The organism is Pseudomonas sp. H3_C08 (genome assembly GCF_054669455.1).
Window position 1 is genome coordinate 4488807 of the sequence record NZ_CP162803.1, and the last position, 51194, is coordinate 4540000.

Here is a 51194-nt window from a genome sequence, read left to right on the forward strand (position 1 = left end):
TGATGTTCGGCGGCAATCCGGTTGGCCACCGCAAACAGATCGGTCAGACCATGCACCGCCGCCATTTGCGCGCCAGGATAGATCAGCACACCCAATTCAGCGATGGCGGCACTTTCTGCGCCCATTGTCAGTTTTCCCCTGTCTATTGTCGGTGCGGCCAATCCCCGAATCGCTGATCAGCGCCAATACTGCAGCCACTTCCAGCCAATCCATCGAGGACACACCCATGGCCAAGCAAGCGCTCATCGTAGTCGATATCCAGAACGACTACTTCCCCCAAGGCAAGTGGCCGCTGGCCGGTGCTGATGCCGCCGCCGACAACGCCGCCCGGCTGATCGCCGCCTTCCGCGAGGCCGGCAATCCGGTCATCCACATCCGCCACGAGTTCACCTCAGCGGACGCGCCGTTTTTCACCCCGGGCTCGGACGGCGCCAAGCTACACCCGAAAGTGCTCAATCGCGCCGATGAACCGGTGGTACTCAAGCACTTCGTCAACTCGTTCCGCGAAACCGAATTGCAAGCGATCCTCGACGAACAAGGCATCAAGGAGCTGGTGGTGGTCGGCAGCATGAGCCACATGTGCATTGACGGCATTACCCGCGCGGCGGCGGATCTGGGTTACGCCGTCACGGTGATTCATGACGCCTGCGCCAGCCGTGACCTGGCGTTCAATGGTCTGACGGTGCCGGCGGCACACGTCCATGCCGCGTTCATGTCGGCGCTCGGTTTCGCCTACGCCAGCGTGGTATCTACTGACGAATACCTCGCTGCCAAACATTGAGTCATTCTGCGAAAAACCTGTGCCCGCCTCGTAGCGGGCCTTTTTTCGTCTGTCATAAAAATCTCACGCGTGAGCCATTGATGGCACTTTGAATTGGTTGTAGTGTGGCTCACGCGTGAGATGTCCATAACCGAGCCATTGCCATGAAAAGCCGTTCCCCCACCGCGAAATCAGAGAGTCCCAAGGGGGAGCGCGCGAAACCGTCTGCGAAAAAACCTTCGAGTTTCTATATGAAGCAGATGCGCGCAGGCCTGGCCGCAGCAGGTTATGTGAAACACGAAACTTGGGTGCTTCCCGAAAACCGAAGCTTGCTCAAGCAAATGGAGCAACAGCTACGCCAACCGATTCTGGCTGGCTCTTTCATGTCGGAGAATTACATGAGCGCAGGCAACAACTGGACCATCGATAGCCTCTTCAACGCCCTCAAGGCCCTCGACGAGGTGGCTTCGCAAGAAATCACGCTGTCGTTGATCCAGAGCTCCGAACCCAGCATCAAGCTGGAAATGAACGAATTCGGCGGTCTGCCGATTCACATCGCCCTGGCCGGCCAGCAGATCATCGTCGACACCGTGCTGGTGGATATCGACTCGATCAGCGACGTGCGCGCCTTCAACGATGCCGTGCTGCGCAGCCGGGAAATGTTCCCGCTGTCGTCGATCGGTATCGAGTCGATGCCGAACGGGCAGACCGTTTACAACATGTTTGGCGCCCTCAGCGCCGACTCGAGCCTGACCAACGTTGTTACCGAGGTGAAAACCCTGGTCGACAACGTGCAGCGCGCGAGCGAAGCCTTCGAACACTTCTTCAAGTAATCAACAGGGAATATCCAATGACTCAGTCCATCTGGAGCAAGTTGTTCACCGCGCTGCGCGGCGGCGCCAATGAAGTCGGCGAAGCGATCGCGGACCAACAGGCCCTGCGCATCCTCGATCAGGAAATCCGCGATGCCGACAGCGCGCTGTCGAACGCCCGTCGCGAACTGGTCACCATCATGGCTAAACACAAACTGGCCGCCGACCGCGTAAGCGAGTACGACGCCAAGATCAAGGATCTGGAAGCCAAAGCCGTCTCGGCGCTGAACGCCGGCCGTGAAGACCTGGCGCTGGAAGTGGCCGAAGCGATTTCGACCCTGACCAACGAGCTGGATGTTGAGAAAAAGCAGAGCGACGAATTCGGCACTTACGCCGAAAACATGCGCAAAGACATCAGCAAGGCCGAGTCGCGGATCAAGAGCCTGCGCCAGCAAGTGGACATGGCCAAGGCCCGCGAAAGCGTGCAGAAAGCCCAGGTAAGTGCTTCCATCGCCAGCGGCGGCGCCAATGGCAAACTGGAAACCGCCGTCGGTACGTTGAACCGTCTGCAGGCCAAGCAGCAGCAACGTGCTGCCGAGCTGAGCGCGGCGGACGAACTGGCTGACGCCTCGACCGGCAACGACCTGGAACGCAAACTGCGCGACGCCGGCATCACGCCGAACGAAGGCAGCGCCAATGCGATTCTTGAGCGTCTGAAGCAAAAGTCCTCGCAGTAAGCATTTGCACAAAACCTGTGGGAGCGAGCCTGCTCGCGAAGACGGAGTATCAGTCGGCATATGAGTCAGCTGACATGACGCTTTCGCGAGCAGGCTCGCTCCCACATGGTTTGTGGCGTGTCGTTGATCGCTCAGCCCGGTACACTAGCCACGCTTTTTTCGCCGACGAACACCTCCACCCGCTTCAAGGAACGTACCCATGGGATGGTTTAAAGACTTGCTGGGCACCAGCAACTGGCAGACCGCTGCGCCAACACCGACCGTTGCCAGTGGCCCACTCGGCATGGCGCAAGGCAAGGCCGTCAGGTTCGATACAACCCTGGCGCTGCTGCTCGATGGCTCGACCACGGTGCGGGTGCCCTTCGATCAGGCGATCTGGAGCCATGGCTGGGTCGACCTCGGCCAGTCCAACAAACTGCACCGCTATTACATGAACGACGAGGATTTCTGGCTGCAGATCCACGTCACCGGTGACGACCAGATCGAATCGGTCACCCTGTTCAACTACCTCAGTTACGTGACCGTCAACAGTGACGCCGAACTGCAACGCCTGGCCGGCCCCAACAGCTCGATCGGTCTGCCCGCCTACAGCCACGACGGTGTCGAATACACCCGCGAGTGGGGCACCGAACAAGGCCAGACCGAACTCGTACCGATGACCGAACAAGTGGTCAATCCGGACGAAAGCTACACCATCGAACACCACTCCATGCTTTATGCGCGCGAGACCGGCCTGACCGATCGCCGCGAACTGCTGCTGTTCTCCGTCGAACAGGACGAAGAAGGCACCGTCAGCCTGAGCACCTCGCTCGGCATCTCGCTGTATACGACAGATCTGAGCACCATTTAAAAAAGGAAGTTTTTCATGCTGGAAGTGCTGGCCGTTTCCCTGAACAAAACCGCGCTGGTCGGTTTCGTCGTCTACCTCATCGGCGCCGTGCTGCTGTTCATGCTGTTTCAATTTGTCTATACCCGCATCACGCCGCACAAAGAGTTCGAGCTGATCCGCTCCGGCAACGTTGCCGCCGCCATCGCCCTGTCCGGCGCGATCATCGGCTTCGCGATTCCGGCCAGTAACGTGATTGCGTTTTCGGTCAACGTCCTCGACTTCGTGCTCTGGGCGGTGATTGCCGCGGTGGTGCAACTGCTGGCATTCCTCGCCACGGGCCTGGTTCTCAAAGGCACATCCCAGCGCATCGCCAACGGCGAAGTGGCTTCGGGTATCTATGTCGCTGCGGTCGCGATCAGCGTCGGCATGCTCAACGCCGCGTGCATGACACCGTCCAACTGATCGGCAGGAAGCCTTAGATGAAACGCAGCAAATACGTTCAGTTGTCCCTCGCCGCCTCGGTGGCGATGGCCATTTCCGGCCAGGCGACAGCCGCAGATCAACCACGAAGTTTCCAGAATGTGGAACAGTGCGTCGACGCCGAAGTGGCCGCCGATGTCTGCTCCAACGCTTACGTCGCCGCCCTGACCGAACATCGGCGCATTGCCCCGGCGTACGACAACAAGGCCAAGTGCGACGCGGACTTTGCCGCTGACTGGTGCCAGAAGAATTCTGACGGCCGCTTCGTGCCGAGACTCGGCGGCTTCAAAGTGCCGAAAGACGGTGAGCCGGCGCAGAATCTTGACGCCATCGCCGGCGCGCAAATGCCTGCGGGTGATGCGGCGGCTGTGCAGAGTGTGCAAAACACTTCGCACACCTCCAGTGGCGGTGGCAACGGTTGGCTGACCGGCTGGCTGATCGGCAACGCGATGAGCAACAACGCCGAACGCACGGTTTACCGCGATCGCGAAACGCGCCAGCCGTACAACACCTCGACGCAGTACCGCAGAGCCGAAACCACGACGCGCAGCCAAACGGATTACGAAAGCAGCAAAAGCAAACCGGTCAACGTGGCTTCTTCGACCTCACGCGGCGGCTTCGGCAGCCAATCCAGTGCCCGTAGCGGCTGGGGTGGTTGGGGCAGCAGTTCTGGTTCTGGTCGTTCGAGCAGCTGACGATGAAGAAGATCCTCTGCGCCGAGCGCCCCGACTGGAAACAGACCGCCGAGAGCCTCGGTTTCATGTTTCACACCATCGACGATGAGCCGTACTGGGACGAAAGCGCGTACTACCAGTTCACGCTTGCGCAAATCGAAAACGATCTTGAGGACCCGACCACCGAACTGCACGAGATGTGCATGGATCTGGTCGACCGTGTGGTTAGCAGCGAAGAGTTGCTGGATCGCCTGAGCATCCCGGCGGCGTACTACGACATGATCCGCACGTCCTGGCGGGAAGGTCATCAGCATCTGTATGGACGCATGGACTTTTCCTACAGCGGCAACGGCCCGGCGAAGCTGCTGGAGCTCAACTACGACACGCCGACCAGTCTTTATGAAGCGGCGGCGTTCCAGTGGGGCTGGCTGGAACAATGCATCGAGCGCGGCACGCTGCCGCGTCATGCCGACCAGTTCAACAGCATCGACACCCATCTGCATCAGGCCTTCGCCGAATTACAACTGAAGCGGCCGTTCTACTTTGCCTCGATGAAAAACTCGGTCGAGGACAAGGGCACAACGGATTATCTGCGGCTGATCGCCGAGAAAGTCGGCATCGAGTCGCGGCACATCGATATCGAAGACATCGGTTTGACGGCTGAAGGGCGCTTCGTCGACCTGGAAGATCGCTGGATCCCGCACCTGTTCAAACTGCATGCCTGGGAGTTCATCTTCCACGAGCCCTTCGGCGCGGCGATTGCCGAGTGCGATACGCAGTTTTTCGAACCGGCGTGGAAGGCGATTCTGTCGAACAAGGGTGCACTGCCATTACTGTGGGAACTGCACAAAGGGCATCCGAATCTTCTGGCGGCGCATCTCGATCCGAACCCGACCAATGCAGTGCCGAAAGGCTGGGTACGCAAGCCGTACTTTTCCCGCGAAGGGGCGAACATTGAGTTGCAAACGGCTGACGGTCTGATCGTCAAAGAGGACGGGCCCTACACGGATGCGCCATTTATCCTGCAGGAGTTTGCGCCGTTGCCGAAGTTTGGCGACAGCTACACGCTGATCGGTTCGTGGGTAGTTGGCGATCAGGCCGCAGGGATTGGGGTGCGGGAAGACAACAGTTTGATCACCAAGGATTCGAGCCGGTTTCTGCCACACCTGATCCTCGACTGACTTGCGCGGCAGAGGTCTGCCCGACACTAAAAAACCCCGCAGCGTTTGCGCGCTGCGGTTTTTTTCGTTGCTGTGCCGGGTCAGGCAATATCCACCGAGCGGGCAGGCTTTTCCACAGATGGTTTTTCTCTGGCCGTTTCGGTCGCGCTAACGCCGGCCATTCTGCGCCGGGCAATCTCTGCGCCACGGCGCCGCAACGGCGTTTCGACAAAGCGGAAATTGAGTTCACTGCATACGACCATGATCACCAGCGAGGTCAGCAGCAGCTCAACCGTGAAGGCAGCCCCCAGCTCCATGTCTCTGCTGGCGGCAACGCGCGTCCAGATCTCGGTGCTCAGATGGTAGGCAAAGATGTGCACCACGTATAACGCGTAAGAGCGCGAACCGAGCCACTGGAAAAGACCATTGAGCAGCGCCGGGCAGTAGATGTAGCCCTTCTGATAACTGGCGAGCCAGACAATGATCAACGCCGTGATCGCGATCAGACCGACGGCAATCGGCGCCATGATCATCTGACCGGCGATGGCGCCCATCATGTACAAAAGGAACAACGTGACGGCCAAACGCTTGAACCTGCTGCCGCCAAGCCCGACAGGCTCAATATCCTTGTATAACGAGGTGCGGGTAAACAGGCAAAGCAGAATCCCCCACATCATCGCGTCCAGGCGGAACGAGAAAAGCATCGGCGCGGGAGGGGCTGCGAAAGTATCGCGATTGAACGGAAATTGCGCCGCAATCAGCAAAATCAGAATCAGCACGCGCCAGCGGGTCGACGTCACCAGCAACAGAAACAACGGAAAGATGAAGTAGAACTGCTCCTCCAGCGCCAGGCTCCAATACACGGAGTTCGGCCCCAGCAACACACCGTACTGATTCGCCAGGTTGCCGGAAAACGTCGCCACCGCGGTGAAACTGCGCAAGTTTTCATACCAGGACTGGAACGCATTCGACTGGTTGAAAAAGATCGAGAACGCCAGCGGTATCAACACCCACAGCCAGGCTGTCGGCAACAGACGGTAAGCCCGCCGGATCCAGAAAGACGTTGCCGCAAGGCCAAAGCGGTTCTGCTCGCGGTTCTTATCGAAGTAATCGAGATAGGCCTTGCTGACGACGAAACCGGAGATACAGAAGAACAGATCAACGCCGGTCCATGGCGCATACACATTGAACACCTTCAACAGGTACAGACCGAAGAACGGCAGCAACTGAGGGAGATGGGCAAAGATGGTCATGAGAATGGCCACCCCTCGCAGAAACTCAATTTCCTTGTTTTTAGTGCTGCTCATCGGTTTCTCTTGTTTTTGTGAATGAACAGGCACTGATCGTCGCGCAAACTGTTCTGGAGAAGATCGGCCGGTACTCCAGCCGCCGGCGCCGATCATGGAATGGCTTGCGATGGCGTTCAAGAGCCTTCGGCAAACTTTACCGACTCACGTGGAGACGCGAAGATTGGTTTTATGTTTCGCCAAAACGACAAAGCCCCCGCAATGCGGGGGCTTTGAACCTAAACCAGATGTCGGCTCAGGGAAAAATCAAAACGGAATATCGTCATCAAAGCTATCGAAATCCGGAGCAGGTTGCGGTGCGGCCTGCTGAGGAGCCGGGGCCGAACGCTGCTGTGGAGCCGACTGCTGCGGACGCGGAGCCTGCTGGCGTGGAGCCGGAGCCGACTGCTGGTAGTTGTTGCCACCGCCTTGTTGGTCGCCCTGTTGTGGACGGCCGCCGAGCAGTTGCATGGTGCCTTGCATGTCGACCACGATTTCAGTGGTGTAACGCTTGATACCGTCTTTTTCCCACTCGCGGGTCTGCAGCTTGCCTTCGATGTAGACCTGCGAACCTTTACGCAGGTATTCGCCGGCGATTTCCGCAACCTTGCCGAACATCGAAACACGGTGCCACTCGGTCTTCTCGACCTTCTGACCGGTTTGCTTGTCGGTCCATTGTTCGCTGGTGGCCAGACTCAGGTTGGTCACGGCGTTACCGTTAGGCAGGTAGCGAACTTCGGGATCCTGGCCGCAAGTGCCGACCAATATGACTTTGTTAACCCCACGGGCCATAACGTTCTCCTAGGCTTCGCAAGCAGCCCCGGCCGGGTTGTTCACCAGGCGTTCGAGGGTGTCGCGATCCACTAATTCTTTGTCCAGTTTGATGTAAACAGCCGCTTCATCAGCAACTATCACTGCATCGGTTACCCCTACGAGGGCCTTGAGGCGCTCGACCAGACCCGCTTCGCGGATCGCCTCGGGCGACAACGGCAAGCGCAGGCTCGTCACGTAGGGAGGTTCACGCATGGTAACAGCAAAGGCCAGCCAGATGGCAGCCAGACCCGCGCATCCGAGGAACACAACCGACAGACCGCCATGCTGAAACAGCCAGCCGCCGAGTATCCCGCCGAGTGCTGAACCGAGGAACTGACTGGTGGAATACACGCCCATGGCCGTGCCCTTCCCGCCCGCCGGTGAAACCTTGCTGATCAGCGACGGCAATGAAGCCTCCAGCAGATTGAACGCGGTGAAGAACACCACCGTACCGATCACCAGAGCCCGCAGGCTGTCACCGAACTGCCAGAAGAATAGCTCAGTCAGCATCAGCGTCATGACGGCGCCGAGCAAAACTCGTTTCATTTTGCGTTTCTTCTCGCCGTAGATGATGAACGGGATCATGGCGAAGAACGAAATCAGCAGCGCGGTGAGGTAGACCCACCAGTGCTGTTCCTTGGGCAAACCGGCTTTTTCCACCAGCGCCAACGGCAACGCAACGAAGCTCGACATCAACATGGCATGTAACACAAAGATGCCCAGATCGAGGCGCAGCAGATCCGGATGCTTGAGCGTCGGCATCAAGGCCTGACGCGCCACCCCGGACTCCCGATGCTGCAATGGCCCGGTGGAGCGCGGCACCATGAACATGATGATGGCAATACCGACCAGTGCCATGGCACCGGTGGCGAGGAACAGTCCGGACAGACCGAAAGCGCGGGTCAGCAAAGGCCCGACGACCATGGCCACGGCAAACGACAAACCGATGGTCATGCCGATCATCGCCATTGCCTTGGTGCGGTGCTGTTCGCGGGTCAGGTCGGAGAGTAGCGCCATCACCGCCGCTGAAATCGCCCCGGCGCCCTGCAGGATCCGCCCGGCGATCACGCCCCAGATCGAGTCTGCCTGAGACGCCAGCACGCTGCCGAGGGCAAAAACGATCAGCCCGAGGTAAATCACCGGACGGCGGCCAATGCGGTCGGAAATGATCCCGAACGGAATCTGGAAAATCGCCTGGGTCAGACCGTAAGCGCCAATAGCCAGCCCGATCAGGGCCGGGGTCGCTCCTGCCAGGTCCATGCCGTAGGTTGCCAATACCGGCAACACCATGAACATGCCAAGCATACGGAAGGCGAACACCAGGGCCAGACCGCTCGCTGCGCGAGTCTCGCTACCACTCATGCGTTCGCTGTGGGGATCGTGCATGGAAAAACCTCGTGTGAACCGGCGGCGATTCTACCAGTCCCATCGAAAGACGGGGTATATCGCGACGCTATGACGCGTATAGATGAAACTCTCTTCATGTAAGGTAAAAACCCTTCGCTTGATAGTGTGCATCCATCCAGTATTTGCCCGTATACTCCTACGTTTTCGACGCCCGCCGAGCGAGGCCACTTTGGACAAGATCCTGATACGTGGGGCCCGTACCCACAACCTGAAGAACATCGACCTGACCCTGCCACGGGACAAGCTGATCGTCATCACCGGCCTGTCCGGATCCGGCAAGTCGTCCCTGGCCTTCGATACGCTTTACGCCGAAGGTCAGCGCCGCTATGTCGAATCGCTGTCGGCCTACGCCCGACAGTTTCTGTCGATGATGGAAAAACCCGACGTCGACACCATCGAAGGCCTGTCGCCAGCGATCTCCATCGAACAAAAGTCGACCTCGCACAACCCGCGCTCTACGGTCGGCACCATCACCGAAATCTACGACTACCTGCGCCTGCTGTATGCACGCGTCGGTACGCCACGCTGTCCGGATCATGACATTCCGCTGGAAGCGCAGACCGTCAGCCAGATGGTCGACCTGGTGCTGGCGCAGCCGGAAGGCAGCAAACTGATGTTGCTGGCACCGGTTATTCGCGAGCGCAAAGGTGAACACCTTTCGGTCTTCGAAGAGCTGCGCGCCCAAGGTTTCGTTCGCGCCCGGGTCAACGGGCGGATCTGCGAACTGGACGAACTGCCCAAACTGGATAAACAGAAAAAGCACTCGATCGATGTGATCGTCGACCGCTTCAAGGTTCGCGCCGATCTGCAGCAACGTCTGGCCGAATCTTTCGAGACCGCGTTGAAACTGGCGGATGGCATTGCACTTGTCGCACCGATGGACGACGAGCCGGGCGAAGAGATGATTTTCTCCGCGCGCTTCGCCTGCCCGATCTGCGGCCACGCGATCAGCGAACTGGAACCGAAGCTGTTCTCCTTCAACAACCCGGCCGGCGCTTGCCCGACCTGTGACGGCCTGGGGGTGAAGCAGTTCTTCGATATCAAACGGCTGGTCAATGGCGATCTGACCTTGGCCGAAGGTGCGATTCGCGGCTGGGACCGGCGTAACGTCTATTACTTCCAGATGCTCGGCTCACTCGCTTCACACTATGGTTTCAGCCTGGAAGTACCGTTCAACGAACTGCCGGCCGATCAGCAGAAATTCATCCTGCATGGCAGCGGCTCGCAGAACGTCGACTTCAAATACCTGAACGACCGTGGCGATATCGTCAAACGTTCGCACCCGTTCGAAGGCATCGTGCCGAACCTGGAGCGTCGCTACCGCGAGACCGAGTCGGCAAGCGTGCGCGAAGAGCTGGCCAAGTTTCTCAGCACCCAATCGTGCCCGGATTGTCGTGGTACCCGTCTGCGTCGTGAAGCGCGGCATGTGTGGGTTGGCGAGAAAACGCTGCCAGCGGTGACCAACCTGCCGATCGGCGACGCTTGCGAGTACTTCGGCGAGCTGAAGATGACTGGCCGTCGCGGCGAAATCGCCGACAAGATTCTCAAGGAAATTCGCGAGCGTCTGCAGTTCCTCGTCAACGTCGGTCTCGACTACCTGTCGCTGGACCGCAGTGCCGATACGCTGTCCGGTGGCGAAGCACAACGTATTCGTCTGGCCAGCCAGATCGGTGCCGGTCTCGTCGGTGTTCTGTACATCCTTGACGAACCGTCCATTGGTTTGCACCAGCGTGATAACGACCGCTTGCTCGGCACGCTCAAGCACCTGCGTGATATTGGCAACACTGTGATCGTGGTCGAACACGACGAAGACGCGATTCGTCTGGCCGATTACGTTGTGGATATCGGCCCGGGGGCTGGTGTGCATGGTGGGCAGATCGTGGCTGAGGGCACGCCGGCGGAAGTCATGGCGCACCCGGATTCCCTGACCGGTAAATACCTCTCGGGCCGCGTGAAGATTGAAGTGCCGGCCAAACGCACGCCACGCAATAAAAAGCTCAATCTGTCGCTCAAAGGGGCTCGCGGCAACAACCTGCGCAATGTCGATCTGGACATCCCGATTGGTCTGCTGACGTGCGTGACCGGCGTGTCCGGCTCGGGCAAATCGACGCTGATCAACAATACCTTGTTCCCGCTGAGCGCCACGGCCCTCAACGGCGCGACCACGCTGGAAGCGGCAGCGCACGACAGCATCAAGGGCCTGGAGCATCTCGACAAAGTGGTCGATATCGACCAGAGCCCGATCGGCCGTACACCGCGCTCCAACCCTGCTACCTATACCGGCCTGTTCACCCCGATCCGCGAGCTGTTCGCCGGCGTACCCGAGTCACGCTCCCGTGGTTACGGCCCGGGGCGTTTCTCGTTCAACGTCAAGGGTGGCCGCTGCGAAGCGTGCCAGGGCGACGGCCTGATCAAAGTGGAAATGCACTTCCTGCCAGACATCTACGTGCCATGCGATGTGTGCAAGAGCAAGCGCTACAACCGCGAAACCCTTGAGATCAAATACAAGGGCAAGAGCATCCACGAAACCCTCGAGATGACCATCGAAGAGGCCCGGGAGTTCTTTGACGCGGTGCCAGCACTGGCGCGCAAGCTACAGACATTGATGGATGTCGGCCTGTCGTACATCAAGCTCGGGCAGTCGGCGACCACGTTGTCGGGTGGTGAGGCGCAGCGAGTGAAACTGTCTCGCGAGTTGTCCAAGCGTGACACCGGCAAAACACTGTACATCCTCGATGAGCCGACCACCGGTTTGCACTTCGCGGACATCCAGCAATTGCTCGACGTGCTGCATCGCCTGCGCGACCACGGCAACACTGTGGTAGTCATCGAACACAACCTCGACGTGATCAAGACGGCTGACTGGCTGGTCGATCTCGGGCCGGAGGGCGGCTCCAAAGGTGGGCAGATCATTGCCACCGGCACGCCTGAGGATGTGGCCGAGATGAAGCAATCTCATACCGGTCATTACCTCAAGCCGCTGCTGATCCGCGATCGGGCTTAAACGCCAGGCATGAAAAAGCCCCTGTCACTTCATCAGTGACAGGGGCTTTTTGTATCGATTGCAATCAGGACGTGTGGGATTGCAGGTAGTTCTCAAGACCGATCAACTTGATCAGGCCCAACTGCTTTTCCAGCCAGTAGGTGTGATCTTCTTCAGTGTCGTTGAGCTGAATCCGAAGGATCTCACGGCTGACGTAATCCTTGTGTTGCTCGCACAACTCGATGCCTTTGCACAGCGCTGCGCGAACTTTGTATTCAAGACGCAGATCCGCTTCGAGCATCTCCGGCACAGTGGTGCCGACATCCAGATCATCCGGACGCATACGCGGCGTGCCTTCGAGCATCAGAATTCGGCGCATCAACGCATCAGCGTGACCGGCTTCCTCTTCCATCTCATGGTTGATTCGCTCGTAGAGCTTGGTGAACCCCCAGTCCTCATACATCCGCGAATGAACGAAATATTGATCACGCGCGGCCAGTTCGCCGGTCAGCAACGTGTTGAGGTAATCGATTACGTCTGGGTGGCCTTGCATCGCCCTACATCTCCCTACTTGAAAGTCTGTAGTTTGAACCAAGCTGACCGGAAGGTCACCCGATTCGCGCAATAAAAGCGAAGATATTCTTAGAAAAGCAGCCTAAATAACGCAAAAACCGCCCAGATGAGGGCGGTTCTGCTTCTCGTTTAGACTTCGTTAAGCTGTACGTTGAGCAGCTTTGCGATTGCTTCTCCATACGCCGGATCGGCCTTGTAGAAGTGCTGCAACTGGCGATCGACGATATCAGTGGAAACGCCCGCCATGGCACCGGCGATATTGCTGACCAGCAATGCTCTCTGATCGTCGCTCATCAGGCGGAACAGTGCACCGGCGTGGCTGTAGTAATCGGTATCTTCGCGGTGATCGTAGCGATCGGCAGCACCGCTCAAGGCCAGCGCTGGTTCTGCGTAACGCGGAGCTTGTTTCGGTGCTTCGGTGTAGCTGTTCGGCTCGTAGTTAGGTGCTGCACCACCGTTGCTGCCGAACGCCATCGAGCCATCACGCTGGTATGTGTTAACCGGGCTGCGTGGCGCGTTCACCGGCAGTTGCTGGTGATTGGTACCCACGCGGTAGCGGTGAGCATCAGCGTACGCAAATACGCGCCCCTGCAGCATCCGATCTGGCGACAGACCAACTCCCGGCACCATATTGCTTGGGCCGAACGCCGCTTGCTCGACTTCAGCAAAGTAGTTTTGCGGGTTGCGATTCAGTTCCAGTTCACCCACTTCGATCAGCGGAAATTCTTTCTGCGACCAGGTTTTGGTGACGTCGAAAGGGTTCTCATAGTGTGCCGCAGCCTGGGCCTCAGTCATGATCTGAATGCACACGCGCCATTTCGGGAAGTCACCGCGCTCGATGGCTTCGAACAGGTCGCGCTGGGCGTAGTCTGGATCAGTGCCCGCCAACCGTGCGGCATCGGCCGGTGCCAGATTCTTGATGCCTTGTTTGGTCTTATAGTGCCACTTCACCCAGTGACGCTCGCCTTGGGCGCTAATCAGGCTGTAAGTGTGGCTGCCGAAGCCGTGCATGTGACGGTAGCCGTCAGGAATACCGCGATCAGAGAACAGAATGGTGACCTGGTGCAGGGCTTCAGGCGAATGCGACCAGAAGTCCCACATCATCTGCGCGCTTTTCAGGTTGCTTTGCGGAAGGCGTTTCTGGGTGTGAATGAAGTCTGGGAATTTCAGGGGATCACGAATGAAGAACACTGGCGTGTTGTTACCCACGATGTCCCAGTTACCTTCTTCGGTGTAGAACTTCAACGCGAAACCCCGTGGATCGCGCTCGGTGTCGGCAGAACCCCGTTCGCCGCCTACCGTCGAGAAACGCAGGAACGTCGGGGTTTGCTTGCCAACAGCTTCAAACAGCTTGGCGCTGGTGTAATCCGTGATATCGCGGGTAACGGTGAATGTGCCGTAAGCTCCCGAGCCTTTGGCATGAACGCGACGTTCAGGAATGTTTTCACGGTTGAAGTGGGCGAGCTTCTCGATCAGGTGAAAGTCGTCGAGCAGCAGCGGGCCACGTGGGCCAGCGGAGCGAGAATTCTGGTTGTCAGCGACAGGTGCGCCACTGGCGGTCGTAAGCGTTTTGATCTGGCTCATACGGTCTTCTTCCTCTGTCAGTCTTGAAACTGCCGGCTAATCGGCTTGCTGGGAAGTATCGATCATCCATGTGACACCTACAAATTCATTAACTCGCAAGCTTCGATAGATAATTACTAATTATGTTTCCCGGCACATAGTGACAACAGAGACATGTCAGAAGCTTGTATGAACAGCGCATTTTCTTGCGGACACAAAAAACCGGGCACTAGGCCCGGTTTTTTGTTTCAGACTGACGTCTTACTCGGCGGATACAGCTTCGCCGGCAGTAGCACGATCAACCAACTCGACGTACGCCATAGGCGCGTTGTCGCCAGCGCGGAAACCGCACTTGAGGATGCGCAGGTAGCCACCCTCACGGGTAGCGTAACGCTTGCCCAGGTCGTTGAAGAGCTTACCAACGATAGCTTTCGAACGAGTACGGTCGAAAGCTAGACGGCGGTTAGCCAGGCTATCTGTCTTGGCCAGAGTGATCAGCGGCTCAGCAACGCGACGCAGTTCTTTGGCTTTTGGCAGAGTAGTTTTGATCAGCTCGTGCTCGAACAGCGACACCGCCATGTTTTGGAACATGGCCTTGCGGTGCGAGCTGGTGCGGCTCAGGTGACGACCACTTTTACGATGACGCATGGTTCATTCCTTACCAAACACTACGTTCGGTGATTACGACGATCAGGCAGTCGCCTTGTCGTCCTTCTTAAGACTTGCAGGCGGCCAGTTGTCGAGGCGCATGCCGAGGGACAGACCGCGGGAGGCCAGAACGTCCTTGATTTCAGTCAAGGATTTCTTGCCCAGGTTCGGAGTCTTCAACAGCTCTACTTCGGTACGCTGAATCAGGTCACCGATGTAGTAGATGTTTTCCGCCTTAAGGCAGTTAGCCGAACGTACAGTCAGTTCCAGATCGTCAACCGGGCGAAGCAGGATCGGATCGATCTCGTCTTCCTGCTCGACAACCACTGGCTCACTGTCACCTTTGAGGTCGACGAACGCAGCCAACTGCTGTTGCAGGATGGTTGCAGCGCGGCGGATAGCCTCTTCAGGATCCAGGGTACCGTTGGTTTCCAGATCAATAACCAGCTTGTCCAGGTTGGTACGCTGCTCGACACGGGCGTTTTCCACCACGTATGCGATACGGCGAACCGGGCTGAACGAAGAGTCAAGCTGCAAGCGACCGATGCTGCGGCTTTCGTCTTCATCGCTCTGACGCGAGTCGGCTGGTTCATAACCACGACCACGAGCTACGGTGAGCTTCATGTTCAGGGCGCCGTTAGACGCCAGGTTAGCGATTACGTGATCGGGATTAACGATCTCGACATCATGATCCAGCTGAATATCGGCAGCGGTAACCACCCCCGAACCCTTCTTCGACAAGGTCAGCGTAACTTCGTCACGACCGTGCAGCTTGATGGCCAGACCTTTAAGGTTCAACAGGATTTCAATTACGTCTTCCTGTACACCTTCGATGGCGCTGTACTCGTGGAGCACACCGTCAATCTCGGCCTCGACTACTGCGCAGCCGGGCATTGAGGACAACAGGATGCGTCGCAGCGCGTTGCCCAGGGTGTGGCCAAAACCACGCTCGAGAGGCTCGAGAGTGATCTTGGCGCGGGTTGGACTGACAACCTGCACATCAATGTGGCGGGGTGTCAGGAACTCATTTACCGAAATCTGCATGGATGCACCTATTTTCTAGCCCTTACTTGGAGTAGAGCTCGACAATCAGGCTTTCGTTGATGTCGGCGGACAGATCACTGCGAGCAGGAACGTTCTTGAAAACGCCCGACTTCTTCTCAGTGTCTACTTCTACCCATTCTACGCGGCCACGTTGGGCACACAGATCGAGAGCTTGGACAATGCGAAGTTGGTTTTTTGCTTTCTCGCGAACTGCAACCACGTCACCAGCACGAACCTGATACGACGGAACGTTTACGGTCTGACCGTTAACGCTGATCGACTTGTGCGATACCAGCTGACGGGATTCGGCACGAGTCGAACCAAAGCCCATACGGTATACAACGTTGTCCAGACGGCATTCGAGCAGTTGCAGCAGGTTTTCACCGGTTGCACCTTTCTTGCCAGCAGCTTCTTTGTAGTAGCCGCTGAACTGACGCTCGAGAACGCCGTAGATACGACGGACCTTCTGCTTTTCACGCAGTTGGGTGCCGTAATCGGACTGGCGACCGCGGCGTTGGCCGTGGATACCAGGTGCTGCTTCAATGTTGCACTTCGATTCGATCGCGCGCACGCCGCTCTTCAGGAAGAGATCGGTGCCTTCGCGACGAGCGAGTTTGCATTTTGGACCAATGTAACGAGCCATTCTTTACAATCTCCTGGATTACACGCGGCGCTTCTTCGGCGGACGGCACCCGTTGTGCGGGATTGGCGTCACGTCGGTGATGCTGGCGATCTTGTAGCCACAGCCGTTCAAAGCGCGGACTGCGGATTCACGACCTGGACCTGGGCCCTTGACGTTAACGTCGAGGTTTTTCAGGCCGTATTCCAGCGCAGCTTGACCAGCACGTTCAGCAGCTACTTGAGCAGCAAACGGGGTGGACTTGCGGGAACCGCGGAAACCCGAACCACCGGAGGTAGCCCAGGAAAGAGCGTTACCTTGACGGTCGGTAATGGTCACGATGGTGTTGTTAAAAGATGCATGGATGTGGGCGATGCCATCAACCACTGTCTTTTTAACTTTTTTACGAGGACGAGCAGCAGGTTTTGCCATGATTAAATTCCTGTCGATTCGCTGGGGCGATTACTTGCGGATCGGCTTACGCGGACCTTTACGGGTACGCGCGTTGGTCTTGGTACGCTGACCGCGTACTGGCAGACCACGACGATGACGCAGACCGCGATAGCAACCGAGGTCCATCAAGCGCTTGATTTTCATGTTGATTTCGCGACGCAGGTCACCTTCAGTGGTGAACTTCGCCACTTCGCCACGCAGCTGTTCAATTTGCTCGTCGCTCAGATCTTTGATCTTTGCTGCTGGGTTTACCCCAGTCACTGCACAGATCTTCTGCGCAGTAGTGCGACCAACACCATAGATGTAGGTCAGCGAGATAACAGTATGCTTGTTATCTGGAATGTTAACGCCTGCAATACGGGCCATTCAGTGGGACTCCAATTGACAGCTACCTACGCCCCGGAAGCCAAGAAATAGGGCGCGAGATAATATCGCTGTAATAACAAATAATCAACCCGGTAGCGCACTAGCTACCGGGCTTGAAGCACAATCACACTCAGCCTTGGCGCTGTTTGTGACGCGGTTCCGCGCTGCAAATTACTCGAACAACACCTTCGCGGCGAATAATCTTGCAGTTACGGCACAGCTTTTTCACCGATGCACGAACTTTCATCACCAACTCCTCGAACCTTATGGGTACTCAGCGCAACATGCCGCTGCCGTAACCCTTCAGGTTGGCTTTCTTCATCAGGGATTCGTACTGGTGCGAAACGAGGTGCGATTGTACTTGGGACATGAAGTCCATCACAACCACGACCACGATCAGCAACGAGGTCCCGCCAAGGTAGAACGGAACGTTTGCTGCAACCACAAGGAACTGGGGCAACAGACACACGGCCGTCATGTAAAGAGCACCGAACATGGTCAAGCGGGTCAGAACGCCATCAATGTAGCGCGCCGACTGCTCACCTGGACGGATGCCCGGAATAAAGGCACCGGACTTCTTCAGGTTTTCCGCTACGTCTTTCGGATTGAACATCAACGCCGTATAGAAGAAGCAGAAGAAAATAATCCCTGCACTAAACAGCAGAATATTCAACGGCTGACCAGGAGCGATCGACTGCGAGATGTCCTGCAACCAGCCCATACCTTCAGACTGACCGAACCAGGCACCCAACGAAGCCGGGAACAGCAAAATGCTGCTCGCGAAAATAGCCGGAATAACACCGGCCATGTTCACCTTCAACGGCAGGTGGCTAGTCTGCGCAGCAAAAACCTTGCGGCCCTGCTGACGCTTGGCGTAGTGAACAGCGATACGACGCTGACCACGCTCAATGAACACCACGAAACCGATAATCGCTACTGCCAGCAAACCGATGGCAACCAAGGCGAAGATGTTGATATCACCCTGACGCGCAGACTCGAAAGACTGCCCGATTGCTCTCGGAAGACCGGCGACGATACCCGAAAAAATCAACATCGAGATACCGTTACCTACACCACGCTCAGTAATCTGCTCACCCAGCCACATCATGAACATCGCACCAGCCACAAAAGTGGATACCGCGACGAAATGGAAGCCAAAGTCACCAGTGAACGCAACGCCCTGCCCCGCCAGACCAATGGACATGCCAATAGCCTGAACGAGAGCGAGGACGACGGTGCCGTAGCGGGTGTACTGGCTGATCTTGCGACGGCCAGCTTCACCTTCCTTCTTCAACTGCTCCAGCTGCGGACTGACGGCGGTCATCAGTTGCATGATGATCGATGCCGAAATGTACGGCATGATCCCCAATGCAAAGATGCTCATCCGTTCCAGCGCGCCGCCGGAGAACATGTTGAACAAGCTAAGAATGGTCCCCTCATTCTGTCGAAACAGGTCTGCGAGTCGGTCCGGGTTGATACCTGGAACCGGGATGTGTGCGCCTATTCGGTAGACGATAATCGCCAGGAACAGAAAACGCAGACGAGCCCAGAGTTCAGACATACCGCCTTTGCCGAGCGCAGAGAGAGCACCTTGCTTAGCCATTTATTCCTCGAACTTGCCGCCAGCTGCTTCGATAGCCGCACGCGCACCTTTGGTGGCGCCGATTCCCTTGCCGATAGTGACAGCGCGAGTCACTTCACCGGACAGCATGATTTTCACACGCTGTACGTTGACGTTGATCACGTTGGCATCTTTCAGGGACTGCACGGTGACGATGTCGCCTTCCACTTTAGCCAGCTCGGACAGACGCACTTCTGCGCGGTCCATGGCTTTCAGGGAAACGAAACCGAACTTCGGCAGGCGACGATGCAGCGGCTGTTGACCGCCTTCAAAGCCTGGAGCAATGGTGCCACCGGAACGGGAGGTCTGACCTTTGTGACCACGGCCACCAGTCTTACCCAAACCGCTACCGATACCACGGCCCGGACGATGCTTTTCGCGACGGGAACCCGGCGCTGGACTCAGATCATTGAGTTTCATCGATTAACCCTCGACACGCAGCATGTAGTAAGCCTTGTTGATCATCCCGCGATTCTCGGGAGTATCCTGGACTTCTACAGTGTGACCGATGCGACGCAGACCCAGACCCTTAACGCACAGTTTGTGGTTAGGGATGCGGCCGGTCATGCTTTTGATCAGCGTTACTTTAACGGTAGCCATGATCAGAAGATCTCCTTGACGCTTTTGCCACGCTTGGCGGCAATGGATTCAGGAGACTGCATAGCTTTCAAACCTTTGAAAGTGGCGTGAACCACGTTTACCGGGTTAGTCGAGCCGTAGCACTTGGCCAGAACGTTCTGAACGCCAGCAACTTCGAGGACAGCACGCATAGCGCCGCCAGCGATGATACCGGTACCTTCAGAAGCAGGCTGCATGTACACCTTCGAAGCGCCGTGAGCGGACTTCATTGCGTACTGCAGAGTGGTGCCGTTCAGATCAACTTGGATCATGTTGCGGCGAGCAGCTTCCATTGCCTTCTGGATCGCAGCAGGCACTTCACGCGACTTGCCACGGCCGAAGCCAACACGCCCTTTACCATCACCCACCACGGTCAACGCAGTGAAAGTGAAGATACGGCCGCCTTTAACGGTTTTGGCTACGCGGTTAACTTGAACCAGCTTCTCAATGTAGCCTTCGTCGCGCTTTTGGTCGTTATTTGACATAACTTAGAACTCCAGCCCAGCTTCACGAGCAGCATCAGCCAGCGCTTTAACGCGGCCGTGGTACTTGAAGCCAGAGCGGTCGAAAGCCACTTGCGAGACGCCAGCGGCCTTAGCACGCGTAGCGACCAGCTGGCCAACCTTTGTGGCCGCGTCGATGTTGCCAGTGGCGCCATCACGCAGTTCTTTATCCAAAGTCGAGGCACTTGCCAGGACTTTGTTGCCGTCGGCCGAGATGACCTGGGCGTAGATGTGCTGCGACGAGCGGAACACGCAGAGACGCACGACTTCGAGTTCGTGCATTTTCAGGCGTGCTTTGCGAGCGCGACGCAGTCGAGTAACTTTTTTGTCGGTCATTTGCTATGCCCTACTTCTTCTTGGCTTCTTTACGACGGACGACTTCGTCCGCGTAGCGCACACCTTTGCCTTTGTACGGCTCTGGTGGACGGAAGTCGCGGATCTCAGCGGCCACTTGACCTACCAGCTGCTTGTCGATGCCCTTGATCAGGATATCGGTCTGGCTAGGAGTCTCAGCGGTGATGCCTTCCGGCAGTTCGTAATCCACTGGGTGCGAGAAGCCAAGGGCCAGGTTCAAAACCGTGCCTTTTGCTTGCGCCTTGTAACCAACACCGACCAGCTGGAGCTTGCGCTCGAAGCCTTGGCTTACGCCTTGGACCATGTTGTTTACCAACGCACGCGTGGTACCGGCCATTGCGCGAGTTTGTTGATCGCCATTGCGAGCAGCGAAACGCAGCTCACCAGCTTCTTCAACGATCTCAACGGACGAATGGATGTTCAGTTCAAGAGTACCCTTGGCACCCTTCACCGAAAGCTGTTGGCCTGCGAATTTTACTTCGACACCGGCTGGCAGCTTAACGGGGTTCTTAGCGACGCGAGACATGCTTATCCCCCCTTAGAACACAGTGCAAAGAACTTCGCCGCCGACACCGGCAGCGCGCGCAGCACGATCCGTCATCACACCTTTGTTGGTGGAGACGATAGACACGCCAAGACCGCCACGAACTTTCGGCAGATCTTCAACGGACTTGTACTGACGCAGGCCTGGACGACTAACGCGCTTCACTTCTTCGATAACCGGACGGCCTTCGAAGTACTTCAGCTCGATGGACAACGACGGCTTAGCGTCGGTGGTGATCTGAAAATCCGCGATGTAACCTTCGTCCTTCAGGACTTTTGCTACAGCCACCTTCAGCGTGGAAGACGGCATGCTTACGACAGACTTTTCAGCCATCTGGGCATTACGGATTCGAGTTAGCATGTCCGCTAACGGGTCCTGCATACTCATGGGCTAGACGCTCCTAATACAGAAAAATTAGCCTTGCGGCTACTACTTGTCGCCGAGAACTTCCGGGCATGAAAAACACGGGCTCAGGCGAGCCGGTCATTCTAGACACACCCCAGAAATGAATCAAGCCCCAAAAGGGGCTTGATTCAGATTCAAGGCCACCGATGGCCAGGTTCTTGCGAACCCGAACATCGAGACTTTGACAGCAATTACCAGCTGGCTTTAACCAGACCTGGTACGTCACCACGCATTGCAGCTTCACGCAGCTTGTTACGGCCAAGGCCGAACTTGCGGTAAACGCCGTGCGGACGACCAGTCAGGCGGCAACGGTTACGCATGCGCGAAGCGCTTGCGTCACGTGGTTGCTTCTGCAGAGCTACGGTAGCTTCCCAACGCGCTTCTGGACTTGCGTTCAGATCAACGATGATAGCTTTCAGCGCTGCACGCTTGGTGGCGTACTTGGCAACGGTGAGCTGACGCTTCAGCTCACGGTTTTTCATGCTCTTCTTGGCCATTTTCCTACTCCAATCAGTTGCGGAACGGGAATTTGAAAGCACGCAGCAGAGCGCGGCCTTCATCATCGTTCTTGGCAGTGGTGGTCAGGGTAATGTCCAGACCGCGGAGAGCATCGATCTTGTCGTAGTCGATTTCCGGGAAAATGATCTGCTCTTTCACGCCCATGCTGTAGTTGCCACGACCATCGAAGGACTTGGCATTCAGGCCGCGGAAGTCGCGAACCCGAGGCAGGGAGATCGACAGCAGACGATCCAGGAACTCGTACATACGCTCACGGCGCAGAGTCACCTTGACGCCGATCGGCCATCCTTCACGGACTTTAAAGCCAGCGATGGATTTACGAGCGTAGGTCACAACGACTTTTTGGCCGGTGATCTTTTCCAGGTCAGCAACAGCGTGCTCGATGACTTTTTTGTCACCAACAGCTTCGCCCAGACCCATGTTCAGGGTGATTTTTGTAACGCGTGGAACTTCCATCACGTTCGAAAGCTTAAGTTCTTCCTTAAGCTTCGGTGCGATTTCCTTCCAGTAAATCTCTTTTAGTCGTGCCATGGTCTTCTACCTAGCAGTGTTCAAGCATCAACCGCTTTTTGGGTCGACTTGAAGACACGAATTTTCTTGCCGTCTTCTACTTTGAAACCAACGCGGTCAGCCTTGTTGGTTTCGCCGTTGAAAATGGCGACGTTAGAAGCGTCCAGTGGAGCTTCTTTTTCGACGATACCGCCTTGCACGCCCGACATCGGGTTAGGCTTGGTATGACGCTTTACCAGGTTCAGACCGCTGATAACCAGACGGTTATTAGCAAGAACCTTGAGCACCTTACCGCGCTTACCTTTGTCTTTGCCGGCGATCACGATGATCTCGTCGTCACGACGAATCTTTTGCATGTCGGATCTCCTTACAGCACTTCTGGGGCGAGCGAGACGATCTTCATGAACTTCTCAGTACGAAGTTCACGGGTCACTGGCCCAAAGATACGGGTGCCGATCGGCTCTTGCTTGTTGTTCAGAAGAACAGCAGCGTTGCCATCAAAGCGGATAATGGAGCCATCAGCACGACGTACGCCGTGACGAGTGCGGACTACAACAGCAGTCATCACTTGGCCTTTTTTCACTTTACCGCGAGGAATTGCTTCCTTCACGGTAACTTTGATGATGTCACCGATACCAGCGTAACGACGATGGGAGCCACCCAGCACCTTGATGCACATAACACGGCGAGCGCCGCTGTTATCGGCCACATCGAGCATGGATTGAGTCTGAATCATATAATTTCTCCGACCCCTAGTCCTTAGACTTCCACAGCGCGTTCGAGAACATCAACCAGCGCCCAAGACTTGGTCTTGGCCATAGGACGAGTTTCACGAATAGTGACTTTGTCGCCGATGTGGCACTGGTTGGTTTCGTCGTGCGCGTGCAGCTTAGTCGAACGCTTAACGTATTTACCGTAGATCGGGTGCTTTACGCGACGCTCGATCAGTACGGTGATGGTTTTGTCCATCTTGTCGCTGACAACACGGCCAGTCAGCGTACGGACAGTTTTTTCGGCTTCAGCCATGATCACTTACCTGCCTGCTGGTTGAGCACAGTCTTCACGCGAGCGATGTCACGTTTAACTTGCGAGAGCAGATGAGACTGCCCCAACTGGCCAGTTGCTTTCTGCATACGCAGATTGAACTGGTCGCGCAGCAAGCCGAGCAGTTGCTCGTTCAGCTGCTGTGCGGATTTTTCACGAAGTTCATTCGCTTTCATCACATCACCGTCCGTTTAACAAAGGCGGTGGCGAGCGGCAGCTTTGCAGCAGCCAGGGCAAAAGCCTCACGCGCCAGCTCTTCAGAAACACCCTCGATTTCATACAGGACTTTGCCTGGCTGAATCTGGGCAACCCAGTACTCCACACTACCCTTACCTTTACCCATACGAACTTCGAGGGGCTTTTTGGAAATAGGCTTGTCCGGGAATACACGGATCCAGATCTTGCCGCCACGTTTAACGTGACGGGTCAGAGCACGACGCGCTGACTCGATCTGACGAGCGGTGAGACGACCACGAGCTACAGACTTCAGCGCGAACTCGCCGAAGCTGACTTTGCTACCGCGCTGAGCCAGACCACGGTTGTGGCCTGTCATCTGCTTGCGGAACTTCGTACGCTTAGGTTGCAACATTTGGCGTACCCCTTACTTAGCAGCTTTTTTACGAGGCGCTGGTGCTTGTGGTTTCAGCTCTTCTTGGCGACCACCAATTACTTCGCCTTTGAAGATCCAAACCTTTACACCGATCACACCGTAAGTGGTGTGAGCTTCGTAGTTGGCATAGTCGATGTCGGCACGCAGGGTGTGCAATGGCACACGACCTTCGCGATACCATTCAGTACGTGCGATTTCAGCACCGCCGAGACGACCGCTCACTTGGATTTTGATGCCCTTGGCACCAATGCGCATGGCGTTCTGTACTGCGCGCTTCATAGCGCGACGGAACATTACACGACGCTCCAGCTGCTGAGCTACGCTCTGCGCAACCAGCATACCGTCGAGCTCCGGCTTGCGGATCTCTTCGATATTGATGTGCACAGGCACACCCATTTGCTTGGTCAGGTCCTGACGCAGTTTCTCAACATCTTCACCTTTCTTCCCGATAACGATACCTGGACGAGCGGTGTGGATGGTGATACGTGCAGTTTGGGCCGGACGATGGATATCGATACGGCTTACGGACGCGCTTTTTAGTTTGTCTTGGAGATACTCACGCACTTTCAGATCTGCGAACAAGTAGTCCGCATAAGTCCGACCGTCTGCGTACCAGACGGAGGTGTGCTCCTTGACGATTCCCAGGCGAATGCCAATGGGATGTACTTTCTGACCCATCTCTTCGACTCCGTTACTTGTCAGCAACCTTGACAGTGATATGGCAAGACCGCTTGACGATGCGATCAGCACGGCCTTTGGCACGTGGCATGATGCGCTTCAGCGAACGCCCTTCGTTGACGAAAACGGTGCTGACCTTCAGGTCATCAACGTCTGCGCCTTCGTTATGCTCGGCGTTGGCTACGGCCGACTCCAGCACTTTCTTCATGATCTCGGCGGCTTTCTTACTGCTGAAAGCCAACAAGTTGAGCGCTTCGCCCACCTTCTTCCCGCGGATCTGGTCGGCGACCAAGCGGGCTTTCTGGGCGGAGATTCGAGCGCCCGACAACTTAGCGGCTACTTCCATTTCCTAACCCCTTAACGCTTGGCTTTCTTGTCAGCCACGTGCCCGCGATAGTTGCGGGTACCGGCGAACTCGCCCAGTTTGTGGCCGACCATGTCTTCGTTAACGAGAACTGGGACGTGCTGACGACCGTTGTGTACTGCGATGGTCAGACCGACCATTTGTGGCAGGATCATCGAACGACGCGACCAAGTCTTAATTGGTTTGCGATCGTTCTTTTCCGCCGCCACTTCGATCTTCTTCAGTAGGTGAAGATCAATAAAAGGACCTTTTTTCAGAGAACGTGGCACTGTCGTATCCCTCTATTTACTTGCGACGACGGACGATCATTTTGTCGGTACGCTTATTACCACGAGTCTTCGCGCCCTTAGTCGGGAAGCCCCATGGCGATACCGGATGACGACCACCAGAGGTACGACCTTCACCACCACCATGTGGGTGGTCAACCGGGTTCATGGCAACACCACGAACGGTTGGGCGAACGCCACGCCAGCGCTTGGCACCAGCTTTACCCAACGAACGCAGGCTGTGCTCGGAGTTCGAGACTTCGCCCAGGGTCGCACGGCATTCAGCCAGGACTTTACGCATTTCACCGGAACGCAGACGCAGGGTAACGTAAACGCCTTCACGAGCGATCAGCTGAGCCGAAGCACCAGCGGAACGAGCGATCTGCGCGCCTTTACCTGGCTTCAGTTCGATGCCGTGTACGGTAGAACCGACTGGAATGTTGCGCAGTTGCAGAGCGTTGCCTGGCTTGATTGGAGCCAGAGCGCCTGCGATCAGCTGGTCGCCAGCACTCACGCCTTTAGGGGCGATGATGTAGCGGCGCTCGCCGTCTGCGTAGCAGAGCAGTGCGATGTGAGCAGTACGGTTTGGATCGTATTCGATACGCTCGACAGTGGCGACGATGCCATCTTTGTCGTTGCGACGGAAATCGACCATACGATAATGCTGCTTATGACCACCACCGATGTGACGCGTGGTAATACGGCCATTGTTGTTACGACCACCAGTCTTCGATTTTTTCTCGAGCAGCGGTGCGTGAGGAGCGCCTTTATGCAGCTCCTGGTTGACCACCTTGACCACAAAACGGCGGCCAGGGGAAGTCGGTTTGCATTTAACGATTGCCATGATGCACCCCTTCCTTACTCAGCACTGCTGCTGAAATCGAGATCTTGGCCTGGCTGAAGGGAGATAACTGCCTTCTTCCAGTCATTACGCTTGCCCAGACCGCGAGCAGTGCGCTTGCTCTTACCCAGAACATTCAGGGTAGTGACGCGCTCTACTTTCACGCTGAACAGGCTTTCGACGGCCTTCTTGATTTCCAGCTTGGTTGCGTCAGTAGCAACCTTGAAAACGAACTGGCCTTTCTTGTCTGCCAGAACCGTAGCCTTCTCGGAAACGTGCGGGCCAAGCAGAACTTTAAATACGCGTTCCTGGTTCATCCCAGCAGCTCCTCGAATTTCTTCACGGCCGACACGGTGATCAACACCTTGTCGTATGCGATCAGACTAACTGGATCGGAACCTTGAACGTCACGTACATCTACGTGCGGCAGGTTACGAGCAGCCAGGTACAGGTTCTGATCAACAGCGTCCGACACGATCAAAACGTCGGTCAGGCTCATGTTGTTCAGCTTGCCCAGCAGATCTTTGGTTTTCGGAGTTTCAACAGCGAAATCCTGAACCACGACCAGACGATCAGTACGCACCAGCTCAGCAAGGATGGAACGCATTGCTGCGCGATACATCTTCTTGTTCAGCTTCTGGGAGTGATCCTGTGGACGTGCTGCAAAAGTGGTACCGCCGCCACGCCAGATTGGGCTACGGATAGTACCGGCACGAGCACGGCCAGTACCTTTCTGACGCCATGGGCGCTTACCGCCACCACGAACGTCGGAACGGGTCTTCTGCTGCTTGGTACCTTGACGGCCGCCGGCCATGTAGGCCACGACTGCTTGGTGAACCAGCGTCTCGTTGAATTCGCCGCCAAATGTCAGTTCGGAAACTTCGATCGCTTGAGCGTCATTTACATTTAATTGCATGTCAGCTTCCCCTTAACCGCGAGCCTTGGCTGCTGGACGTACAACCAGGTTGCCGCCAGTAGCGCCAGGAACAGCACCCTTGACCAACAACAGATTGCGTTCAGCGTCCACGCGCACTACTTCCAGGGACTGCACGGTCACGCGCTCAGCGCCCATATGACCGGACATTTTTTTGCCCTTGAATACACGACCAGGAGTCTGGCACTGGCCGATAGAGCCTGGGACGCGGTGGGATACGGAGTTACCGTGGGTGTTATCTTGCCCGCGGAAATTCCAACGCTTGATCGTACCCTGGAAGCCTTTACCCTTGGACTGACCGGTTACATCAACCAGTTGACCAGCGGCGAAGATTTCAGCGTTGATCAGATCGCCAGCCTGGTACTCGCCTTCTTCAAGACGGAATTCCATGGTAGTGCGACCAGCGGCAACGTTCGCTTTAGCGAAGTGGCCAGCCTGAGCTGCTGTTACACGCGAAGCACGACGCTCGCCGACAGTGACTTGCACTGCACGATAGCCATCGGTCTCTTCAGTTTTGAACTGGGTGACGCGATTCGGCTCGATCTCAATGACCGTGACCGGAATGGAGACACCTTCTTCGGTGAAAATACGGGTCATACCGCATTTACGACCGACTACACCAATAGTCATGTTGTAAACCTCATGAGTGTACGGGGCTTTCACCCGCTATGGCCGCCCATTTCAGAGCGTTACACGACTAAGACCGAGTCTTAGCCGAGGCTGATCTGCACTTCCACACCGGCCGCAAGATCAAGCTTCATAAGAGCATCAACGGTTTTATCCGTTGGCTGGACGATGTCCAGAACGCGCTTATGAGTGCGGATTTCGTACTGGTCGCGCGCGTCTTTGTTGACGTGCGGAGAAACCAGAACGGTGAACCGCTCTTTACGGGTAGGCAGTGGAATTGGACCACGCACTTGAGCACCAGTACGTTTCGCGGTTTCCACGATTTCCTGGGTTGATTGGTCGATCAGGCGATGGTCGAAAGCCTTCAACCTGATACGGATTTGCTGATTTTGCATTGGATTTCAGACTCCGGCTGCTATTCCCACCGAGCGCAATACGCCCGTTAAAAGGAGGCGCAATTCTATAGACGCCCCAGATAGGTGTCAACCCAATAAAAAAGCCCCCGCTGAGCGGGGGCTTTTTCAAAGCATCAAGCAAACTCTAAAAAAGAGAATTACTCGATGATTTTGGCTACGACGCCAGCGCCGACGGTACGACCGCCTTCACGGATGGCGAAACGCAGACCATCTTCCATCGCGATGGTTTTGATCAGGGTAACAGTCATCTGAATGTTGTCACCTGGCATTACCATTTCAACGCCTTCTGGCAGCTCGCAGTTACCAGTCACGTCAGTAGTACGGAAGTAGAACTGTGGACGGTAGCCTTTGAAGAACGGAGTGTGACGACCGCCTTCTTCCTTGCTCAGAACGTAAACTTCTGCGGTGAACTTGGTGTGCGGCTTAACCGAACCCGGCTTAACCAGAACCTGACCACGTTCAACGTCGTCACGCTTGGTACCACGCAGCAGAACGCCGCAGTTCTCGCCAGCACGACCTTCGTCGAGCAGCTTGCGGAACATTTCAACACCGGTGCAAGTAGTAACGGTGGTGTCACGCAGACCAACGATTTCCAGCGGATCCTGAACGCGAACGATACCGCGCTCGATACGACCAGTCACAACAGTACCGCGACCCGAGATCGAGAATACGTCTTCGATTGGCATCAGGAATGGCTTGTCGATCATACGAACTGGTTCTGGGATGTAAGCATCCAGAGTCTCAACCAGTTTCTTGACGGCAGTGGTGCCCATCTCGTTGTCGTCTTTGCCTTCCAGAGCCATACGAGCCGAACCGATGATGATTGGAGTGTCATCGCCCGGGAAGTCGTAGGTGGACAGCAGGTCACGAACTTCCATCTCAACCAGTTCCAGCAGCTCTGCGTCGTCTACCAGGTCAGCCTTGTTCAGGAAAACCACGATGTACGGAACGCCTACCTGACGGGACAGCAGGATGTGCTCACGGGTTTGCGGCATCGGACCATCAGCGGCCGAGCAAACCAGAATAGCGCCGTCCATCTGAGCAGCACCGGTGATCATGTTCTTCACATAGTCAGCGTGACCTGGGCAGTCAACGTGAGCGTAGTGACGGATCTTCGAGTTGTACTCAACGTGTGCGGTATTGATGGTGATACCGCGAGCTTTTTCTTCTGGCGCGCTGTCGATCTTGTCGAAGTCAACGATTGCGGAACCGAAAACTTCGGAGCAAACGCGAGTCAGAGCAGCAGTCAGAGTGGTTTTACCGTGGTCAACGTGACCGATGGTGCCAACGTTGACGTGCGGTAGGGAACGATCAAATTTTTCTTTAGCCACGACAATTAACTCCTAGCCTAAAGGGGCTGAATCAGCCTTGTTTTTTGGTTACGGATTCGACGATGTGCGACGGAGCCGTATCGTATTTTTTGAATTCCATAGAGTAGCTTGCGCGACCCTGGGACATGGAACGAACGTCGGTCGCATAACCGAACATCTCACCCAGTGGAACTTCGGCACGGATAACCTTGCCGGACACTGTGTCTTCCATACCCTGGATCATGCCGCGACGACGGTTAAGGTCGCCCATTACATCACCCATATAGTCTTCAGGCGTAACAACCTCTACAGCCATGATCGGCTCAAGCAACTCACCACCGCCCTTCTGGGCCAGCTGCTTGGTCGCCATGGAGGCAGCCACTTTAAACGCCATCTCGTTGGAGTCGACGTCGTGGTAAGAACCATCGAACACGGTAGCCTTCAGGCCGATCAGCGGATAGCCGGCAACAACGCCGTTCTTCATCTGCTCTTCGATACCCTTCTGGATAGCCGGGATGTATTCCTTAGGAACCACACCACCTACAACTTCGTTCACGAATTGCAGACCTTCCTGACCTTCGTCAGCAGGAGCAAAACGGATCCAGCAGTGGCCGAACTGACCACGACCGCCGGACTGGCGAACGAACTTGCCTTCGATTTCACAGTTCTTCGTGATGCGCTCACGATACGAAACCTGAGGCTTGCCGATGTTGGCTTCGACGTTGAACTCACGGCGCATCCGGTCAACCAGGATGTCCAGGTGCAGCTCGCCCATGCCGGAGATGATCGTTTGACCAGTCTCTTCATCAGTTTTAACGCGGAAAGACGGGTCTTCCTGAGCAAGCTTGCCCAGAGCGATGCCCATTTTTTCCTGGTCATCCTTGGTCTTAGGCTCTACGGCAACCGAAATAACCGGCTCCGGGAAGTCCATGCGAACCAGGATGATTGGCTTGTCAGCGTTGCAGAGGGTCTCACCAGTGGTGACGTCCTTCATACCGATCAGGGCCGCGATGTCACCAGCGCGTACTTCCTTGATCTCTTCACGGGCGTTTGCGTGCATTTGCACCATACGACCCACGCGCTCTTTTTTACCTTTAACCGAGTTGATCACGCCGTCGCCGGAGTTCAACACGCCCGAGTAAACACGGACGAAGGTCAAGGTACCCACGAATGGGTCGGTAGCGATCTTGAACGCCAGAGCCGAGAACGGCTCCGCATCGTCTGCATGACGCTCCAGCTCGATTTCCTCGTTATCAGGGTCAGTACCCTTGATCGCAGGAATGTCGGTCGGTGCAGGCAGGAAGTCGATAACGGCGTCGAGAACCAGGGGAACACCCTTGTTCTTGAAGGAAGAACCGCAAACGGCCAAAACGATTTCGCCGGCGATAGTACGCTGACGCAAAGCAGCTTTGATCTCTTCGATCGACAGCTCTTCGCCTTCCAGGTACTTGTTCATCAGCTCTTCGTTGGCTTCAGCAGCAGCTTCAACCATGTTGTTGCGCCACTCTTCAGCCAGCTCTTGGAGCTCAGCAGGAATGTCCTTGCGAACAGGAACCATACCTTTGTCAGAGTCATTCCAGTAGACAGCTTGCATGTTGATCAGATCGATCTGACCCTGGAAGTTGTCTTCGGAACCGATGGCCAACTGGATCGGCACCGGAGTGTGACCCAGACGCTGCTTGATCTGACCGATCACGCGCAGGAAGTTGGCACCAGCACGGTCCATCTTGTTTACGTAAACAAGACGTGGAACGCCGTATTTGTTGGCTTGACGCCATACGGTTTCCGACTGAGGCTCAACACCCGAAGTACCGCAGAACACAACGACAGCGCCGTCGAGTACGCGCAGGGAACGCTCAACTTCAATAGTGAAGTCAACGTGGCCCGGGGTATCGATTACGTTGAAGCGGTGCTCGTCCTTGTACTGCTTCTCGGAACCTTTCCAGAAAGCGGTGATGGCAGCAGAAGTAATGGTAATACCACGCTCCTGCTCCTGCACCATCCAGTCTGTGGTCGCGGCGCCATCATGCACCTCGCCCATTTTGTGACTTTTGCCGGTGTAAAAAAGGACGCGCTCGGTGGTGGTGGTTTTACCAGCATCCACGTGAGCGACGATACCGATGTTACGGTAGCGGCTAATCGGAGTAGTACGAGCCATAAAGCCCTCGCAAAATTAGTGAAGCTAAAATTAGAAGCGGTAGTGCGAGAAAGCTTTGTTGGCTTCAGCCATACGGTGCACGTCTTCACGCTTCTTAACAGCAGCACCTTTACCTTCAGCAGCATCCAGCAGTTCGCCAGCCAAACGCAGAGCCATAGACTTCTCGCCACGCTTACGGGCGAAGTCTACCAACCAGCGCATTGCCAGAGCGTTACGACGGGAAGGACGAACCTCGACCGGAACCTGGTAAGTAGCACCACCAACGCGGCGCGACTTCACTTCGACCAGCGGAGCGATGGCGTCGAGTGCTTTTTCGAAGAGTTCCAGGGGATCGGTGCCAGCCTTACGGGTCGCAACGGTTTCCAGGGCACCATAAACGATACGCTCGGCAACGGCTTTCTTGCCGCTTTCCATAACGTGGTTCATGAATTTGGCGAGGATCTGGCTTCCGTATTTCGGATCGTCCAGAATCTCACGCTTTGCTGCTACGCGACGTCTTGGCATGATAAGCCCTCAAGCGGTCTTCAGGTTAGCTCGGGACAGATCCAATGGATGCGTGCCCGACCTTACTCTTATCGACTCAATAAAATGAAAATCTGCAAAACGGCCGATTACTTCGGACGCTTGGTACCGTACTTCGAACGACCCTGGTTACGGCCTTTAACGCCGGAAGTATCCAAGGAGCCGCGAACGGTGTGGTAACGAACACCTGGCAAGTCTTTTACACGACCGCCGCGGATCAGTACCACGCTGTGCTCTTGCAGGTTGTGACCTTCACCACCGATGTACGAGGAAACCTCGAAACCGTTGGTCAGGCGCACACGGCATACTTTACGCAGTGCCGAGTTAGGTTTTTTCGGCGTAGTGGTGTACACACGGGTGCACACGCCACGACGTTGCGGGCAGTTCTGCAGCGCAGGTACGTCGGATTTCTCGACGATACGCTTACGCGGCTGACGTACCAGCTGGTTGATAGTTGCCATCTACTAGCTCCACTGTTGTCTTGCGACGCTATTGTCTTGCAAGAAAAGCAAAATGGCAGGAACGAATTCCCGCCAAATTTAGGGGATCAAGAGTCTAAAGAGGATCTTGTCCCCAGTCAAGGCAAGGCCCCGACCTCCCCGCCCTTCGAACCTCGACAAAATGTCTCGATTCGATGAACGGAGCGATCAGGGCCTTACGCTCATTTACCGCAGAACTCAGTTACCGCTCGAGTTCAGCGCTTCGGTCAGTGCAGCTTCCACTTCACTGGCGCTTACGCGCAACGGCTTGTCAGCATCACGGCGACGCTTGCGCTCGCTGTGATATGCCAGACCGGTACCGGCCGGGATCAGACGACCCACGACTACGTTTTCTTTCAGGCCACGCAGGTAATCGCGCTTGCCGGTGACTGCCGCTTCGGTCAGTACGCGGGTAGTTTCCTGGAAGGAAGCTGCCGAGATGAACGATTCGGTGGACAACGACGCCTTGGTGATACCCAACAGAACGCGAGTGTACTTGGAGACGAACTTGTCTTCGCCGCCCAAACGCTCGTTTTCTACCAGTACGTGAGTCAGTTCCATCTGGTCGCCCTTGATGAAACTCGAATCGCCGGATTCAGCGATTTCAACTTTACGCAGCATCTGACGCAGGATGGTCTCGATGTGCTTATCGTTGATCTTCACGCCTTGCAGACGGTAAACGTCCTGAATCTCGTTAACGATGTACTTGGCCAGCGCGCTCACACCCAACAGACGCAGGATGTCGTGCGGATCGCTTGGGCCGTCGGAGATAACTTCGCCGCGGTTTACCTGTTCGCCTTCGAACACGTTCAGGTGACGCCACTTCGGAATCAGCTCTTCGTACGGATCGCTACCGTCGTTCGGGGTAATAACCAGACGGCGCTTGCCTTTGGTCTCTTTACCGAACGCGATGGTGCCGCTGACCTCAGCCAGAATCGACGCCTCTTTCGGACGACGAGCTTCGAACAAGTCGGCAACACGCGGCAGACCACCGGTGATGTCACGGGTCTTCGAAGTTTCTTGCGGGATACGAGCGATAACATCACCGATCGCAATCTTCGCACCGTCAGCCACACCGACCAGGGCGTTGGCTGGCAGGAAGTACTGAGCGATAACGTCAGTGCCTGGCAGCAACAGATCCTTGCCGTTGTCGTCGACCATCTTCACTGCTGGACGGATTTCTTTGCCCGCAGCTGGACGATCTTTCGCGTCGAGTACTTCAATGTTGGTCATACCGGTCAATTCGTCAGTCTGACGCTTGATCGTGATGCCTTCTTCCATGCCCACGTAGGTCACGGTACCTTTCATTTCGGTAACGATCGGGTGAGTGTGCGGATCCCACTTGGCCACGATTGCGCCAGCGTCGACCTTGTCACCTTCTTTAACCGAAATCACAGCACCGTACGGCAGCTTGTAACGCTCACGCTCACGACCGAAGTCATCAGCGATCGCCAGCTCACCGGAACGGGACACAGCAACCAGGTGACCATCCACTCGCTCAACATGCTTCAGGTTGTGCAGACGGACGGTACCGCCATTCTTCACCTGAACGCTGTCAGCTGCGGAAGTACGGCTAGCCGCACCACCGATGTGGAACGTACGCATCGTCAGCTGGGTACCCGGCTCACCGATGGACTGGGCAGCGATAACGCCGACCGCTTCACCGATGTTCACCTGGTGACCACGAGCCAGATCACGGCCGTAGCACTTGGCGCAAATGCCATAGCGGGTTTCGCAGCTGATCGGCGAACGCACGATCACTTCGTCGATGCTGTTCAACTCGATGAACTCGACCCACTTCTCGTCTACCAGAGTACCGGCCGGAACGATAACGTCCTCGGTACCTGGCTTGAATACGTCACGGGCAATAACACGACCCAATACGCGCTCACCCAACGGCTCTACAACGTCACCGCCTTCAATGTGCGGAGTCATCAGCAGACCGTGTTCGGTGCCGCAATCGATCTCGGTTACAACCAGATCCTGCGCCACGTCTACCAGACGACGAGTCAGGTAACCGGAGTTCGCAGTTTTCAACGCGGTATCCGCCAGACCTTTACGAGCACCGTGAGTGGAGATGAAGTACTGAAGTACGCTCAAACCTTCACGGAAGTTCGCAGTAATCGGCGTTTCGATGATGGAACCGTCCGGCTTGGCCATCAGACCACGCATACCGGCCAGCTGACGAATCTGTGCTGCGGAACCCCGCGCACCCGAGTCGGCCATCATGTACATCGAGTTGAAAGACTCTTGATCGACTTCAACGCCGTGACGGTCGATAACCTTCTCTTTCGAGAGGTTGGCCATCATTGCCTTGGAAACTTCGTCGTTCGCCTTCGACCAAAGGTCGATCACTTTGTTGTACTTCTCGCCCTGGGTTACCAGGCCGGAGGCGTACTGGCTCTCGATCTCTTTCACTTCGTCGGTGGCAGCACCGATGATGCGGGCTTTCTCGTCAGGGATAACGAAGTCGTTAACACCGATGGAAACGCCGGAGATGGTCGAGTAAGCGAAACCGGTGTACATCAACTGGTCAGCGAAGATCACGGTCTCTTTCAGACCAACCACGCGGTAGCACTGGTTGATCAGCTTGGAGATCGCCTTTTTCTTCATCGGCAGGTTGACGACGTCGTACGACAGACCTTTTGGCACAACCTGGAACAGCAGTGCACGGCCGACAGTGGTGTCGACGATACGGGTGCCGCTTACGCTGTTGCCGTCACGGTCGTTGACGGTTTCGTTGATACGAACCTTAACCTTGGCGTGTAGTGCGGCTTCGCCGGCACGGAACACACGGTCAACTTCCTGCAAATCCGCAAATACACGACCTTCGCCTTTGGCGTTGATCGCTTCACGAGTCATGTAGTACAGACCCAATACAACGTCCTGCGACGGAACGATGATTGGCTCACCGTTGGCTGGCGACAGAATGTTGTTGGTCGACATCATCAACGCACGCGCTTCGAGCTGGGCTTCCAGCGTCAGCGGTACGTGCACGGCCATTTGGTCGCCGTCGAAGTCGGCGTTGTACGCGGCGCAGACCAGAGGGTGCAGCTGGATAGCCTTACCTTCGATCAGTACCGGTTCAAACGCCTGGATACCCAGACGGTGAAGGGTCGGTGCACGGTTGAGAAGAACCGGGTGTTCGCGAATCACTTCAGCGAGAACGTCCCAAACCTCTGGCAGCTCGCGCTCGACCATTTTCTTGGCTGCTTTGATGGTGGTCGCGAGACCACGCATTTCCAGCTTGCCGAAAATGAACGGTTTGAACAGCTCGAGAGCCATCTTCTTCGGCAGACCGCACTGGTGCAGACGCAGGGTCGGGCCTACGGTAATTACCGAACGACCGGAGTAGTCAACACGCTTACCGAGCAAGTTCTGACGGAAACGACCCTGCTTACCCTTGATCATGTCAGCCAGGGATTTCAGAGGACGCTTGTTCGAACCGGTGATAGCGCGGCCACGACGACCGTTGTCGAGCAGAGCATCGACAGCTTCCTGCAACATACGCTTTTCGTTGCGCACAATGATGTCCGGAGCGGACAGATCCAGCAGGCGCTTCAAACGGTTGTTACGGTTGATCACTCGACGATACAGATCGTTGAGGTCGGAAGTCGCGAAGCGACCGCCATCCAGCGGGACCAGCGGACGCAGATCTGGCGGCAGAACCGGCAGAACGGTCAGCACCATCCACTCTGGCAGGTTGCCGGAACCCTGGAAGGCTTCCATCAACTTCAGACGCTTGGACAGCTTCTTGATCTTGGTTTCGGAGTTGGTTTGCGGAATTTCTTCACGCAGACGGCCAATCTCGTGTTCCAGGTCGATAGCGTGCAACAGTTCACGGACAGCTTCAGCCCCCATGCGGGCGTCGAAGTCATCACCGAACTCTTCCAGCGCTTCGAAGTACTGCTCGTCGTTCAGCAGCTGACCTTTTTCAAGAGTGGTCATGCCTGGATCGATAACGACATAGCTCTCGAAGTAGAGAACGCGTTCGATATCACGCAGGGTCATGTCCATCAGCAAGCCGATACGGGACGGCAGCGATTTCAGGAACCAGATGTGGGCAACCGGCGAAGCCAGTTCGATGTGCGCCATGCGCTCACGACGAACCTTGGCCAGCGCAACTTCAACGCCGCACTTCTCGCAGATCACACCACGGTGCTTCAAGCGCTTGTACTTACCGCACAGGCACTCGTAATCCTTTACCGGGCCAAAGATCTTGGCGCAGAACAGGCCGTCACGCTCAGGTTTGAACGTACGGTAGTTGATGGTTTCCGGCTTTTTAACTTCACCGAACGACCATGAGCGGATCATCTCAGGCGAGGCCAATCCGATACGGATGGCGTCGAACTCTTCGACTTGACCCTGGTTTTTCAGCAAATTCAGTAGGTCTTTCAAGGCCTTTCCTCCTGGCGGAGCAGAGAGCGGGCAATCCTGCCCCGCTCTCGATTCGCGTCACGTGTTATTCGGTTTCCAGATCGATATCGATGCCGAGGGAACGAATTTCCTTGATCAACACGTTGAAGGACTCGGGCATGCCCGGCTCCATACGGTGATCGCCATCCACGATGTTTTTGTACATCTTGGTACGGCCGTTCACATCGTCCGACTTCACTGTGAGCATTTCTTGCAGAGTGTAAGCAGCACCGTATGCTTCCAGTGCCCAGACCTCCATCTCCCCGAAACGCTGACCACCGAACTGCGCCTTACCACCCAGCGGCTGCTGGGTAACCAGGCTGTACGAACCGGTAGAACGCGCGTGCATCTTGTCGTCTACCAAGTGGTTCAGCTTCAGCATGTACATGTAGCCAACGGTAACTGGACGCTCGAACTTGTTGCCGGTACGGCCATCAGTCAGCTGCATCTGGCCGCTTTCCGGCAGGTCTGCCAGTTTCAGCATGGCCTTGATTTCGCTTTCCTTGGCGCCGTCGAACACTGGAGTGGCCATTGGAACACCGCCACGCAGGTTCTTCGCCAGATCCAGGATTTCCTGATCGGAGAAGCTGTCCAGATCTTCGTTACGACCGCCGATCTGGTTGTAGATCTCGTCCAGGAAGGTGCGCAGTTCAGCGACTTTACGCTGCTCTTCGACCATCCGGTTGATCTTCTCGCCCAGACCTTTGGCCGCGAGGCCCAGGTGGGTTTCAAGGATCTGACCAACGTTCATACGCGAAGGTACGCCCAGCGGGTTGAGGACGACGTCGACCGGGGTGCCATTGGCATCGTGCGGCATATCTTCAACCGGCATGATCACGGAGACCACACCTTTGTTACCGTGACGACCGGCCATCTTGTCGCCCGGCTGGATGCGACGACGGATTGCCAGGTAAACCTTGACGATTTTCAGCACGCCTGGAGCCAGGTCATCGCCCTGCTGCAGTTTGCGCTTCTTGTCTTCGAACTTGTCGTCGAGCAGACGGCGGCGATCAACGATGTAGGCCTGAGCCTTCTCGAGCTGCTCGTTCAGAGCATCTTCAGCCATGCGCAGTTTGAACCACTGACCATGCTCAAGACCGTCGAGTACTTCGTCGGTGATGTCCTGACCCTTCTTCAGACCGGCGCCGCCTTCAGCCTTGTGGCCCACCAGAGCGGAGCGCAGACGTTCGAAGGTCGCGCCTTCAACGATACGGAACTCTTCGTTCAGATCCTTGCGGATCTCGTCCAGCTGGGACTTCTCGATCGACAGTGCACGAGCATCACGCTCAACGCCGTCACGGGTGAAGACCTGTACGTCGATGACAGTACCTTTGGTACCGGTTGGCACGCGCAGGGAGGTGTCTTTAACGTCGCTGGCTTTTTCACCGAAGATCGCACGCAGCAGTTTTTCTTCCGGAGTCAGCTGGGTCTCGCCTTTCGGAGTGACCTTGCCCACCAGGATGTCGCCTGCGCCTACTTCAGCACCTACGTAAACGATACCGGCTTCGTCCAGCTTGTTCAGTGCAGCTTCACCCACGTTCGGGATGTCCGCAGTGATTTCCTCTGGGCCAAGCTTGGTGTCACGGGCCACACAGGTCAGTTCCTGAATGTGGATCGTGGTGAAACGGTCTTCCTGAACAACACGCTCGGACAGGCAGATGGAGTCTTCGAAGTTGAAGCCGTTCCATGCCATGAACGCGATGCGCATGTTCTGACCCAGTGCCAGTTCACCCATGTCGGTGGACGGGCCGTCGGCCATGATGTCGCTACGCTGAACGCGATCACCCTTGCTCACCAGCGGACGCTGGTTGATGCAGGTGTTCTGGTTCGAGCGGGTGTATTTGGTCAGGTTGTAGATGTCGACACCAGCTTCGCCGGTTTCAACTTCATCATCAGCAACACGAACCACGATACGGCTGGCATCGACGGAATCGATTACGCCGCCACGACGAGCCACGACGCAAACGCCGGAGTCACGAGCTACGTTACGCTCCATGCCGGTACCTACCAGCGGCTTGTCAGCGCGCAGGGTTGGTACAGCTTGACGCTGCATGTTCGAACCCATCAACGCACGGTTGGCGTCGTCGTGCTCGAGGAACGGGATCAGCGACGCTGCAACCGAAACTACTTGCTTCGGCGAAACGTCCATCAAGGTGACTTCTTCAGGCGCCTTAACGGTGAATTCGTTCAGGTGACGTACGGCTACCAGTTCGTCGATCAGGACTTTCTGGTCGTTCATGGTCGCCGAAGCCTGCGCGATCACGTGATCGGCTTCTTCAATAGCGGACAGGAACACGATCTCGTCGGTGACCACACCCTCTTTCACCACGCGGTACGGGCTTTCCAGGAAGCCGTACTGGTTGGTGCGAGCGTAAGCAGCCAAGGAGTTGATCAGACCGATGTTCGGACCTTCCGGCGTTTCAATCGGGCATACACGACCGTAGTGAGTCGGGTGTACGTCACGGACTTCAAAGCCTGCGCGCTCACGAGTCAGACCGCCAGGGCCGAGTGCAGAGACACGACGCTTGTGGGTGATCTCGGACAGCGGGTTGTTCTGGTCCATGAACTGCGAGAGCTGGCTGGAGCCGAAGAACTCTTTCACCGCTGCAGCCACTGGCTTGGCGTTGATCAGGTCCTGCGGCATCAGGCCTTCGCTTTCAGCCATCGACAGACGCTCTTTGACCGCACGCTCAACACGTACCAGGCCAACGCGGAACTGGTTCTCGGCCATTTCGCCTACGCAGCGAACACGACGGTTACCCAGGTGGTCGATGTCATCGACGATGCCTTTACCGTTACGGATGTCGACCAGAGTCTTCAATACCGCGACGATGTCTTCCTTGCACAGCACGCCCGAACCTTCGATCTCGGTACGACCGATACGACGGTTGAACTTCATCCGGCCGACCGCAGACAGGTCATAACGCTCAGGGCTGAAGAACAGGTTGTTGAACAGGGTTTCGGCAGCGTCTTTGGTTGGCGGCTCGCCTGGACGCATCATGCGATAGATCTCGACCAGCGCTTCCAATTGGTTGCTGGTGGAGTCGATCTTCAGCGTGTCGGAGACGAACGGACCGCAGTCGATATCGTTGGTGTACAGAGTTTCGATGCGAACAACACCAGCCTTGGCAATTTTCGCCAGGACTTCAGTGTTCAGCTCGGTGTTGCACTCTGCCAGGATTTCGCCGGTAGCCGGGTGCACGATGACCTTGGCGGTAGTACGGCCCAGGACGTAGTCCAGAGGTACTTCCAGAGTCTTGATGCCGGCTTTTTCGATCTGGTTGATGTGGCGCGCGGTAATACGGCGGCCCGCTTCAACAATGACCTTGCCCTTCTCGTCCTGAATGTCCAGAACCGCAATTTCACCACGCAGACGCGAAGCAATCAGCTCCAGGCTGAGGGTTTCGCCGCTCAGGTGGAAAACGTTGGTGGTGTAGAAAGCGTCCAGCACTTCTTCAGTGGTATAGCCGAGCGCGCGCAGCAGTACCGATGCCGGCAGCTTGCGACGACGGTCGATACGCACGAACACGCAGTCTTTCGGGTCGAACTCGAAGTCCAGCCACGAACCGCGGTAAGGAATGATGCGCGCGGAGTACAGCAGTTTGCCGGAGCTATGCGTCTTGCCGCGGTCGTGGTCGAAGAACACGCCCGGGGAACGGTGCAGCTGGGAAACGATTACACGCTCGGTACCATTGATTACGAAGGTACCGTTCTCAGTCATCAGGGGGATTTCCCCCATGTAGACTTCTTGCTCTTTGATGTCCTTGATCGCTTTGTTCGACGATTCTTTGTCGAAAATGATCAGGCGCACTTTTACCCGCAAAGGTACGGCGAAAGTTACACCGCGCAATACGCATTCTTTGACATCAAATGCCGGTTCGCCCAGGCGATAACCGACGTACTCCAGCGCAGCATTGCCGGAGTAGCTGATGATCGGGAAAACGGATTTGAAGGCCGCATGCAGGCCCACGTCGCGGAACTGATCTTTAGTCGCTCCCGCTTGCAAGAATTCACGATACGAATCCAGCTGGATGGCCAGGAGGTAAGGCACATCCATGACGTCCGGCAACTTGCTAAAGTCCTTGCGGATACGTTTTTTCTCAGTATATGAGTAAGCCATCAGCGTTCCCCAGCTTGGTCACCTGCTTGTTTGGCCCCTCCCGACGGGAGCAGCCAGAAAATCGTGCAAACCCCATGGTTTGCTCCACCGCATCGGGTGGTTACAGCGCCCTTATCAGCACCGACCCAGTCGGCTGCCAATAACGGAAAAAGGCCGGTGGCAAGAGCCACCAGCCATCAGCCTGTCGCTTGACGCTCGGGCTGGAGGAGCAAAGTCGATACTTATTTCAGCTCGACTTTAGCGCCTGCTTCTTCCAGCTTCTTCTTGGCGTCTTCAGCAGCTTCTTTCGAAACGCCTTCAGCTACAACCTGAGGAGCGCCGTCTACTTTCTCTTTGGCTTCTTTCAGGCCCAGACCAGTCAGCTCGCGAACTGCCTTGATCACGTTAACCTTCTTCTCGCCAGCTTCCAGCAGAACAACGTTGAACTCGGTTTGCTCTTCAACAACAGCGGCAGCAGCAGCTGGACCAGCCGAAGCAGCAGCAGCGGTAACACCGAAGGTTTCTTCCATCGCTTTGATCAGCTCAACGATTTCCACTACGGATTTCTGGCCGATTGCTTCGATGATTTGTTCGTTAGTCAGAGACATGACTCAATTCCTGAATTGGGGGACGGCCTACGCGACCATCGAAATAAACAAAAAACGCGAGAAGTTGACGAGCCTTAGGCTGCGGCAGCTTCTTTCTGGTCGCGAATTGCCGCCAGAGTACGAGCCAATTTGCTGGTAGCGCCTTGAATCACGCTCATCAGCTGAGAAATTGCTTCGTCACGGGTCGGCAAGGTTGCCAGTACGTCGATCTGATTAGCTGCGAGGAACTTGCCCTCGAACGCAGCTGCCTTGATCTCGAACTTGTCCTGACCCTTGGCAAACTCTTTGAAGATACGGGCAGCAGCGCCCGGATGTTCGTTCGAGAATGCAATCAGGGTCGGGCCGGTGAACACGTCGTTGAGGACACTGTATTGAGTGTCAGCAACAGCGCGCTTGAGCAGGGTGTTACGTACAACACGTACGTAAACGCCAGCTTCACGAGCCTCTTTACGGAGTCCGGTCATTGCGCCTACTGTTACGCCACGTGCATCAACCACGACAGCGGACAGAGCGACTTTGGCAGCCTCGTTGACTTCAGCGACGATGGCCTTCTTGTCTTCGAGATTAATTGCCACGGGTTTAACTCCTGCTTGTTACCGTTTCATTCGATCGAAACCGAATGTCGTTTTGGTGTCTGATTCGGTAAGGAACCGGGAGCACCATCTGCGTAGGCTTATGGTTTAAGACTTGCGTCGCCTACGGTCTTGGATAGCCCCCGCCAGGCAGGGACCCCAATCTTTCGATTGGCGCGAACAATCGCGCCAACCTTTGTCTTACGCGTCCAGCGAGCTCTGATCGATAACCAGACCTGGACCCATAGTGGTGCTCAGGGTAACGCGCTTGACATAGATACCTTTCGAAGAAGCTGGCTTGATACGCTTCAGATCAGCGATCAGGGCTTCAACGTTTTCCTTCAGCTTGACGGCGTCGAAGCCCATCTTGCCAACGGAGGTGTGAATGATGCCGTTTTTGTCGGTGCGATAACGAACCTGACCAGCTTTAGCGTTTTTAACCGCGGTAGCTACGTCTGGAGTTACGGTACCAACCTTAGGGTTAGGCATCAGACCACGTGGACCGAGGATCTGACCCAGTTGACCTACAACGCGCATTGCATCCGGGGATGCGATCACTACGTCATAGTTCAGGTCGCCGCCTTTCATTTCGGCAGCCAGGTCGTCCATACCTACACGGTCAGCGCCGGCAGCCAGAGCGGCCTCAGCAGCTGGACCCTGGGTGAACACAGCAACGCGAACGGTCTTGCCAGTGCCGTGTGGCAGCACAGTAGCGCTACGAACAACCTGGTCGGATTTACGCGGATCTACACCCAGGTTTACAGCAACGTCGAACGACTCGCTGAACTTGACAGTCGACAGCTCAGCCAGCAGAGCAGCGGCGTCTACAATGTTGTAGGCCTTGCCTGCTTCGATTTTGCCGGCGATAGCCTTTTGACGCTTGGTCAGCTTAGCCATTACACACCCTCCACGTTAAGGCCCATGCTACGAGCAGAACCGGCGATAGTACGCACGGCTGCATCCATATCAGCTGCAGTCAGATCCGCGTTTTTGGTTTTCGCGATTTCTTCCAGCTGAGCACGGGTAACAGTGCCAACCTTAACGGTGTTCGGACGAGCGGAACCGCTGGTCAGACCGGCCGCCTTCTTCAGCAGAACCGAAGCAGGGGTGGATTTGGTTTCGAAAGTGAAACTACGGTCGCTGTAGACAGTGATGATCACTGGAGTCGGCAGACCTGCTTCAAGACCCTGAGTACGGGCGTTGAAAGCCTTGCAGAATTCCATGATGTTCACGCCGTGCTGACCCAGAGCAGGACCAACAGGTGGGCTTGGGTTAGCCTGAGCGGCCTTCACTTGCAGCTTGATGTAAGCGGTAATTTTCTTGGCCATGAGGCACTCCAATTACGGGTTCGAACGCCTCGAAAGGCTCCCCGGTTACTTGCGCGTTTATCCCAGTGACGACAAAACCCCACAGCCTAGGGCTGCGGGGTTGGGATGCTTGTCCAGTTAGACCTTTTCGACCTGACTGAACTCCAACTCTACCGGGGTAGAGCGACCGAAAATGAGCACTGCCACTTGGATCCGGCTCTTTTCGTAGTTAACTTCTTCAACAACGCCATTGAAATCAGCAAATGGACCGTCATTGACTCGCACCGTTTCACCTGGCTCGAAGAGAGTCTTCGGCTTAGGCTTGTCGCTACCATCAGCGACGCGACGCAGAATTGCTTCCGCCTCTTTATCGGTGATCGGCGCAGGCTTATCAGCGGTACCGCCGATGAAACCCATCACCCGAGGAGTATCCTTGACCAAGTGCCAAGTACCCTCGTTCATATCCATCTGAACCAGCACATAGCCTGGAAAGAACTTACGTTCGCTTTTGCGCTTCTGGCCATTGCGCATTTCAACCACTTCTTCAGTGGGAACCAGAATCTCGCCGAAGCCATCTTCCATGCCAGCCAGCTTTACGCGCTCGATCAGCGAGCGCATCACATGCTTCTCGTAACCCGAGTAAGCATGCACAACATACCAACGCTTAGCCACGGGACACCCTTAGCCGACAATCAAGGAAACAAGCCAGCCGAGCAGGGAATCAAGCCCCCACAACAGCAACGCCATAACCAGAACAACAGCCACCACAATCAGGGTGGTCTGCGTGGTTTCTTGGCGAGTTGGCCACACGACTTTACGAATCTCGGTGCGAGCTTCCTTAACGAGTACAAAGAAAGACTTGCCCTTAGCAGTCTGCAGGCCTACAAAGGCAGCTACAGCAGCAATGGCAAGCAAAGCGAGTACACGGTACAGGATCGGCGAAGCAGAGTAATACTGATTGCCAACAACGCCAACAACCACCAAAGCGACAACTACAAGCCACTTGAGCAGATCGAAGCGAGAGCCTTGAGCTTCAGCTTTAGGAGTCATCTATGAAGATCCTGTGAAAAGAAAGCCAGACACACCAAGTGAATCTGGCAGGTCAGGAGGGAATCGAACCCCCAACCTACGGTTTTGGAGACCGTCGCTCTGCCAATTGAGCTACTGACCTAAAACAAAATCAGGCCGACCATTATGCCGGCCCGAAAAATACATTACAACTACTTACTCGATGATTTTAGCCACGACGCCAGCGCCGACGGTACGACCGCCTTCACGGATAGCGAAACGCAGACCGTCTTCCATCGCGATGGTTTTGATCAGGGTAACAGTCATCTGAATGTTGTCACCTGGCATTACCATTTCAACGCCTTCTGGCAGCTCGCAGTTACCAGTCACGTCAGTAGTACGGAAGTAGAACTGTGGACGGTAGCCTTTGAAGAACGGAGTGTGACGACCGCCTTCTTCCTTGCTCAGAACGTAAACTTCTGCGGTGAACTTGGTGTGCGGCTTAACCGAACCCGGCTTAACCAGAACCTGACCACGCTCAACGTCATCACGCTTGGTACCACGCAGCAGAACGCCGCAGTTCTCGCCAGCACGACCTTCGTCGAGCAGCTTGCGGAACATTTCAACACCGGTGCAAGTAGTAACAGTGGTGTCACGCAGACCAACGATTTCCAGCGGATCCTGAACGCGAACGATACCGCGCTCGATACGACCAGTCACAACAGTACCGCGACCCGAGATCGAGAATACGTCTTCGATTGGCATCAGGAATGGCTTGTCGATCATACGAACTGGTTCTGGGATGTAAGCATCCAGAGTCTCAACCAGTTTCTTGACGGCAGTGGTGCCCATCTCGTTGTCGTCTTTGCCTTCCAGAGCCATACGAGCCGAACCGATGATGATTGGAGTGTCATCGCCCGGGAAGTCGTAGGTGGACAGCAGGTCACGAACTTCCATCTCAACCAGTTCCAGCAGCTCTGCGTCATCTACCAGGTCAGCCTTATTCAGGAAAACCACGATGTACGGAACGCCTACCTGACGGGACAGCAGGATGTGCTCACGGGTTTGCGGCATCGGACCATCAGCGGCCGAGCAAACCAGAATAGCGCCGTCCATTTGAGCAGCACCAGTGATCATGTTCTTCACATAGTCAGCGTGACCTGGGCAGTCAACGTGAGCGTAGTGACGGATCTTCGAGTTGTACTCAACGTGTGCGGTGTTGATGGTGATACCGCGAGCTTTTTCTTCTGGTGCGCTGTCGATCTTGTCGAAGTCAACGATTGCGGAACCGAAAACTTCCGAGCAAACGCGAGTCAGAGCAGCAGTCAGAGTGGTTTTACCGTGGTCAACGTGACCAATGGTCCCAACGTTGACGTGGGGCAGGGAACGATCAAATTTTTCCTTAGCCATCGATATCACCCTCAACAGAAGAAATTAGACAAACAATATCAGCCATTAAAACAAAGGCAGATATTTTCATATCTGCCTTGTTATATGGAGCTCTTGAGCGGATTTGAACCGCTGACCTCACCCTTACCAAGGGTGTGCTCTACCAACTGAGCTACAAGAGCAAAACACTTTGCACAACCTGCAAACTTGGAGCGGGTAGCGGGAATCGAACCCGCATCATCAGCTTGGAAGGCTGAGGTTCTACCACTAAACTATACCCGCGGAGCCTGCAGCTCACGCTTAAATCTGGTGGAGGGAGAAGGATTCGAACCTTCGAAGTCGTAGACGTCAGATTTACAGTCTGATCCCTTTGGCCGCTCGGGAACCCCTCCTAATCAGGCCGGCATTCTATACTATGCCAAACCCCTGTCAAGCATTTTCTCATTTAAAAACCTGAGGTTAGCTGCGTTGACATCGCTTCATTTTGAATCCCTACTTAGGTCTTCGCTGTGGAGCGGGCGCCATTCTATGCAAACTATTCAGTAGGTGCAACCCCCTCACACAGCATTATTTTATGTTTTAACTCATTGAATTCGTTGGAAAGGTTTTGGAGCTGGGCATCCCCCAGCAAACGCTGGCCCTGAGGCGAAACAGACAACCAATAACCAGCCCCAGAAGAATCCCTCGACGAAGATTTTACATCGACTCCCATTTCAGCCAAACGCTGCCGGAGCGCCGTAATCGACTCCTGTCGAGAAAAACCACCAAGGAACAGACACTCTTGCCGACGCCCTCCCTGCCCCTCTCGAACATTGCTCGTCGTTTCACTGAGCAAGCGAATGTCTTGCTGGGAACCTCGATACAAACTAAGAGGCGTTACATCCTTCGCCCGCAAGGGCGCCTCCTGCTGATGCCAGACATAATAGAAAACATTAAGAACAAGAAGCAGGAGGAACAACCAACGCATACAAACCTCAGGAAAAAGGACACGCCATAGCCAGCCCCACAAACACCAGGTCAGGAACGACTCGGGCCTCAGGGGCGACAGCTGCAACCAATTCAGCATCCCCCCCAGTTATAAAGACTGCGAAGTCTTCTCTCCAGTAAGAGCGCGCCAGTTCCAACTGTGTCAATACGAAACCTCGCAACATCAATGAACACCCGCGCTCCACCGCCTCAGCAGTGGTCCGCCCAGGCGCATTGCTTGACAGCGCGCGCTCAGCCGCCAGATCTCCATAGCGAATCTTACGGGTATGCGTACGCAACTGATTTCGCATCAAAGGCATTCCGGGGCAAATAAAACCACCAAGATGCTCACCACCCGCAGCAATAAAATCTGCAGTCACTGCCGTACCGAAATCAAGCACCAGGCAAGCGCCGCCTGATGCGAGATGAAACCCGCCAAGCATGGCCAGCCATCGATCCAGCCCTAGACGCTCGTACTCTTCATAACCGTTTTTGACACCGGACATTTCACGTGCGGGCTTCGCGCACACCACCGAAATACCAAACTCACGCTCGATAATAGCGATCAAGGCATCAGTCTCCTCCGCAGTCCTGACACTGACCACGCGGCACTTACGAAGCTCAAGCCCATTGAGAGCTTTCAAACTGTCTAGCAATGCGAGATCAGAGTCGACAACCCCTTCGGAAAAGACAGCGCCAAGTGCAGCCTTCAGTACTCGCCACTTAATGAAGCTGTTCCCACAGTCGAGCTCAAGAATCATCACGCAACCTCAGGCTGAGCTCACCACCATTAAAGACTTTTTCCACACCATCCACCTTCAGGCGCAGCGCACCCTGACTATCGATTCCGAGCACAACACCATCTATCTGACTGGAACCCGCAATCAATGACACAGAGCGATCCTGCCACAAATGGTTCGCCTCCCATTCCGCCTGGAGAGCCGAAAAACCATCCACTTGATGGCGCCGGATATAAACACTTAACTGCTTACTAAGCTCTGCCACCAGGGAGTTACGGTCAGTACTCCTACCTGACTCAAGCCGAATCGAAGTCCATTGCTGGCCAACTTCATCAGCCACTTGCATGTTCACATTTACACCAATACCCAGCACCACATGGCAAACGTCTGCCGGATCACCAACGAGTTCAAGGAGAATGCCGGCAATCTTCTTGTTACCCACCAAGACATCGTTGGGCCACTTCAATCCCGCACCTGGCACTCCAAAATTTCTCAGAGCCTGCAAGACAGCCAACCCAACAACAAGACTCAAGCCCTCGAGCTGGCGCATTCCACCATCAATACGCAGGACAAGGCTGTAATAAAGATTCTCTGCAAAGGGACTTACCCACTTGCGACCTCTTCGCCCACGACCAGAGACTTGGCGTTCCGCGAGCACCAAAAAGGGCGCCAAACTACCTTGGCCAATCGCCCGCAAGGCCTCAGCGTTTGTCGAGTCGACCGAATCCAAGACCATCACCGGCCAATCTGGCGCCATTGCCGATATTGCTCGAGAGTCGAGTAGCGTCAATGGAACAGCCAATTGATAGCCTCGTCCTCGCACTTTATGAATGGACAAGCCAAGCTCAGCCTCAAGATGCTGAAGCTGTTTCCATACCGCACTTCGACTTATTCCCAAGGCGGCGCCAAGATCCTGACCAGAATGGAATCGGCCATCTTTCAGGAGGTTCAACAACGTCAACATGCAGGTCTCGCCCTCACAATGAGGCCCGAATAATATCCATGACCCGGGCTGTTGCATAGAAATCAAGCAGATGCTTTTCCTGCGGGCAAAACAAAACCCCAACTGCTTTCGCAATTGGGGTTTCGGAATTTAATCTTGACGATGACCTACTCTCACATGGGGAAACCCCACACTACCATCGGCGATGCATCGTTTCACTGCTGAGTTCGGGATGGGATCAGGTGGTTCCAACGCTCTATGGTCGTCAAGAAATTCGGGTACTGACTCGTGACCTTGTGGCCTCGCTTCAGCAAATTGGGTATGTGACAGCTTTCGGTGTTTGTGAACATCGAACTTTCGGTTCGTTTCGTCTTCACACACCGCAATCTGGTCTCTTCGACGCAAATTGCTTGGGTGTTATATGGTCAAGCCTCACGGGCAATTAGTATTGGTTAGCTCAACGCCTCACAGCGCTTACACACCCAACCTATCAACGTCGTAGTCTTCGACGGCCCTTCAGGGAACTCAAGGTTCCAGTGAGATCTCATCTTGAGGCAAGTTTCCCGCTTAGATGCTTTCAGCGGTTATCTTTCCCGAACATAGCTACCCGGCAATGCCACTGGCGTGACAACCGGAACACCAGAGGTTCGTCCACTCCGGTCCTCTCGTACTAGGAGCAGCCCCTCTCAAATCTCAAACGTCCACGGCAGATAGGGACCGAACTGTCTCACGACGTTCTAAACCCAGCTCGCGTACCACTTTAAATGGCGAACAGCCATACCCTTGGGACCGGCTTCAGCCCCAGGATGTGATGAGCCGACATCGAGGTGCCAAACACCGCCGTCGATATGAACTCTTGGGCGGTATCAGCCTGTTATCCCCGGAGTACCTTTTATCCGTTGAGCGATGGCCCTTCCATACAGAACCACCGGATCACTAAGACCTACTTTCGTACCTGCTCGACGTGTCTGTCTCGCAGTCAAGCGCGCTTTTGCCTTTATACTCTACGACCGATTTCCGACCGGTCTGAGCGCACCTTCGTACTCCTCCGTTACTCTTTAGGAGGAGACCGCCCCAGTCAAACTACCCACCATACACTGTCCTCGATCCGGATAACGGACCTGAGTTAGAACCTCAAAGTTGCCAGGGTGGTATTTCAAGGATGGCTCCACGCGAACTGGCGTCCACGCTTCAAAGCCTCCCACCTATCCTACACAAGCAAATTCAAAGTCCAGTGCAAAGCTATAGTAAAGGTTCACGGGGTCTTTCCGTCTAGCCGCGGATACACTGCATCTTCACAGCGATTTCAATTTCACTGAGTCTCGGGTGGAGACAGCGCCGCCATCGTTACGCCATTCGTGCAGGTCGGAACTTACCCGACAAGGAATTTCGCTACCTTAGGACCGTTATAGTTACGGCCGCCGTTTACCGGGGCTTCGATCAAGAGCTTCGCGTTAGCTAACCCCATCAATTAACCTTCCGGCACCGGGCAGGCGTCACACCCTATACGTCCACTTTCGTGTTTGCAGAGTGCTGTGTTTTTAATAAACAGTCGCAGCGGCCTGGTATCTTCGACCGGCATGAGCTTACGGAGCAAGTCCTTCACCCTCACCGGCGCACCTTCTCCCGAAGTTACGGTGCCATTTTGCCTAGTTCCTTCACCCGAGTTCTCTCAAGCGCCTTGGTATTCTCTACCCAACCACCTGTGTCGGTTTGGGGTACGGTTCCTGGTTACCTGAAGCTTAGAAGCTTTTCTTGGAAGCATGGCATCAACCACTTCGTGTTCTAAAAGAACACTCGTCATCAGCTCTCGGCCTTAAGATCCCGGATTTACCTAAGATCTCAGCCTACCACCTTAAACTTGGACAACCAACGCCAAGCTGGCCTAGCCTTCTCCGTCCCTCCATCGCAATAACCAGAAGTACAGGAATATTAACCTGTTTTCCATCGACTACGCTTTTCAGCCTCGCCTTAGGGACCGACTAACCCTGCGTCGATTAACGTTGCGCAGGAAACCTTGGTCTTTCGGCGTGGGTGTTTTTCACACCCATTGTCGTTACTCATGTCAGCATTCGCACTTCTGATACCTCCAGCAAGCTTCTCAACTCACCTTCACAGGCTTACAGAACGCTCCTCTACCGCATCACCCGAAGGTGATACCCGTAGCTTCGGTGTATGGTTTGAGCCCCGTTACATCTTCCGCGCAGGCCGACTCGACTAGTGAGCTATTACGCTTTCTTTAAAGGGTGGCTGCTTCTAAGCCAACCTCCTAGCTGTCTAAGCCTTCCCACATCGTTTCCCACTTAACCATAACTTTGGGACCTTAGCTGACGGTCTGGGTTGTTTCCCTTTTCACGACGGACGTTAGCACCCGCCGTGTGTCTCCCATGCTCGGCACTTGTAGGTATTCGGAGTTTGCATCGGTTTGGTAAGTCGGGATGACCCCCTAGCCGAAACAGTGCTCTACCCCCTACAGTGATACATGAGGCGCTACCTAAATAGCTTTCGAGGAGAACCAGCTATCTCCGAGCTTGATTAGCCTTTCACTCCGATCCACAGGTCATCCGCTAACTTTTCAACGGTAGTCGGTTCGGTCCTCCAGTTAGTGTTACCCAA

The 51194-nt window shown here is 55.6% G+C and carries 58 protein-coding genes, 4 tRNA genes and 2 rRNA genes (2 of these 64 cut by a window edge); 8 read left to right on the plus strand and 56 right to left on the minus strand.

Annotated features, from left to right (window positions below; all coding sequences use genetic code 11):
• Nucleotides 1-125, minus strand: the start of a protein-coding gene (locus AB4N74_RS20495) for a GlxA family transcriptional regulator (protein ID WP_093434428.1). It extends 877 nt beyond the left edge of the window; the window shows 125 of its 1002 coding nt (coding positions 1-125); the start codon lies at nucleotides 123-125; its stop codon lies beyond the left edge, outside the window.
• 101 nt (nucleotides 126-226) lie between these two features.
• Between AB4N74_RS20495 and AB4N74_RS20500 the strand changes: the two genes are divergently transcribed.
• From AB4N74_RS20500 to AB4N74_RS20530, 7 genes are all read left to right on the plus strand, one after another.
• Nucleotides 227-781 (plus strand): cysteine hydrolase family protein, encoded by a 555-nt coding sequence (locus AB4N74_RS20500; RefSeq protein WP_093434425.1) that lies wholly within the window; start codon nucleotides 227-229, stop codon nucleotides 779-781.
• A 143-nt stretch (nucleotides 782-924) separates the two neighbouring features.
• Entirely contained in the window at nucleotides 925-1593 is a 669-nt protein-coding gene (locus tag AB4N74_RS20505) for a YjfI family protein (protein ID WP_093434422.1), read from the plus strand.
• A gap of 17 nt (nucleotides 1594-1610) precedes the next feature.
• A complete protein-coding gene (locus AB4N74_RS20510; RefSeq protein WP_016983574.1) occupies nucleotides 1611-2309 on the plus strand; it encodes a PspA/IM30 family protein in 699 nt (232 codons plus the stop codon).
• Nucleotides 2310-2508: 199 nt separating this feature from the next.
• On the plus strand, nucleotides 2509-3159 hold the full coding sequence (locus tag AB4N74_RS20515; protein WP_093434420.1) for a DUF2491 family protein: 651 nt from the start codon (nucleotides 2509-2511) through the stop codon (nucleotides 3157-3159).
• 15 nt (nucleotides 3160-3174) lie between these two features.
• Complete coding sequence (locus AB4N74_RS20520; protein WP_007917221.1) at nucleotides 3175-3600, plus strand: DUF350 domain-containing protein; 426 nt, start codon at nucleotides 3175-3177, stop codon at nucleotides 3598-3600.
• 17 nt (nucleotides 3601-3617) lie between these two features.
• Nucleotides 3618-4313, plus strand: a complete 696-nt coding sequence (locus AB4N74_RS20525; RefSeq protein WP_099757306.1) for a DUF1190 domain-containing protein — start codon at nucleotides 3618-3620, stop codon at nucleotides 4311-4313.
• A gap of 2 nt (nucleotides 4314-4315) precedes the next feature.
• A complete protein-coding gene (locus AB4N74_RS20530) occupies nucleotides 4316-5473 on the plus strand; it encodes a glutathionylspermidine synthase family protein (RefSeq protein ID WP_460097070.1) in 1158 nt (385 codons plus the stop codon).
• Between the two features lie 80 nt (nucleotides 5474-5553).
• Here AB4N74_RS20530 and AB4N74_RS20535 read toward each other — a convergent pair whose 3' ends face one another.
• From AB4N74_RS20535 to AB4N74_RS20545, 3 genes are all read right to left on the minus strand, one after another.
• Nucleotides 5554-6855, minus strand: a complete 1302-nt coding sequence (locus AB4N74_RS20535) for an acyltransferase family protein (protein ID WP_257356314.1) — start codon at nucleotides 6853-6855, stop codon at nucleotides 5554-5556.
• Nucleotides 6856-7005: 150 nt separating this feature from the next.
• Nucleotides 7006-7530, minus strand: a complete 525-nt coding sequence (locus AB4N74_RS20540; protein ID WP_008081898.1) for a single-stranded DNA-binding protein — start codon at nucleotides 7528-7530, stop codon at nucleotides 7006-7008.
• Between the two features lie 9 nt (nucleotides 7531-7539).
• Nucleotides 7540-8937, minus strand: a complete 1398-nt coding sequence (locus AB4N74_RS20545) for an MFS transporter (protein ID WP_093434412.1) — start codon at nucleotides 8935-8937, stop codon at nucleotides 7540-7542.
• A 190-nt stretch (nucleotides 8938-9127) separates the two neighbouring features.
• Between AB4N74_RS20545 and uvrA the strand changes: the two genes are divergently transcribed.
• A complete protein-coding gene (uvrA, locus tag AB4N74_RS20550; RefSeq protein ID WP_093434409.1) occupies nucleotides 9128-11962 on the plus strand; it encodes an excinuclease ABC subunit UvrA in 2835 nt (944 codons plus the stop codon).
• Between the two features lie 64 nt (nucleotides 11963-12026).
• On the opposite strand, the gene bfr is transcribed toward uvrA, so the two are convergent.
• The 52 genes from bfr to AB4N74_RS20810 form a co-directional block, all read right to left on the minus strand.
• Nucleotides 12027-12494 carry a bacterioferritin gene (gene bfr / locus AB4N74_RS20555; RefSeq protein WP_047303712.1) on the minus strand — a complete coding sequence of 156 codons (468 nt, stop codon included), beginning with the start codon at nucleotides 12492-12494 and terminating at the stop codon, nucleotides 12027-12029.
• Nucleotides 12495-12643: 149 nt separating this feature from the next.
• Nucleotides 12644-14098, minus strand: a complete 1455-nt coding sequence (locus tag AB4N74_RS20560) for a catalase (protein ID WP_093434406.1) — start codon at nucleotides 14096-14098, stop codon at nucleotides 12644-12646.
• 240 nt (nucleotides 14099-14338) lie between these two features.
• Nucleotides 14339-14725, minus strand: coding sequence for a 50S ribosomal protein L17 (gene rplQ / locus AB4N74_RS20565; protein ID WP_003176402.1), 387 nt, complete (start codon nucleotides 14723-14725; stop codon nucleotides 14339-14341).
• A 42-nt stretch (nucleotides 14726-14767) separates the two neighbouring features.
• Nucleotides 14768-15769 carry a DNA-directed RNA polymerase subunit alpha gene (locus tag AB4N74_RS20570; RefSeq protein WP_003186012.1) on the minus strand — a complete coding sequence of 334 codons (1002 nt, stop codon included), beginning with the start codon at nucleotides 15767-15769 and terminating at the stop codon, nucleotides 14768-14770.
• A 22-nt stretch (nucleotides 15770-15791) separates the two neighbouring features.
• Nucleotides 15792-16412 carry a 30S ribosomal protein S4 gene (gene rpsD, locus AB4N74_RS20575; protein WP_003176404.1) on the minus strand — a complete coding sequence of 207 codons (621 nt, stop codon included), beginning with the start codon at nucleotides 16410-16412 and terminating at the stop codon, nucleotides 15792-15794.
• Between the two features lie 18 nt (nucleotides 16413-16430).
• A complete protein-coding gene (gene rpsK / locus AB4N74_RS20580) occupies nucleotides 16431-16820 on the minus strand; it encodes a 30S ribosomal protein S11 (RefSeq protein ID WP_002555466.1) in 390 nt (129 codons plus the stop codon).
• A gap of 30 nt (nucleotides 16821-16850) precedes the next feature.
• Complete coding sequence (gene rpsM, locus AB4N74_RS20585; RefSeq protein WP_003186020.1) at nucleotides 16851-17207, minus strand: 30S ribosomal protein S13; 357 nt, start codon at nucleotides 17205-17207, stop codon at nucleotides 16851-16853.
• Nucleotides 17208-17337: 130 nt separating this feature from the next.
• Entirely contained in the window at nucleotides 17338-17454 is a 117-nt protein-coding gene (gene rpmJ / locus AB4N74_RS20590; RefSeq protein ID WP_002555468.1) for a 50S ribosomal protein L36, read from the minus strand.
• Between the two features lie 27 nt (nucleotides 17455-17481).
• The gene (secY, locus tag AB4N74_RS20595; RefSeq protein ID WP_003228718.1) at nucleotides 17482-18810 is read right to left on the minus strand and encodes a preprotein translocase subunit SecY; all 1329 of its coding nucleotides are present in this window, start codon (nucleotides 18808-18810) and stop codon (nucleotides 17482-17484) included.
• Nucleotides 18811-19248, minus strand: a complete 438-nt coding sequence (rplO, locus tag AB4N74_RS20600) for a 50S ribosomal protein L15 (protein ID WP_003228720.1) — start codon at nucleotides 19246-19248, stop codon at nucleotides 18811-18813.
• Nucleotides 19249-19251: 3 nt separating this feature from the next.
• Complete coding sequence (gene rpmD / locus AB4N74_RS20605; RefSeq protein ID WP_003176408.1) at nucleotides 19252-19428, minus strand: 50S ribosomal protein L30; 177 nt, start codon at nucleotides 19426-19428, stop codon at nucleotides 19252-19254.
• Nucleotides 19429-19430: 2 nt separating this feature from the next.
• Nucleotides 19431-19931 carry a 30S ribosomal protein S5 gene (rpsE, locus tag AB4N74_RS20610; RefSeq protein WP_003186035.1) on the minus strand — a complete coding sequence of 167 codons (501 nt, stop codon included), beginning with the start codon at nucleotides 19929-19931 and terminating at the stop codon, nucleotides 19431-19433.
• 3 nt (nucleotides 19932-19934) lie between these two features.
• Nucleotides 19935-20285, minus strand: a complete 351-nt coding sequence (gene rplR / locus AB4N74_RS20615; protein WP_003186037.1) for a 50S ribosomal protein L18 — start codon at nucleotides 20283-20285, stop codon at nucleotides 19935-19937.
• 10 nt (nucleotides 20286-20295) lie between these two features.
• Nucleotides 20296-20829, minus strand: coding sequence for a 50S ribosomal protein L6 (rplF, locus tag AB4N74_RS20620; protein ID WP_003176412.1), 534 nt, complete (start codon nucleotides 20827-20829; stop codon nucleotides 20296-20298).
• Nucleotides 20830-20841: 12 nt separating this feature from the next.
• Entirely contained in the window at nucleotides 20842-21234 is a 393-nt protein-coding gene (rpsH, locus tag AB4N74_RS20625) for a 30S ribosomal protein S8 (protein WP_007918458.1), read from the minus strand.
• Nucleotides 21235-21443: 209 nt separating this feature from the next.
• Nucleotides 21444-21749 (minus strand): 30S ribosomal protein S14, encoded by a 306-nt coding sequence (gene rpsN, locus AB4N74_RS20630; protein ID WP_003228726.1) that lies wholly within the window; start codon nucleotides 21747-21749, stop codon nucleotides 21444-21446.
• A gap of 13 nt (nucleotides 21750-21762) precedes the next feature.
• Nucleotides 21763-22302 carry a 50S ribosomal protein L5 gene (gene rplE / locus AB4N74_RS20635; protein ID WP_003176415.1) on the minus strand — a complete coding sequence of 180 codons (540 nt, stop codon included), beginning with the start codon at nucleotides 22300-22302 and terminating at the stop codon, nucleotides 21763-21765.
• 20 nt (nucleotides 22303-22322) lie between these two features.
• The gene (gene rplX, locus AB4N74_RS20640) at nucleotides 22323-22637 is read right to left on the minus strand and encodes a 50S ribosomal protein L24 (RefSeq protein WP_008081905.1); all 315 of its coding nucleotides are present in this window, start codon (nucleotides 22635-22637) and stop codon (nucleotides 22323-22325) included.
• An 11-nt stretch (nucleotides 22638-22648) separates the two neighbouring features.
• Entirely contained in the window at nucleotides 22649-23017 is a 369-nt protein-coding gene (gene rplN / locus AB4N74_RS20645; protein ID WP_002555479.1) for a 50S ribosomal protein L14, read from the minus strand.
• Between the two features lie 23 nt (nucleotides 23018-23040).
• Complete coding sequence (gene rpsQ / locus AB4N74_RS20650; RefSeq protein WP_003194644.1) at nucleotides 23041-23307, minus strand: 30S ribosomal protein S17; 267 nt, start codon at nucleotides 23305-23307, stop codon at nucleotides 23041-23043.
• Between the two features lie 2 nt (nucleotides 23308-23309).
• On the minus strand, nucleotides 23310-23501 hold the full coding sequence (gene rpmC, locus AB4N74_RS20655; RefSeq protein ID WP_002555481.1) for a 50S ribosomal protein L29: 192 nt from the start codon (nucleotides 23499-23501) through the stop codon (nucleotides 23310-23312).
• Complete coding sequence (gene rplP / locus AB4N74_RS20660) at nucleotides 23501-23914, minus strand: 50S ribosomal protein L16 (protein WP_007896757.1); 414 nt, start codon at nucleotides 23912-23914, stop codon at nucleotides 23501-23503. Before rplP ends, rpmC begins: the two co-directional genes overlap by 1 nt.
• 12 nt (nucleotides 23915-23926) lie before the next feature.
• Nucleotides 23927-24613 (minus strand): 30S ribosomal protein S3, encoded by a 687-nt coding sequence (rpsC, locus tag AB4N74_RS20665; protein ID WP_003176422.1) that lies wholly within the window; start codon nucleotides 24611-24613, stop codon nucleotides 23927-23929.
• A gap of 13 nt (nucleotides 24614-24626) precedes the next feature.
• Nucleotides 24627-24959: a 50S ribosomal protein L22 gene (gene rplV, locus AB4N74_RS20670; protein ID WP_003103908.1), complete on the minus strand. Its 333-nt coding sequence runs from the start codon at nucleotides 24957-24959 to the stop codon at nucleotides 24627-24629.
• 11 nt (nucleotides 24960-24970) lie between these two features.
• Nucleotides 24971-25246 (minus strand): 30S ribosomal protein S19, encoded by a 276-nt coding sequence (gene rpsS, locus AB4N74_RS20675; RefSeq protein WP_011336172.1) that lies wholly within the window; start codon nucleotides 25244-25246, stop codon nucleotides 24971-24973.
• A 16-nt stretch (nucleotides 25247-25262) separates the two neighbouring features.
• Nucleotides 25263-26087, minus strand: coding sequence for a 50S ribosomal protein L2 (rplB, locus tag AB4N74_RS20680; RefSeq protein WP_003228734.1), 825 nt, complete (start codon nucleotides 26085-26087; stop codon nucleotides 25263-25265).
• Nucleotides 26088-26101: 14 nt separating this feature from the next.
• Nucleotides 26102-26401: a 50S ribosomal protein L23 gene (gene rplW / locus AB4N74_RS20685; RefSeq protein WP_002555488.1), complete on the minus strand. Its 300-nt coding sequence runs from the start codon at nucleotides 26399-26401 to the stop codon at nucleotides 26102-26104.
• Nucleotides 26398-27000 (minus strand): 50S ribosomal protein L4, encoded by a 603-nt coding sequence (gene rplD, locus AB4N74_RS20690; RefSeq protein WP_007918468.1) that lies wholly within the window; start codon nucleotides 26998-27000, stop codon nucleotides 26398-26400. Before rplD ends, rplW begins: the two co-directional genes overlap by 4 nt.
• Before the next feature lie 12 nt (nucleotides 27001-27012).
• Nucleotides 27013-27648, minus strand: a complete 636-nt coding sequence (rplC, locus tag AB4N74_RS20695; protein ID WP_003228738.1) for a 50S ribosomal protein L3 — start codon at nucleotides 27646-27648, stop codon at nucleotides 27013-27015.
• 80 nt (nucleotides 27649-27728) lie between these two features.
• Complete coding sequence (gene rpsJ, locus AB4N74_RS20700; protein WP_003186070.1) at nucleotides 27729-28040, minus strand: 30S ribosomal protein S10; 312 nt, start codon at nucleotides 28038-28040, stop codon at nucleotides 27729-27731.
• Between the two features lie 158 nt (nucleotides 28041-28198).
• Nucleotides 28199-29392 carry an elongation factor Tu gene (gene tuf / locus AB4N74_RS20705; RefSeq protein WP_064361246.1) on the minus strand — a complete coding sequence of 398 codons (1194 nt, stop codon included), beginning with the start codon at nucleotides 29390-29392 and terminating at the stop codon, nucleotides 28199-28201.
• A gap of 31 nt (nucleotides 29393-29423) precedes the next feature.
• Nucleotides 29424-31529: an elongation factor G gene (gene fusA, locus AB4N74_RS20710; RefSeq protein ID WP_016984188.1), complete on the minus strand. Its 2106-nt coding sequence runs from the start codon at nucleotides 31527-31529 to the stop codon at nucleotides 29424-29426.
• Between the two features lie 30 nt (nucleotides 31530-31559).
• Complete coding sequence (rpsG, locus tag AB4N74_RS20715) at nucleotides 31560-32033, minus strand: 30S ribosomal protein S7 (RefSeq protein WP_007916467.1); 474 nt, start codon at nucleotides 32031-32033, stop codon at nucleotides 31560-31562.
• Nucleotides 32034-32140: 107 nt separating this feature from the next.
• Entirely contained in the window at nucleotides 32141-32512 is a 372-nt protein-coding gene (rpsL, locus tag AB4N74_RS20720) for a 30S ribosomal protein S12 (RefSeq protein ID WP_003186084.1), read from the minus strand.
• 216 nt (nucleotides 32513-32728) lie between these two features.
• A complete protein-coding gene (gene rpoC / locus AB4N74_RS20725; protein ID WP_034156498.1) occupies nucleotides 32729-36928 on the minus strand; it encodes a DNA-directed RNA polymerase subunit beta' in 4200 nt (1399 codons plus the stop codon).
• A 64-nt stretch (nucleotides 36929-36992) separates the two neighbouring features.
• Nucleotides 36993-41066, minus strand: a complete 4074-nt coding sequence (gene rpoB, locus AB4N74_RS20730; protein ID WP_093442653.1) for a DNA-directed RNA polymerase subunit beta — start codon at nucleotides 41064-41066, stop codon at nucleotides 36993-36995.
• Nucleotides 41067-41287: 221 nt separating this feature from the next.
• Nucleotides 41288-41653 (minus strand): 50S ribosomal protein L7/L12, encoded by a 366-nt coding sequence (gene rplL / locus AB4N74_RS20735; RefSeq protein WP_003228750.1) that lies wholly within the window; start codon nucleotides 41651-41653, stop codon nucleotides 41288-41290.
• 74 nt (nucleotides 41654-41727) lie between these two features.
• Nucleotides 41728-42228 carry a 50S ribosomal protein L10 gene (rplJ, locus tag AB4N74_RS20740; protein WP_008081912.1) on the minus strand — a complete coding sequence of 167 codons (501 nt, stop codon included), beginning with the start codon at nucleotides 42226-42228 and terminating at the stop codon, nucleotides 41728-41730.
• A 198-nt stretch (nucleotides 42229-42426) separates the two neighbouring features.
• Nucleotides 42427-43122, minus strand: a complete 696-nt coding sequence (gene rplA / locus AB4N74_RS20745; protein ID WP_007916481.1) for a 50S ribosomal protein L1 — start codon at nucleotides 43120-43122, stop codon at nucleotides 42427-42429.
• Nucleotides 43122-43553, minus strand: a complete 432-nt coding sequence (gene rplK, locus AB4N74_RS20750; RefSeq protein ID WP_003228756.1) for a 50S ribosomal protein L11 — start codon at nucleotides 43551-43553, stop codon at nucleotides 43122-43124. Before rplK ends, rplA begins: the two co-directional genes overlap by 1 nt.
• Nucleotides 43554-43670: 117 nt before the next feature.
• Nucleotides 43671-44204 (minus strand): transcription termination/antitermination protein NusG, encoded by a 534-nt coding sequence (gene nusG / locus AB4N74_RS20755; RefSeq protein ID WP_007957598.1) that lies wholly within the window; start codon nucleotides 44202-44204, stop codon nucleotides 43671-43673.
• 9 nt (nucleotides 44205-44213) lie between these two features.
• Nucleotides 44214-44582, minus strand: a complete 369-nt coding sequence (gene secE / locus AB4N74_RS20760; protein ID WP_009045851.1) for a preprotein translocase subunit SecE — start codon at nucleotides 44580-44582, stop codon at nucleotides 44214-44216.
• A gap of 45 nt (nucleotides 44583-44627) precedes the next feature.
• Nucleotides 44628-44703: transfer RNA gene (locus AB4N74_RS20765), tRNA-Trp, on the minus strand.
• A gap of 53 nt (nucleotides 44704-44756) precedes the next feature.
• Nucleotides 44757-45950, minus strand: a complete 1194-nt coding sequence (tuf, locus tag AB4N74_RS20770) for an elongation factor Tu (protein ID WP_064361246.1) — start codon at nucleotides 45948-45950, stop codon at nucleotides 44757-44759.
• Between the two features lie 85 nt (nucleotides 45951-46035).
• A tRNA-Thr gene (locus AB4N74_RS20775) sits at nucleotides 46036-46111 on the minus strand.
• Nucleotides 46112-46137: 26 nt separating this feature from the next.
• Nucleotides 46138-46211: transfer RNA gene (locus tag AB4N74_RS20780), tRNA-Gly, on the minus strand.
• A gap of 25 nt (nucleotides 46212-46236) precedes the next feature.
• Nucleotides 46237-46321 (minus strand) — tRNA-Tyr (locus tag AB4N74_RS20785).
• Nucleotides 46322-46464: 143 nt separating this feature from the next.
• Nucleotides 46465-46896 carry a hypothetical protein gene (locus AB4N74_RS20790; protein ID WP_460097076.1) on the minus strand — a complete coding sequence of 144 codons (432 nt, stop codon included), beginning with the start codon at nucleotides 46894-46896 and terminating at the stop codon, nucleotides 46465-46467.
• A gap of 7 nt (nucleotides 46897-46903) precedes the next feature.
• A complete protein-coding gene (locus tag AB4N74_RS20795) occupies nucleotides 46904-47656 on the minus strand; it encodes a pantothenate kinase (RefSeq protein ID WP_093434397.1) in 753 nt (250 codons plus the stop codon).
• On the minus strand, nucleotides 47646-48599 hold the full coding sequence (birA, locus tag AB4N74_RS20800) for a bifunctional biotin--[acetyl-CoA-carboxylase] ligase/biotin operon repressor BirA (protein WP_460097078.1): 954 nt from the start codon (nucleotides 48597-48599) through the stop codon (nucleotides 47646-47648). The genes AB4N74_RS20795 and birA overlap by 11 nt, the downstream gene beginning before the upstream one ends.
• Before the next feature lie 133 nt (nucleotides 48600-48732).
• Nucleotides 48733-48848 (minus strand): 5S ribosomal RNA (gene rrf / locus AB4N74_RS20805).
• 151 nt (nucleotides 48849-48999) lie between these two features.
• Nucleotides 49000-51194: ribosomal RNA gene (locus tag AB4N74_RS20810) — 23S ribosomal RNA — on the minus strand (it continues 699 nt past the right edge of the window).

Bases quoted from the DNA above. Each gene is read 5' to 3' on its own strand.
- AB4N74_RS20500 (WP_093434425.1), top strand. From the start codon at position 227: ATGGCCAAGCAAGCGCTCATCGTAGTCGATATCCAGAACGACTACTTC.
- AB4N74_RS20505 (WP_093434422.1), top strand. From the start codon at position 925: ATGAAAAGCCGTTCCCCCACCGCGAAATCAGAGAGTCCCAAGGGGGAG.
- AB4N74_RS20510 (WP_016983574.1), top strand. From the start codon at position 1,611: ATGACTCAGTCCATCTGGAGCAAGTTGTTCACCGCGCTGCGCGGCGGC.
- AB4N74_RS20515 (WP_093434420.1), top strand. From the start codon at position 2,509: ATGGGATGGTTTAAAGACTTGCTGGGCACCAGCAACTGGCAGACCGCT.
- AB4N74_RS20520 (WP_007917221.1), top strand. From the start codon at position 3,175: ATGCTGGAAGTGCTGGCCGTTTCCCTGAACAAAACCGCGCTGGTCGGT.
- AB4N74_RS20525 (WP_099757306.1), top strand. From the start codon at position 3,618: ATGAAACGCAGCAAATACGTTCAGTTGTCCCTCGCCGCCTCGGTGGCG.
- AB4N74_RS20530 (WP_460097070.1), top strand. From the start codon at position 4,316: ATGAAGAAGATCCTCTGCGCCGAGCGCCCCGACTGGAAACAGACCGCC.
- AB4N74_RS20535 (WP_257356314.1), bottom strand. From the start codon at position 6,855: ATGATCGGCGCCGGCGGCTGGAGTACCGGCCGATCTTCTCCAGAACAG.
- AB4N74_RS20540 (WP_008081898.1), bottom strand. From the start codon at position 7,530: ATGGCCCGTGGGGTTAACAAAGTCATATTGGTCGGCACTTGCGGCCAG.
- AB4N74_RS20545 (WP_093434412.1), bottom strand. From the start codon at position 8,937: ATGCACGATCCCCACAGCGAACGCATGAGTGGTAGCGAGACTCGCGCA.
- bfr (WP_047303712.1), bottom strand. From the start codon at position 12,494: ATGCAAGGCCACCCAGACGTAATCGATTACCTCAACACGTTGCTGACC.
- AB4N74_RS20560 (WP_093434406.1), bottom strand. From the start codon at position 14,098: ATGAGCCAGATCAAAACGCTTACGACCGCCAGTGGCGCACCTGTCGCT.
- rplQ (WP_003176402.1), bottom strand. From the start codon at position 14,725: ATGCGTCATCGTAAAAGTGGTCGTCACCTGAGCCGCACCAGCTCGCAC.
- AB4N74_RS20570 (WP_003186012.1), bottom strand. From the start codon at position 15,769: ATGCAGATTTCGGTAAATGAGTTCCTGACACCCCGCCACATTGATGTG.
- rpsD (WP_003176404.1), bottom strand. From the start codon at position 16,412: ATGGCTCGTTACATTGGTCCAAAATGCAAACTCGCTCGTCGCGAAGGC.
- rpsK (WP_002555466.1), bottom strand. From the start codon at position 16,820: ATGGCAAAACCTGCTGCTCGTCCTCGTAAAAAAGTTAAAAAGACAGTG.
- rpsM (WP_003186020.1), bottom strand. From the start codon at position 17,207: ATGGCCCGTATTGCAGGCGTTAACATTCCAGATAACAAGCATACTGTT.
- rpmJ (WP_002555468.1), bottom strand. From the start codon at position 17,454: ATGAAAGTTCGTGCATCGGTGAAAAAGCTGTGCCGTAACTGCAAGATT.
- secY (WP_003228718.1), bottom strand. From the start codon at position 18,810: ATGGCTAAGCAAGGTGCTCTCTCTGCGCTCGGCAAAGGCGGTATGTCT.
- rplO (WP_003228720.1), bottom strand. From the start codon at position 19,248: ATGAAACTCAATGATCTGAGTCCAGCGCCGGGTTCCCGTCGCGAAAAG.
- rpmD (WP_003176408.1), bottom strand. From the start codon at position 19,428: ATGGCTACCGTTAAAGTAACGCTGATCAAAAGCATGACCGGCCGCATC.
- rpsE (WP_003186035.1), bottom strand. From the start codon at position 19,931: ATGTCAAATAACGACCAAAAGCGCGACGAAGGCTACATTGAGAAGCTG.
- rplR (WP_003186037.1), bottom strand. From the start codon at position 20,285: ATGACCGACAAAAAAGTTACTCGACTGCGTCGCGCTCGCAAAGCACGC.
- rplF (WP_003176412.1), bottom strand. From the start codon at position 20,829: ATGTCTCGCGTCGCTAAGAACCCCGTTAAGCTGCCAGCCGGTGTCGAA.
- rpsH (WP_007918458.1), bottom strand. From the start codon at position 21,234: ATGAGTATGCAGGACCCGTTAGCGGACATGCTAACTCGAATCCGTAAT.
- rpsN (WP_003228726.1), bottom strand. From the start codon at position 21,749: ATGGCCAAGAAGAGCATGAAAAACCGTGAGCTGAAGCGTCAGCTCACC.
- rplE (WP_003176415.1), bottom strand. From the start codon at position 22,302: ATGGCACGACTAAAAGAGATTTACTGGAAGGAAATCGCACCGAAGCTT.
- rplX (WP_008081905.1), bottom strand. From the start codon at position 22,637: ATGCAAAAGATTCGTCGTGACGACGAGATCATCGTGATCGCCGGCAAA.
- rplN (WP_002555479.1), bottom strand. From the start codon at position 23,017: ATGATTCAGACTCAATCCATGCTCGATGTGGCCGATAACAGCGGCGCT.
- rpsQ (WP_003194644.1), bottom strand. From the start codon at position 23,307: ATGGCTGAAGCCGAAAAAACTGTCCGTACGCTGACTGGCCGTGTTGTC.
- rpmC (WP_002555481.1), bottom strand. From the start codon at position 23,501: ATGAAAGCGAATGAACTTCGTGAAAAATCCGCACAGCAGCTGAACGAG.
- rplP (WP_007896757.1), bottom strand. From the start codon at position 23,914: ATGTTGCAACCTAAGCGTACGAAGTTCCGCAAGCAGATGACAGGCCAC.
- rpsC (WP_003176422.1), bottom strand. From the start codon at position 24,613: ATGGGTCAGAAAGTACATCCCATTGGCATTCGCCTGGGAATCGTCAAG.
- rplV (WP_003103908.1), bottom strand. From the start codon at position 24,959: ATGGAAGTAGCCGCTAAGTTGTCGGGCGCTCGAATCTCCGCCCAGAAA.
- rplB (WP_003228734.1), bottom strand. From the start codon at position 26,087: ATGGCAATCGTTAAATGCAAACCGACTTCCCCTGGCCGCCGTTTTGTG.
- rplW (WP_002555488.1), bottom strand. From the start codon at position 26,401: ATGAACCAGGAACGCGTATTTAAAGTTCTGCTTGGCCCGCACGTTTCC.
- rplD (WP_007918468.1), bottom strand. From the start codon at position 27,000: ATGCAATTAAATGTAAATGACGCTCAAGCGATCGAAGTTTCCGAACTG.
- rplC (WP_003228738.1), bottom strand. From the start codon at position 27,648: ATGACTATTGGTGTAGTCGGTCGTAAATGCGGTATGACCCGTATTTTC.
- rpsJ (WP_003186070.1), bottom strand. From the start codon at position 28,040: ATGCAAAATCAGCAAATCCGTATCAGGTTGAAGGCTTTCGACCATCGC.
- fusA (WP_016984188.1), bottom strand. From the start codon at position 31,529: ATGGCTCGTACTACTCCGATTAGCCGCTACCGTAACATCGGTATCGTC.
- rpsG (WP_007916467.1), bottom strand. From the start codon at position 32,033: ATGCCAAGACGTCGCGTAGCAGCAAAGCGTGAGATTCTGGACGATCCG.
- rpsL (WP_003186084.1), bottom strand. From the start codon at position 32,512: ATGGCAACTATCAACCAGCTGGTACGTCAGCCGCGTAAGCGTATCGTC.
- rpoB (WP_093442653.1), bottom strand. From the start codon at position 41,066: ATGGCTTACTCATATACTGAGAAAAAACGTATCCGCAAGGACTTTAGC.
- rplL (WP_003228750.1), bottom strand. From the start codon at position 41,653: ATGTCTCTGACTAACGAACAAATCATCGAAGCAATCGGCCAGAAATCC.
- rplA (WP_007916481.1), bottom strand. From the start codon at position 43,122: ATGGCTAAGCTGACCAAGCGTCAAAAGGCTATCGCCGGCAAAATCGAA.
- rplK (WP_003228756.1), bottom strand. From the start codon at position 43,553: ATGGCCAAGAAAATTACCGCTTACATCAAGCTGCAAGTGAAGGCCGCT.
- secE (WP_009045851.1), bottom strand. From the start codon at position 44,582: ATGACTCCTAAAGCTGAAGCTCAAGGCTCTCGCTTCGATCTGCTCAAG.
- tuf (WP_064361246.1), bottom strand. From the start codon at position 45,950: ATGGCTAAGGAAAAATTTGATCGTTCCCTGCCCCACGTCAACGTTGGG.
- AB4N74_RS20790 (WP_460097076.1), bottom strand. From the start codon at position 46,896: ATGCGTTGGTTGTTCCTCCTGCTTCTTGTTCTTAATGTTTTCTATTAT.
- AB4N74_RS20795 (WP_093434397.1), bottom strand. From the start codon at position 47,656: ATGATTCTTGAGCTCGACTGTGGGAACAGCTTCATTAAGTGGCGAGTA.
- birA (WP_460097078.1), bottom strand. From the start codon at position 48,599: ATGTTGACGTTGTTGAACCTCCTGAAAGATGGCCGATTCCATTCTGGT.